This is a genomic window from Candidatus Symbiopectobacterium sp. NZEC151 (assembly GCF_025962655.1).
In the GTDB taxonomy this organism is placed as follows: Bacteria; Pseudomonadota; Gammaproteobacteria; order Enterobacterales; family Enterobacteriaceae; genus Symbiopectobacterium.
Window position 1 is genome coordinate 173015 of sequence record NZ_JAGFPE010000006.1, and the last position, 57671, is coordinate 230685.

Sequence of the window (57671 nt, forward strand, 5' to 3'; positions counted from 1 at the left end):
CTTCGGAGAAACTGCCCGGCAGTAGTACCGTGGTATCCACGCCACCGGCCGCCGGGATGGTGAGCGCATCCATGTTGGTCATGGTGCAGCCATCAAACTGGCCGGCGGTATATTGATTGATGGATTCGACATAGTCGTTAAGCTGCGTCACCTTGATCTCGATGCCGTACTTTTTGGCCCATTTATCGATGATGCCGCTGGTGCTGGTATAGCCCCACGGCATCCAGCCCGCATAGAGGGTCCAGCACACATTGAAACTTTTGCGGGATTCCGCGTGTGTGAAAAAACTCGAGAGTGCGAGCACGCACGCGACAACGAGTCCAAGCGGACGGGTCATTTTCATGGGGAAGGTCTCCAGTCTGGTTTCGGGGTGCAGGAGCAGCAGAATGCCTATTGGCTTGCTGTCTCCCGGGCTTTTATCCCGCCGTGTAACCCCGACCTGGAGGTCGCCAGCTCTCGGACCAGCATCCACCGCAGTGGACCGGAACCCTAGCCAGCCATTTAGCGCACACAGCCTGTCAGTTCTGTGCTGCCCTACGCAGTCACAAAAGCAATCGCCATGCCAAAATTAACTCATTGAAATAAAAGGATATGGAAGAAAAGGAGGAAGGTGATGGCGCGCCGTAGCGGTGCAACGTGGTTTCAGGTGCACCGACATGGGGAGTCTCTTCCCGTCGGTGCACCCGTTTTTTTACTTAAACAGAACCGGCTTCATCTCTGTCGACGGCAAAACAGGCAATCAGTTGGTCGCCGTAGGCTTTTAACGTGGGCTGGAACTGGACGCAGGTATCAAAACGATGCTGGCAGCGCGCGTTAAACGCACAGCCCGGCGGCGGATTGAGCGGGCTGGGCAGTTCCCCAATCAGCTTGATACGTTCGCGGCGCAACGCCGGGTTCAGGCGCGGCGTCGCTGACAACAGCGCCTGGGTATAAGGGTGGCGCGGGTTGTTGAAAATCGCCTCCTTGCTGCCCTTCTCGACGCAGCGGCCCAGATACATCACCATCACTTCGTCGGCAATATGCTCAACCACTGACAGATCATGGGAAATGAACACGTAAGACAAACCCAGCTCTTGTTGCAGGTCCATCATCAGGTTCAGCACCTGTGCGCGCACCGACACGTCCAGCGCCGATACCGGTTCATCGGCAATCACCACATCCGGGTCTAACATCAGGCCACGCGCAATGGCGATACGCTGACGCTGGCCGCCGGAGAACATGTGCGGATAGCGGTCGTAATGCTCGGTTTTCAGGCCGACTTTCGCCATCATCGACAGTGCTTTTTCGCGACGTTCTGCCTTTGACAGCTCAGTGTTGATCAGCAGCGGCTCTTCCAGGATCTGCCCTACCTTCTTGCGCGGGTTGAGCGATCCGTAAGGATTCTGGAACACGATCTGGATCTTCTGACGACGCAACTTTTGCGCGGCCGGATCCGGCTTCAGCAGATCTTGCCCCTGATAGTAAAGCTCGCCCTCGGACGGGGTTTCGATCATGGTCAGCAATCGGCCAAGGGTCGATTTTCCGCAACCCGATTCCCCCACTACCGCCAGCGTTTTGCCACGCTCCAACGTGAAGGAGACGCCATCCAGCGCTTTCACCGCTCGCTCGGGGGCAAAGAACCCCTTTTTAACCGGGTAGTGTTTCTTTAAATCAATCGCCTGCAACAGGTAATGCTGCCCGGCGGCATTCATGCTCTGGCTCATGCGACGGGCCTCCCCTCATCATCGAGCGGTGTATGACATTTCACCTGACGGCCCGGAATGTCACGCAATTCGGGCTCTGCTTCACGGCAACGCGCACTGGCGTAAGGGCAGCGCGGGTTAAGCAAGCAGCCCAACGGTCGGTCATATTTGCCCGGCACTACGCCCGGCAGCGAGGCAAGGCGTGCTTTATCGACCGCAAATTCAGGCAACGCACGCAGCAACGCCTGGGTATACGGGTGGCGCGGCGCATGGAAAATATCCGCCGCTTTGCCGGATTCCACCACCTGACCGGCATACATCACGATAATGTGGTGTGCCGCTTCCGCCACCAGCGCCAGATCGTGGGTAATCAGGATCAGCGCCATGTTTTCCCGCTGCTGCAATTCCAGCAGCAGTTCGATGATCTGCGCCTGAATGGTCACGTCCAGTGCCGTGGTCGGCTCATCGGCAATCAGCAGTTTGGGCCGACAGGCAATCGCCATCGCGATCATCACGCGTTGGCTCATCCCACCTGACAGTTGGTGCGGATAGACATCCAGCCGCGAAGCCGGATCGGGAATGCCCACCTGCGTCAGCAGATCGATAGCACGCTGATAGCGCGTTTTGCGATTACCGCCCTGATGCACCTTGATGGCTTCCATAATCTGGTAGCCCACGGTGTAGCAGGGGTTAAGGCTGGTCATCGGGTCCTGAAAAATCATCGCCACTTCGGAGCCGACCAACTGACGCCGCTCTTTTTCCGAAATGCTTTTCAGATCGCGCTGGTTGAATTCCAGCCTGTCGGCCATCACCTTGCCGGGGAAATCAATCAACCCCATGATAGCCAGCGAACTGACCGATTTACCGGAGCCGGATTCGCCGACAATGCCGACCACCTGCCCTTGTTCTACTTGGTAACTGATGCGGTCAACGGCGCGGAACGGGTTATTCCCTTCGCCAAAATGCACCGACAGCTTTTCTACATTGAGTAATGCCATCTCTTCCCCCGGATCACTGCTTGAGTTTGGGGTCGAGAGCGTCACGCAAGCCGTCCCCCATCAAGTTAAACGCCAACACCGCGAGCAGGATCGAAAGGCCGGGGAAGGTCACAACCCACCAGGCACTTTGCGCAAACTGCAACACGTCGGCCAGCATGGTGCCCCACTCCGGCGTTGGCGGCTGTGCGCCCATACCGAGGAAACCCAATGCGGCCATGTCGAGGATGGCGTTGGAGAAGCCCAACGACGCCTGCACAATGAGCGGTGCCAGACAGTTGGGGAAGATATTGATGAACATTTGACGCATCGCGCCAGCCCCCGCCACGCGGGAAGCAGTAACATAATCGCGGTTGACCTCGACCAGCACCGCCGCGCGCGTCAGGCGCACATAGTGCGGCAGCGCCACGAAGGTCAGCGCCAGCGAGGCATTGACGATGGACGGCCCGAATACCGCCACCAGCACCAACGCCAGCAACAGGCTGGGCAGTGCCAGCATGATATCCACCACGCGCATGATGAGGGTGTCGACCATGCCGCCAAAGTAGCCCGCCATCAGCCCGAGCACCACGCCCATAATCAGCGACAGCACCACCACCAGACAGCCGACCAGCAGCGACAGGCGTGCACCGTACATCAGGCGCGAAAGAATATCGCGGCCCACATCGTCGGTACCCAGAATAAACTGCCAGCTACCGCCTTCCTGCCACACTGGCGGACGCAGCAGCGCATCGCGGAACTGCTCGGCGGGCGCATGCGGTGCCAGCACGTTGGCACCGATGGCGATAATAAACATCAGCGTGACGTACACCAGGCCCACGACGGCACCTTTGTTACGTTTAAAGTAATGCCAGAATTCCTGTAACGGGGTCATCGGCACGGGCGCATTGTTAACAGCCGGTTCAGTGACTTGAGTCATCTTCGCCTCTCCCCTTATTTCTTGTGTCGAATGCGCGGATTCACCACGCCATACAACAGATCGACCAGCAGGTTGACCAGAATGATCATGGTCGCCACCAGCAGCACGCCCCCTTGCACCACCGGATAGTCGCGGCGTTGCAGGGCATCAATCAGCCAGCGCCCCAGCCCCGGCCAGGAGAAGATGGTTTCGGTCAGAATGGCCCCTGCCAGCATCGTTCCCACCTGAAGGCCAATCACGGTGACCACCGGCAACATGGCGTTGCGCAGCGCATGCACCACGATGACACGCAGGCGACTTAGCCCTTTGGCGCGCGCGGTACGGATATAATCCTCACCCAGCACTTCCAGCATGGCGGAGCGAGTCATCCGCACGATCACCGCCAGCGGGATGGTGCCGAGCACAATCGCAGGCAGAATCATGTGCATCACGGCATCGACAAACTCGCCTGATTCACCAAATACCAGGGTATCGATCAGCATAAAGCCGGTCAGCGGTAGGCTGTCGTCGAGAAACACCGTATCGCTGATACGGCCCGAGACGGGCGTCAGATTGAGGTTGACCGACACCAGCATGATCAACATCATGCCCCACCAGAAAATCGGCATGGAGTAACCCGCCAGGGCCACGCTGACTGAGGTGTGATCGAAAATGGAACCGCGTTTCACCGCCGCCAGCACGCCAACCGGAATACCAACAGCCACGGCAAAAATCATCGCACAGACACCCAACTCCAGGGTGGCCTTGAAGCGCGGCACAAACTCATCCCACACCGGGATGCGGCTCTTGAGGGAAATACCCAGATCGCCGTGCAGCACACCTTGGATATAGGTGACATATTGCTGCCATAGCGGCTTATCAAGCCCCAGCTCAGCCAGCAGCTGCGCATGGCGCTCGGGAGAAAGGCCGCGTTCGCCTGCCATAATCATCACCGGGTCTCCGGGGATCATGTGCACAAAGGCAAACGTCAGTAGGGTAATACCAATAAACGTTGGGATAACCAGCCCCAAACGCCGGAGTATGAACTGAAACATATCCCGAACTCTCTGTATATAAGTGCCTGACGGCTCATAGGCTGACAGGCTTATCAATGCTCACAGCTCGATTTTTACGGGCACCAAAGCCCCGCCCCAAACGCACCAACGGTACGTTCAGGGCAGGGCCAGGGTGCCCATGAAATGGCAGGCTGAATTAATCCAGGGTCACGTTATTGAAGCTGTGTACGCCACGCGGCTCGATCACATAACCCTTCACGTTCTTACGGATAGGCTCATAGACCGTGGAGTGAGCAACAATCAGCGCAGGTGCCTGATCGTGCATCACAACCTGTGACTGTTTGTACAGATCAATACGTTTCTGGTGATCGGACGTTTCGCGCGCAGGCTGAATCAAGTCTTCAAACGGCTTGTAGCACCATTTGGAGTAGTTAGAGCCTTTTTCTGCCGCGTCACAGCTGAACAGGGTTGCGAAGAAGTTATCCGGATCCCCATTATCGCCGGTCCATCCCATCAGCACTGTCTGATGTTCACCCGCTTTGGCGCGTTTCAGGTACTCGCCCCATTCGTAGGTGACAATCTTGGCTTTCACGCCGACTTTGGCCCAGTCAGACTGGATCATTTCCGCCATACGGCGTGCGTTGGGGTTGTAAGGACGTTGAACCGGCATCGCCCACAGATCCACGGTGAAACCTTCAGCCATGCCCGCTTCTTTCAGCAACGCCTTGGCTTTTTCCGGATCGTAGGAGTAATCCTTCACGTCGTCATTAAAGCCCCACATGGTCGGCGGAATCAGGTTCTTGGCCGCCTGGCCCGCGCCCTGATACACCGCATCAATGATGGCATCTTTGTTTACCGCGTAGGTCAGTGCCTGACGCACTTTGACGTTATCCAGCGGTTTTTTCTGCACGTTGAAAGAGAGGTAACCCACGTTCAAGCCGGGTTTTTCCAGCAGCGTGATATTTTTATCTTCTTTCATGCGGGACAGATCGGCTGGGTTCGGATACGGCATGATCTGGCACTCATCTTTTTGCAGCTTGGCATAACGCACGGACGCATCCGGCGTGATGGAGAACACCAGGCGATCGATGCCCGGTTTCTTGCCCCAGAAGCCATCAAACGCTTTGTAGAGAATACGGGAGTCTTTCTGGTACTGCTGCAACTGGAACGGACCGGTACCGATCGGGTTCAGGTCGATCTTCTCTGGGGTGCCTGCTTTAAGCATGTTGGCACCGTACTCTGCGGACATAATCGACGCAAAGTCCATCGCCAGGTCGGCCAGGAACGGCGCTTCCGGACGGGTCAGCACGAAACGAACGGTGTAATCGTCCACTTTTTCGATTTTGCTGATCAGCTCCGGCATGCCCATGCCTTGATAGTATTCGTAGCTGCCACCAGACACTTTATGATACGGGTGGTTAGCATCTTGCTGACGCAGGAAGGAGAACAGCACGTCATCCGCATTGAATTCACGCGTCGGCTTGAAGTCTTTACCGTCTTGCCACTTCACGCCTTTGCGCAGATGGAAGGTATAGGTTTTGCCATCTTCGCTGATGTCCCATTTTTCCGCCAGGCCCGCTTCAATTTCGGTCGTGCCGCTTTTGAATTCAACCAGACGGTTATAGATAGGAATCGAACTGGCATCAAAGGTGGTGCCAGACGTAAACAGTTGCGGGTTAAAACCTTCAGGAGAACCTTCGGAGCAATAGACCAGGGTTTTTGCCTGGAGACCGGCTGCCACAGACATGGCCAGCAAGCCGAGCCCGATTTTGAGCACCCTTGATTTTGCCAAGGATTTTTCCATTACGTGTACTCCATTGTGGATGTTGTGTGTTGATGAAAGTCAGACCAGGATATTTTTACTCGCCGCCGACAAGAGGCCGTTCTCATCAGCATCGACGCAGCGCGTCATGTGGTGGCTGTGGTCTGTACTTTTTTGGATACAAAATTCACTTAATAAGGAGGGAGACGAGGCAGTATATGAGAGTGGCCTGCGGATAGGTTTGCGAACCCGGCATTAGCCTGACAATCCGTTGTCCCCCCTTCCAACCCCGTCAATGTGGCAACAGATCACCCTAACGTCAATATAATGGGTGTGGATTTACAAAATCGCCACATCTTCAAAAATAGCATACAATCTGCAAGATTATAAAAAAACTCAAACAAAATTACAAAATACAATCACAACACCAGATAAAAATCTTTAAATTTTTGTTAAAGCAGAAATTATCACCATAAAAAAAACATGAAATATCTTATGTCGAATGATGAATCAATGAGCAACAACGCTTGTTAAAAACGTTAATGTCAGGTAAAAATTCCTAAATAACATAAGGATTAGTGATAACCATCACAGACATCATTAGCCTGGCGCTAACTAGTTACGCTACATGAAAAAACTTCTCACGATAGATCCTGGGCAATAGTGAGCAAAAGTGCGTCACAAGATGAACCAATAACCTTACAAATAGTGGTTTTTTAAATTTAAAATCACCTTGTTTAATTATATTAATAATAGATTAATTAAATAATACCTTTTGTAGTTAACGCGAAATAGCATTGAGAATAAAAAAATAAATTTAATTACATTAATTTGAGATAACTTATTTAAAAAAGAGTTGCCGTCAACCTCACAATTACTTCATTTAATCATGGATGTTTTATTATATTTAACATTTAATCATGCCAGGTTACTCAGAGATAATATATTCACTGACTCAACCAACCTACTTTAAGCATCACCTTACTCTTTGATAGTAAAACACTTAGCTTTCTAACAATAAAAACAACCCGTAAATATATAACCCGTTTACGCGGAGTAAACATAATGAAAAGAACTGAAACCGATGTCCTCTACGAGAGCACGCTCACTGCCGACTCAACGTCGCAACTGTCGTTTTTCACCCAATTTTTAAAAACCAAAATTGGTGCAGTACCCGTTGCATTATTTATTGCTATCGCGGCCGTTGTTTTTGCTGCCGCGTATGAAGGCTATCTGCCGAGAAATATGATCGGTGGCTTTGCCGTTATTATGACGCTGGGCTTTTTGCTGGCGCATATTGGCCATACTATTCCGGTATTTAAAGATGTCGGCGGCCCGGCAATCCTGTGTTTGATGGTACCTTCAATCCTGGTCTATTTTCACCTGTTTAACGACAACACCATGAAGACCGTGCACCTGCTGATGAAGGAAGCGAACTTTCTCTACTTCGTCATCGCGTGTCTGGTGGTCGGCAGTATTTTAGGCATGAACCGCAAGATCCTGATTCAGGGAATGGTGCGTATGTTTGTGCCGTTGGTCATCGGCACGGCCACCGCGGTGGTAACGGGTCTGCTGGTGGGTAAACTGTGCGGCTACAGCCTGTATCACACCTTCTTTTTTATCATTGTGCCAATTATTGGCGGCGGTATCGGTGAAGGCATTTTACCGTTGTCATTGGCTTATTCCGCACTGCTGGGTCAGGCACCGGATGTCTATGTGGCACAATTGGCCCCTGCGGCGGTGGTAGGCAATATCTTCGCCATTTTCTGCGCGGGTATCCTGTCTCGCCTCGGTATGCGCCGTAAGGATCTTAACGGCGAGGGGCGTTTGGTGCGCAGCGACGAAGAGCAAAACCTGTTTACGGTCAACGACACGCCTAAACCGGTGGATTTCCATCTGATGGGTGGCGGCCTGCTGATGATTTGCGCCTTCTTTATCGTCGGCGGCCTGTTTGAGAAGCTGGTACACATTCCAGGCCCGGTGCTGATGATCCTGATTGCCGTGTTCTGTAAATACAGCCGCGTTATTCCCGCTAGCATGGAAACCGGCGCGCACAGCGTGTATAAATTCGTCTCCAGCTCTCTGGTCTGGCCGTTGATGATTGGCTTGGGGATGCTCTATATTCCGCTGGAAAGCGTGGTCGCGGTGTTCTCCGTTGGCTACGTTATCGTCTGTGGCTCCGTCGTGCTCTCTATGGCGCTGGTCAGCTTCCTGATTGCGCCACGTCTGAATATGTATCCGATTGAAGCCTCCATCGTCACCACCTGCCACAGCGGCCTGGGCGGCACCGGAGACGTCGCGATTCTTTCAGCATCCAACCGTATGTCACTGATGCCCTTTGCACAAATCGCAACGCGTATCGGCGGTGCCTCTACCGTGATCGGCGCAACGCTGCTGATGGGCTGGCTGCTGTAAGCTCAAGCTGCTGACAAAAACTGTCACTGTGCCAGACTAACATGGCGGTCTACCACCAAGGAGACCGCCATGCTATCTGCCGATATTACAATTCTTTATGCCAGTAACGTAATGAAAAGCGCCGACTTCTACGCCGGGCTGTTTGACATCACCCCCGTGGAAAAAGGCCCCACCTTCGCACTGTTTGTGTTTGGAAATGGCTTCAAACTCGGCCTTTGGTCGTGCTACACCGTAGAGCCCGGCGTCAACCAGATTGCCAGCATACCTTCGGGTGAGATTGTGTTTACGGTGCAGGATAAGTCAGAGGTGGATGCGCTTTATCAAACCTGGGGAACGCAGCATCAGGTTACCGTGATCCAAAAACCTGCCCAGCTCGACTTTGGGTATTCCTTTGCCGTTCTCGATCCTGATGGACATCGCCTCAGAGTCTGTTTTCTGGAGGAAGAGGCGTAATCGTTGAATTCGAAGTGACATAAAACAAGGCCGCGACATGATGGGGGATGCCTCAAGCTGTAGCGGCCTCTTTATAGCGTGCTATCACCTGAAGTCAGGCACGGTGACTTTCTGCGACAGGTAAACCCACGTTAACCATCATTAAATAAAATGCGTTTCTATAAATATGCTTTTATCTAAAGCGATGATGCTGAAACCAGAGTTATTCACAATACTGACAGCTGATGTGCCATTTTCCCATTGTGAGCAGAGCGCAGGCGATACCGACACCAGAATGTTGTCTATCTTACGCTGAAACAAGGTATGAGCATGTCCCGTACCGATAAATTTTACCGGGCTATCATGACAGAGAGTAAGCAAATCATCGCTGTTCATTAGCTTACAAATGTCAACCAGCGGTGTACCAACAGGTACCAGATGATGATGTAAGAAAATCGCAATATTCTCACATGTCGTGTCTGTTAAACCCTCACGCAGGTTATACAATGTATCTTTATTTATGAACCCGTAGTCTTCTCTGGGTACCACACTGTTTAAGCCAAACAACGCCCATGACGCGTTAGATAGCTGCTCTACCGCCACTGTATGCTTTGCAATTTTTATTGCAGTATCTAGATTGCCTAGATCATCGTGGTTTCCGGGCAGAACAGCATAAGGAATACTCAGGCTATCCATATTTTCAAAAAACACGTCATAGCTTATTACACTACCATCATGAGAAATATCTCCCGTGACAATAACACTATCAACATTCAATAATTTTCTATTCTTATTAAAATGATTGATAAAATTTATAAAACGTTCGTGATGCGTTTTTGCTTGCACATCACCACTTTTATCTGAAAAAAGGTGTGTGTCCGTCAAGTGTAAAATTCGCATTGATTCTTCCTTATTGTATTTCTTAGGCTATACCTGACGTGCAGTCGCCACGATAAGTCAGAATTATGGAACCCAATCAACTTTAGCAATCATTAATTAAACGTAGCATCATCGGTGATTATTTATTGCAAATACGTCTTTATGATAAAAATATCGCGCTATCGTCTATAACGATAGCGCGAGGAGAGAAACCGCGTACTACTCGCAATACTGACGCAGCGCGTCTTGTTTCTCGGGCAGCAAGCGGTAGAGATAGACAGGGCGGCCGGTCGATCCGTAGAGGATATTGGTGGCGAGAATATTGGTATCAGCGAGATATATCAGATACTTACGGCAAGATACGCGAGAGATACCAATCGCGTTCGCCAGCATTTCCGTGGAAAATTCAGCCCCTTGGTTGCCTTCGATCCATTCGCAGACGGTGCGTAGCGTCAGGCTGGTCAGCCCTTTTGGCAGCTTTTTACGCTCGCCGGCCACGCCGCCACTGGTGCGACGAATCAGGCTATCAATATCCGACTGAGCAACAAACTCACGGTGTTTCAGTAGGTTTGCTTCTTCCCGGTAGGCGGTCAGCGCCTGTTCAAAGCGCGAGAACTGGAACGGTTTTATCAGGTAATCAACCACGCCGTAATGCAGTGCTTTCTTAATGGTATACACATCACTGGCGGAGGAGATGATAATCACATCCGTTTGTTCGCTGAACTCACGAATGGTCGGCAGCAGATCCAATCCGTTATCCTGCTGCATGTAGATATCGAGCAGCACCAGATCGATCTCGGAATCGGGCTGCATCAGTAAATTTCGCGCCTGCTGTAAGGTTGGCACCGTTGCATAACAGTTGAACCCGGGCACCTGGCTCAGATAGGAACGGTTAAGTTCTGCAACCATGGCATCGTCATCAACAATCAGTACATTTATCATGGTTAAACAGCCTTGGCTTGATAAGGGATATTCACGAAAAACTGGGTATACACCTCAGGTTCCGACTCAAAATCGATACTGCCGCCCACTTTTTCCAGGCTCTGCTTGGTCAGGTAAAGCCCGATTCCGCGCCCGGATCCCTTGGTGGAGAATCCTTGTTCATAAATACGGTGCTGATTTTCCAGCGTAATACCGGGGCCATCATCGCCCACGATGCAGTGCAAGCGCCCATCCTGATGATGGAAACTCACGCTGATTTCTCCATTCTCCATGTTACTCATTGCATCCATGGCATTCTCAATCAGGTTCCCCAAAACGGTGATCAACTCGTTGGTGGCATCCATATCGTCGGTCTCGGGCAACAGACTCTCTTCGGTTATCGATAGCTGTATGCCGAGATCGCGCGCCCGATTGATTTTACCCAGCAAGAACCCGGCAATCACTGGCGATTTCACCTTGCGAATAATCGAGCCGATTTCCGCCTGATAGTTGTTCGCCGTTTTTAAAATATAGTCTTCCAACTGCGAGTAGTATTTCAAATGCAGCATGCCCAAAATCACATGCAGCTTGTTCATAAACTCGTGAGATTGTGCCCGTAGCGCATCGGCGTAATAGGACATCCCCGTCAAACGCTGCAACAATTGGCCAATTTCAGTCTTGTCGCGGAAGGTGGCAATAGCGCCAATCACGTTACCTTTCACCGTCACTGGCACGGTGTTGGTCAGCAGCAAGTTGCCGTTGATATTGATCTCTTCATCACGCTGGGCGATACCACTTTCCAGCACTTGCCTCAGGCGAAGGTGCTCCATCCACTGCTCGCTGATGGTTTCTGCCGAAGCATTGGCCGCCATATTGCCCTGTCGGAACAGCCTGCGCGCTTCATCGTTAATCACCGTAATGCGGCCGCTGTCATCCACGGCAATCACCCCTTCCTTGATCTGTTTCAGCATCGCGTTGCGCTGCTCAAACAGATTGGAAATCTCATAGGGTTCAAACCCCAGCATGATGCGCTTGTGGATTTTTACCAGCACCAGCGTGCCGAGCCCGCCCACCAACGCCCCGGCCAGCAGCGCCCAGGGGATCATCCAGCGGTTTTCACTGATCACTTTCTGCACACTGGTCAGGGCAATCCCTAACGCCACAACGCCGACCTGCTTACCGTCATTGTTAAAGACCGGGGTAAACACCCGCAGCGCTGGGTCCAGCGTGCCACGGTTGATCGAGGTGTTTTCCAGCCCAAACAACGCAGGGTAGATGTCGCGCCCGGCAAAATGTTCGCCGATGCGCTCCCGTTCCGGGTGGGTGTGACGCACCGTGTCCATGTCAGTCACGGTGACAAACAGCAGCTGATTACGGTGCGTGATGGTCTCGGCGGCGCGCTGCACCGCTTCGGGATTACCTAATCCTTGTAGCTCATCAATCACCACCGGGGAAGCCGCAAAGGTGCGCGCAATGGCAAACGCCTTGTCGCGCAGGCTGTCTTCGGAGAGTTGGTTGATGCGGAAAAACAGCAGAGCGTAGACCACCAGCAACACTGCGCCTAGCACGACAGAGACCATCAGAAAAACGGATGTTCCCAGCTTCATCGGTGCTTTTGTCCTGCTCATGTCTTGCTCCGGAATCACCTTGGATATCCTTATCTTAACCTGTTTTGCCGTATTTATCGTCCTGCGTTATTGCCCCGCGTTACGGGGCAACCAACACCGCAGGCTGACAGGGATTACCAGAATCCCAACACCTTCCACCACATACCGCCAATACCCAACCAGATAGGAATCACCACCAGGCTAATAAAGAAGCCAATTTTCCACCAGGTTGCCAGCGGCATATAACCACATCCGAACAGGATCGGTGCCGGACCGCTTGAGTAGTGCGTGGTGGACATGAACAGGTTACTGAAGATACCAAACGCCAGAACGGTCAACATCGGCGGTGCGCCTGCCGCTAACGCAATGGAAACGAAGATGGCATACATGGCGCTGATATGGGCAATCGCACTCGCCATTAGGTAGTGGCTGTAATAGTACACCAGCAACAAGATACCGAGCATCGGCAGCCAGTGGAATCCGCTGACAGCGTTGCCCGCCAGTTGGCCTAACCAGGCAATCAGCCCCATCTTGTTCAGTTGCCCTGCCAGGGTCATCAGCACGGCGAACCATACCACGGTGTGCCAGGCTTCCTTCTCGCCCACCACGTCATCCCAGCTCAGCGCACGGCTTAACAGCAGCACACTCAGCCCCGCCAGCGCGGTCAGGGTCGCATCGATATTCAGCGTGGAACCCAGCACCCAGAAGGTGACCAGACCCAGGAATACGCCTAACACCACCCATTCGTCGCGCGTCATGCGCCCCATTTCACGCAAGCGCTCGACAGCGATGGCACGCATTTCCGTGGTCTGTTTCAATTCAGGCGGATAGAAGCGATAGATGAGATAGGGAATCAACGCCAGAGACAGGATACCCGGCACCAACGTTGCCAGCGCCCAATCGGTCCAGCTGATGTGAATACCGAGCTGTGCTGCCAGTTTCGCCACCATCGGGTTACCGGCCATGGAGGTCATGAACATGGCGGAGGTGATGGCGTTACACTGGAAAATAGACTGCACCAGAAACGCCCCGATACGCCGCTGGGTGCCTTTCTCCGGCGTAGAATCATAGGCCTCGGAGATAGAACGGAACAGTGGCGTGATGATCCCACCGCAGCGCGCCGAGGTGGAAGGCATCGCCGGGGCAAACAGCAGGTCAGTGAACACCAGACCATAGGCCAGACCGAGCGAGCTGTTACCCAGTTTACTGATGAACAGCAAACCGATACGGCGACCAAAACCGGTTTTGATAAAGCCGCGCGAGATAAAGAAGGCGCAGGCGATCATCCAGATGGTAGGGTCGCTAAACCCTGCCAACACGTCTTTAATCGAGAGCAAGCCAAGGATCGCCACGGACGTCAAACTGAACATCGCCATGGCACCGAGGGGATACGGGGAGAGGATAAGACCAATAACGGTGGCGATGAAGATGGCCATCAGGTGCCAGGCATCGGGCTTGACGCCCTCTGGCACGGGTAATAACCATAACGCAATTGCGATACCGATAATGATGAGGAGCTTAACTAACCTGCTACTGTTTGCAGACATAAAAACACCACGCTAGAAGATTAAAACGGAATTCGTTTTTTCCACCCAATGCAGTGCGGAGGAGCAGTGTTTCGTTATTCTTCCTTCATCACCCCGATTACCAATATCTTATTCGTTGATTGTCGTTCTAATTCGGTAATAAGGATATTTTGTAAAGCGGATACATCAGCAGTAGAAAAAAAGGCGAGAAAACAATTGGTCAGGGTATTTTTCTCGCCCCATCAAATCGTATGATTAACGTAGGACATAATAGAGTAAACGGCAGTTGAATGATCGTTATTTTACTTACTAAACCGATTTAATAGTTTAAATATATTGGTCATTTAGCATCATCTACGCTGAAAAAAAAGTGCGGTCAGTCACGGGGTAATAAATGGAAATTAAGTTATTAGAAAAAGTGATGTGAAAAATAAAATAATAACGCGGTAAACAATACCGCGTTATTCCCATCATTATCACTTACAGGCTCCAAAATAATACCGCCAACAGTTGAGGGGACATAATGCGCAAAAACATCGCCATCGGATAGACCGTCGCATACGAGAGCGCGGCGGCCCCGCTGGTGGCATGCAGTCCGTTGGCAAAGGCCAGTGCAGGCGGATCCGTCATTGAACCTGCCAACATCCCACACAACGTCAGGTAGTTCATTTTCCCGACCGCTCGCGCCAACACACCGACGATTAACAGTGGAATGATGGTGATACAGGCACCGTAGGCCACCCACCAAATGCCTTCGCCGTACAGCAGGGTATCAAAAAAGTCGCCGCCCGATTTTAGCCCAACCACGGAAAGAAACAGCACAATACCCAATTCGCGCAGCGCCAGGTTCGCACTGGGCGGCATAAACCAGTAGAGCTTCCCGATACCGCCGATTCGCCCGAGGATCAGCGCCACCACCAAGGGCCCTCCGGCTAATCCAAGCCGCAAAGCAACGGGGAAACCGGGAATAAACAGGGGCACCGAGCCCACCAGCACACCAAGACCAATGCCGATGAACACCGGCAGCATTTGCACCTGCTGTAGCTTCTGCTGGGCGTTGCCAACAATATCTGCCACCGCATCGATGGCCGTCTTGCGCCCCACCAGGTTAAGAATATCGCCAAACTGTAACGTGGCATTATTGCTGGCGACCAATTCAACACCAGCACGATTGAGCCGTGAGATCACCACGTCGTAGTTCTGCTTCAGATTCAACTCACGAATTTTTCGCCCAAGCACCTTGTCATGGGTAACAACCACACGCTCTACGTGCAGATCCGTACCGCGCGTGGAGAGCGAGGTATCGACCTCATCGCCTATCACCAAGCGAGCCTGATCCAAATCATGGCGGGCCCCCACCAGATGCAGATAATCGCCCAGTTGAATCAAGGTGGCGGGCGCGGGCACCATCAGCGTATCGCCGCGTTTCAGTCGGGAACAAACGATGGCATCGCTATTGAGCATCGGCACATCTTGAATCGCCAACCCCTGCAAGTTCGGGTTGTTCACCTTGATGTTCATGGTTTGCAACTGCTCATGGTGATGGCCGTTACTGTTATCAAACTGCCTGGCTTCCGCCTCAACCATGACGCGAAACCCCACGCGCAGCAGCCACATCACCAGCAAAATGCCGCAGATGCCTAGCGGGTAAGCCATCGCATAACCCGTGCCCATCAGGGTGACCTGCGCCGGGTTAGAGCCTAAATCGGTCAGGATCTGTTGCCCGGCACCGAGAGACGGCGTATTGGTCACCGCGCCGGAGAAAATCCCCAGAATAATCGGCAATGGAACGGCAAACAGCTTGTGAATGATGATGGTGACGATACAGCCCAACAGCACGGTCAGTAGCGCGAAGCCATTTAGCCGCAGGCCGGAAACGCGTAATGAAGAGAAGAAACCGGGGCCCACCTGGATACCGATGGTGTAGACAAACAGGATGAGCCCAAATTCCTGAATGAAGTGCAGCATGTCATTGTTGAGGGTGAACTGGAAGTATTGGGCAAAATGCCCCACCACAATACCACCGAACAGCACGCCGCCGATGCCCAGGCCAACGCCGTAGATACGCCAGTTGCCTATCCACAGCCCCAATACTGCTACCAACGCCAGCATACTCACGGTCAGTGCGATATCACTCATACCCGTATCCTTGTGCAGCCGTCTTTCGCTTGAAAATCAGTCTAGACCTACGCTACAAAAGCGCCACTGACAGGCAGTCTGGCAGAAGGGGAAGCGAGAATCCGTGCCTTCCAGCACAAATCCTTATGGGTGATGGGGAAATAAAAATCCCCGGCAAAAACCGGGGATGGATAACGACTCAGCGCATAATTTACGGATCAAGCATCGCTGGCCGATTCAGGCGCGTGCGTCAACTCAGGGCGGCTGCCGCCAATGGCGATACGCTGCGGTTGCAGTTCTGCTGGCACTTCACGCACCAGATCGATATGCAGCAAACCGAGTTCAAATTTCGCCTCGGAGACAGACAAGTGCTCCGCCAGCGTAAAGCTCAAGGTGAACGGTTTAAACGCCAGACCCTGATGCAGATATTCCACTTTCTTCTCCGGCAGCGTCGGCGTACCGCTTACCGTCAGACGCGGTCCTTCCACTTCGATCGCAAGTTCGCTTTGCTGAAACCCGGCCAGGGCCAGCGTGATGCGATAGTGGTTGTCGTCTTTTTTCTCAATGTTGTAGGGAGGAAACTCAACGGCCTCCTGAGTGCCCTGCATTGAGCTGGCCAATTTGTCAAAACCGATCCACTGACGCAGCAGCGGTGATAAATCATAGTTACGCATAATGTGACTCCTTCTTTGAAGCGAGAATGTGCCTTCAGAGGAGCAGACAGGCTCCACCGAATTCGCCCCCTAACGGCGGGCGGGCGTTAAAACTGGGTGTTAAACGTTAACGTCGTCTTATTTGATATCAATACGGCGCGGCTTCATCGTTTCCGGCACCACGCGCGCCAGGTCGATATACAACAAGCCATGTTCCAGGTTGGCACCGGTAATTTGAATATGCTCAGCCAACTGGAATTTGCGCTCAAAGTTGCGCTCGGCAATGCCCTGATAGAGATAGTTACGTGTTACCGGCTCACCGCCGTGTGCGCCTTTCACAATCAGCAGATTGTCATGAGCGGTAATCTCCAACTCATGCTCGGCAAAACCCGCGACAGCGATGGCAATGCGGTAATGGTTGTCATCCACCCGTTCAACATTGTAGGGAGGATAGCCACCGTTGCCCTGACCTTGCCCGGCTTCCAGCAGATTAAACAGACGATCGAAACCGATGGCGGAACGATACAGGGGAGAAAAATCGAAATTGCGCATTACAGCCTCCTAAATATTCAGCGAGGATTACTATGAGCCTTCTTTGATAGACAGGCCCTACACCCCATCGGCTACCCTGTCGGCATAGCGTCATAATCTGGGGCTACAATAAAGATGGGGACCGGGCTCAAACTTTCAAGGCTGCGATCGAAGCAATTTTTCCTTTTCCGAAAAATTTATCGGAAAATGAAGTACTACCACCACAACACAAAACATGACATCTTACGTAGAGCCCGTGGCACAAAGGCAAGGTCTGGCGTAAGCCGACCATTTCTCAATGGACAGCGATATGAAAGTACTGAGACGTACTGCACTCTCTTTGTTGATAGCAGGAAGCGGGCTGGCACTTACCGGCGGCTGTTCCAGCGTGATGACCCACACCGGTCCCCATCAGGGTTACTACTCCGGCACGCGTGCCAATATGGACGTACTGAACGGTGAAGATGCCAGTTGGGCCATGACGCCACTGGTGATTCTCGATATGCCGTTTTCTGCCGTCATGGACACCTTGCTGTTGCCTTATGACTATTCGCGCTCGGGCAAAGAAAAGCCGGACGATTCGTTACGCGCACGCATCCATCACGATGAAGCACTCCCCATCATCCCCGCAAGCGCCGCGCAATCCAGCACTGCGCATCCGTAGCCTGTTTGCCATGCAGGCTCTCAAACAGACCGGTTTTTGACAGACATATCTTTATTTATCAGCATAATAGCGCCGTTATTTCGGGGGCACATTGCCACCTGAGCGTCTATGGATGTGAAGTTAATGAAGCTAAACAGCCTTTCCCGCGTGTTCCACATCAGTAAAGGGGAATTTATGCCCCACTCGCTTAAAAAACCCAACAGCCTTAGCCGGCTCGCTCAGATAGATAACGAGGGTATTGAATTGACCCGTTGCAGGCGCATGCCGATGCCCCCCGCAGGCACGATTGCCTTTCGTCAACCGCATCGTGTGAAAAGCGTGTGGCTGCACGCCTCACAGGAAATGATTGTGCTCGGGGAGGAAGAGAAAGCCCTGTAACAGGTTGAACGGCTGGCATGAACAGGCCATGTGGCGTGCATTTCCAGTTTACGCAATTGGTTATCCCATAAAGTTTATACAATATAAAATATATATTTGTTAGGTTGAATTTCGTTCGCCCATTTTTTGCTTTTTTTTCGATCTTCAACCAGGGGGTTTTATGTCATGGTTTACCCGTTTGTCTCGCTGGGGAGGCAACGCGCTCCTGCTCTCAGGATGGCTGGCCGCCAGCGCGCACGCCGCCACCACGCCGCAGCGCGGCGGTACACTGACGTTGATACTGTCCAGTGAGCCGTCCACATTGGTTTCACTCGCGACCGTCGCTCAACCGGCGATTGCAGTCAGTGGCAAAGTCACGGAAGGGCTGCTGACCTACGATTACGATCTAAATCCGCAGCCACAGTTGGCAACGTCCTGGGACATCAGCCCCGATGGCAAGACCTATACTTTCCACCTGCGTCAGGGCGTGAAATGGCACGACGGTCAGCCTTTTACCTCCGCTGACGTGGCCTACTCCATTCAGTTACTGAAACAAATACACCCGCGTGCCAGAAGCACCTTTGCCAACGTTAGCGACATTAAAACCCCCGATGCGCTGACCGCCGTCTTTGAGTTATCACATCCGGCCCCTTATTTATTGCGTGCGTTTGCCGCCGGTGAAACACCGATTCTGCCAAAACACATCTATGACGTGCCGGGCGGCGATCCGCTGAAAAATGCCAATAACAACGGGCCGATCGGCACCGGCCCGTATATTTTCAGCGAATGGGTGCGCGGCAGTCACATTGTCTACAAACGCAATCCCAACTACTGGGATAACCCAAAACCCTATCTGGACCAGCTGATCGTCAAGTTCTCGCCGGATGCCGTGGTGCGCACGCTGGCGCTGGAAACCGGTGATGCCGACATCGCGTACCGTACGCCGGTTGCGCTGAGTGAAATCGCCCGATTGAAGAAAGAGGGCAAGCTGGGCTTTGAAACCAAAGGGAATAATTACTCTTACAGCGTTGCATCACTGCAATTCAATCTGGATGACAAGATTTTCAAAGACCTACGTGTGCGTCAGGCGTTTTCCCACGCCATTGACAGGGATGCGCTGGTGCGCATTGCCTACTTTGGCCTGGCGACGCCGACTGCATCTCCCGTTGCCCCCGGCTTGAAAACCTTCCACGACCCGTCGCCGACCCCGTATCCCTTCGATCTGGCTGCCGCCAACCGCCTGCTGGATGAAGCCGGATACCCGCGTGGTGCAGACGGCATACGCTTTAGCATCACGCTGGACTACAACACCTATGACGATGCTTTCCGTCGTATCGCCGATTTCACACGAGCAGCGCTGGCCAAAATTGGGGTCGCGGTAACGCTGCGTTCATCGGACATTTCGTCGCACACCAAACGTGTCTACACCGATCGCGACTTTGCGCTGGCGTTGAACATGTTTGCCAACTTGTACGATCCTACCGCAGGCGTACAGCGTCTCTACTGGTCGAAGAACTATCGCGTTGGGCTGCCGTTCTCCAACACTTCGCACTACGTTAACCCCGAAGTGGATCGCCTGCTGGAAGCGGCGCAAACGGAAAACGACAATACCAAACGCATTGCGCAGTTCCGCCAGTTCCAGCACATCGTGATGCATGACGCGCCGGACATTAACCTGCTGTCGCCGCAGTTCATCACCATTTACAACCCGCGCGTGCACGACCATTCGCCAACGGCAGATGGCGTTGAAGGGAATCTGGCGGGAGTATGGGTAGAGCCTAAACCGTAAGATGATCCCCGCTGTATCAGCGGGGAAGCTAACCGCATCAGTCCGCGTGCAGGGATGCACGCGCACCGTTCAGGTGGCGGGCCAGCAGTTCCGCGCACAGATCGCCGTTGCGCGTCTCGATGGCGCGCAGAATTTTACTGTGCTCTTCGGCCACGCGCTGCCAGTCGCCGCTGCGTGCGTTCCACTGATTGCCTTTGAAACGCGTGCGATACAGACGGGCATTGAGATTATTGTGCAGCTCAATCAGTGTGGCATTGTGCGAAGCGTGCACCAACGCCTGATGAAAGGCTTGATTGGCATGAAAATAACGCAACGATTCTCCGGCATGAAACGCCGTCATCAACGCCTGTTCCTGCTGCTGTAGCGCGTACAGATCGTCGGGTGTCGCTTGCAGCGCTGCCAGTCGACCCGCCAGTTTTTCCATTTCGGTATACACCACCAGCATGTCTTCAATTTCATTCGCTGCCAGAGATGCCACCACCACGCGCTTATTCGGGCGCAAATCCACCAGCCCCTGGGCCGCCAGCATTTTCAGCGCTTCACGCAGCGGAGTTTGCGAGATTTGCAGGGTGCTGCAAATGCTTTGCACATTGATGGGATCGCCGGGTTGCAGGATGTCCTGCACGATAAGATCGCGCACATAGTCCGCCACGCGGTCGGTCAGCGGCCGCCGGTCAACCACCACGGCGGGAAGGGGAGCCGGGCTGGCCCGGTTTGCTGCGTCAGTCTGATCCATAGCGCCCTCATTGCTGATTTATCGGCCAGGATAACCACACTGCCATATGCGTTAATTGGCAATGCATAGCTGATAAAGTTTATACAATATAAAATATATATTTGTTAATTTGACCGCAACTTAGCCAACCACGATTGGCTTGTCAACGGCAAATAAAACAGAAGGAATTCTCATGCATCTGCGTATCGATACGGCGGTTTCCTGGCTGAAAATGTCCTTGCTGAAACCCATCCCGCAGGTGGTATAACATGAGCACGCATTACGATGCCGGTATCGCGCAGCAGTTCGCAGAGCAATACACGCTGCCGTTGGAAACGCTGCGTCGCCGCCAAAGCATGAAATGGCAGTATCACGCGCTGGAGATTCTCCCCGCCTGGGTGGCGGAGATGGATTTCGCCCCAGCCCCTGCCGTTGCTGACGTATTACGTCACTGGTATCTGGCTCAGGATACCGGCTACCCTTATCGGCAACGCGACCGAGCGGAACATCTGCTGGCGCGCGCCTTCAGTCGCTATACCGCACGTGAATTTAACTGGGAAACCGATCCTGCCAACGTGTTGGCGCTCAACGAATTGGTGCAGGCAGTCTATTTGCTGATTTTGGCATTCAGTGAGCCGGGTGACGGCATTGTGCTGCAAACCCCCAGCTATCCGCCCTTTTATGATGCGATTAACGACACCGGCCGCCGGTTACAGGCCAGCCCGCTGGTGGACAACGGTCAGGGCTATGAAATCGATTTCGATCATCTTGCCCGCCAGATTGATGCCAGGACACGTATCCTGCTGCTGTGTAACCCACACAACCCCACCGGACGCGCATTGCGGCGCGATGAGCTGGAAAAGCTGGCAGCACTGGCCGAAGCCCATGATTTGATCGTAATTGCCAATGAGATTCATGCCGATCTGGTGTATCCCGGGCAGGAACATATTCCATTTGCTACGGTGGCACCGGGCCTTGCGGCACGTACCATCACCCTGAACTCGGCCAGTAAGAGTTTCAATATCGCCGGACTGCGCTGTGCGCTGATGTATTTCGGTGACGGCGCGTTAAAACAGCGCTTTACCCAACGTCTGCCCGCCCGGATTTTAGGCTACCCCTCCGGTATTGGTATTGATGCCACCGTGGCCGCCTGGGATCGCGGCCACAGTTGGCTGGAAGGCGCACGCCACTACCTGCTGGAGCGGCGCGAGCAAGTGATCAGCACGGTGCGCACCGCGCTGCCGGAGGTTCGCGTCCACACCCCCGAGGCAACCTACTTCGCCTGGCTGGATTTTAGCGCGCTGCAATTACCAACTGCCGCTGGCGCGTATTACCTGGAGCACGCCAAAGTGGCGCTCAGCGCAGGTGAAACCTTTAACCCCGGCGCAGAAGCCTTCGCACGCCTTAACTTCGCCACATCAAAGGCGCTGCTGCAACAGATTCTGGACGCGGTGATTGCCGCCTCACGGCGCGCTTAACGGAACCCTACCCATGTCAGACACACACTCAGGCCCAGTAACACCGCAGGCCACACTCGGTATTTTGATGGTGAAAACCCATTTTCGCCGCTATCTGGGCGATATTGGCAACCCCGGCACCTGGCCGTTTCCGGTACGCTATCGGGTGGTGGAAGAGGCCATCCCACAACGGATGGGGCACCTCGATCAACACGATTTGCTGGAGCCGTTCAAACGTGCGGCGCAGGCACTCATCGACGAGGGCGTTGATGGGCTGACCACCAGTTGTGGCTTCCTCTCCTACTATCAGCAAGAGTTGGCGGCCTGGTCACCGGTGCCGATTGTCACCAGCAGCCTGCTGCAATACCCGTTGTTGCAGCGCCTGCTTCCCGCCGGAAAAACACCGCTGATTTTGACCTTCGACGATCGCGCGCTGCGCGGTGATTATCTGGAAAAAGTCGGCATCCCCGGCGATGCCCACGTGGTGGGTATGCCACCGGACTCCGAGTTTGTGCGTTCAATTCGTGACGGTGACGACAGCGTCCCGTATGCTATTTTACAGCAAGAAGTGCTGGCTACCGCGCAGCAGGCGCTGGCGCGCTACCCGCAAACCGGGGCGTTGGTACTCGAATGCACCAATCTGGCCCCCTTCAGCGCCGCGCTGCATGCCCGCTTTGGTTTGCCGGTATTCGACACCGTAACGCTGGTTCGCTGGTTTTATGGCGCGCTGCAACCGCGTGCTTATGATGGGGGAGAAAATTGGTGCCGGTAACAGGTTTTCATCAGGTAACCCCTTCATGACACAACGCTATGACGTTATCGTGATTGGCGGCGGCATCGTCGGCCACGCCATCGCTTATGGTTTGCAGCGCCAACGGGCCAGCACGGCGATTCTCGATGGCGGCGACACCGACTTTCGCGCCTCACGCGGTAACTTCGGCCTGATTTGGGTACAGGGCAAAGGCGTCAATTGTCCGCCTTACAGCCAGCTCTCCTGTCTGGCATCCACGCGCTGGCCCGAATTTGCGCAACGCCTACGCGCTGAAACCGATATTGATTGCGGGTTGTCTCAGCCCGGCGGTATCAATTTCTGCTTAACGCCAGAGGCGCTGGACAGCGCCATACGCAACGTCAGCAAACTGCAACAGGGCAACCCGGACTTTACCTATCAGGTGTGGGATAACGCCACGCTGCGCCAACATGTGCCTGAAGCATCACGCCACATAGCCGGTGCCATCTATTCTCCCCATGACGGCCATGTCAATCCGCTGCTGACGCTGCGCGCGCTGTCCTACGCCTTTCAGCAGGCGGGCGGGCGCTATTTTCCGTCCCATCCGGTCAGTGATATTGAAAGCCATCAGGACGGTTTCACCTTGCACACGCCGCAGGGCGAATGGCACGCCAAACGTATCGTGCTGGCCGCCGGGCTGGAAAATGCGCGCCTTGGGGCACAGGTCGATCTCCCGATCCCGATTGAACCGGTGCGTGGACAAGTATTGGTGACCGAGCGGCTGGCGCCCTTTCTGCGCTATCCCTCCAACCTGCTACGGCAAACGCAGGAGGGCACGGTGATGATCGGGGATTCGCAAGAGCATGTCGGGTTTAACACCCAGACGCAACCCGAGGTTCAACAGCAGATTGCCCAACGGGCAATACGCGCATTCCCCTGTCTGGCCCACGCGCAGATTGTACGCACTTGGGGTGCGTTGCGGATCATGACGCCCGATGGTTTGCCGGTTTATGATGAATCCCGTCGCTACCCCGGAGCCTTTGCCGTCACCTGCCACAGCGGTGTTACGCTGGCAGCGCTGCATAGCGAGCTGCTTCCGGCGTGGATTTTAGGCGGTGCACTTCCTTCGCTTTTTGAGGTATTTCATGTCCAGCGTTTCCCGGTTCCAGCCGCTACCCACGGTTGATGCACCGCAAATTACCCTGTGGGTGAACGATGAGCCGATTACCGCACGCGCTGGCTGGACGCTGGCCGCCGCACTGCTGGCAAACGGCATCACCACCACGCGCCATACGGCCATTGACCAACAGCCGCGCGGCCCGTTTTGCATGATGGGCGTCTGCTTCGAGTGCCGCGTCACGGTCGATGATATTCCCAACGTGCAATCTTGCATGACGCCGGTGCGTGACGGTATGCGGGTCACCCTGCCTCAGGGCGCGAGGGTGCTATCATGACCCATTCCACCACAGCGAATACCTGTGACCTGCTGATCATTGGCGCGGGCCCGGCCGGGCTGAAAGCGGCACAGGTTGCCAGCGCAGCAGGCTTATCCGTCTGGCTGGCCGATGAAAACTCGCTGCCGGGCGGTCAACTGCTGCGACAGGTCACCCAGTCACCGTTTGCTAATCCACAAACCCTGTTCGGCGAAGAGTACAGCGCACGCCGTAGCCTGGCAGAAGCCGCCTTCTCTCCCCGCGTGCGCTATCTGGCGCGTACCGCCGTCTGGCAGGTGACGCCGGAGAAACAGGTCTATCTGTTAGAGCAGGGCGAGTCCCCACGCCAGCATGTGGTGCAGGCCCGTTTTATTCTGCTGGCAACTGGCGCACAAGAACGCAGTTTCCCGCTGCCGGGCTGGACATTACCCGGTGCGATGACCGTGGGTGCCGCACAACTGTTGATGAAATCAGCGGGATTGCTGCCCCCTGCGGACAGCATTCTGGTGGGCAACGGCCCACTGCTGTTGCTGTTCGCCGCGCAGGTGATCCGCGCGGGAGGCCGAATTCAAGCGGTGCTGGACACTACGCGCACGCAGGATTATCTGCGGGCGCTGCCACGGTTGCCGAAGGCATTACGGCATACCTCACGCGATCTGTTCAAAGGCATCAAGCTGCTGCGCGAACTGCAACGTGCCAAGGTGCCTTATTATTCCGGCGTGACCGATATTGCCGTAGAAGGAGACACGCAGGTCACCACCGTGCGCTTTTCCCATCGAGGCCATCCGATACAGTGCGTGACCTCAACGGTATTGAGCCATATCGGGGTGATTCCGGCCACGCAGTGCGCCAACGCGCTCGGTTGCAAACTGGTTTGGGATGATGAGCAACACTACTGGCAGCCGGAAGTGGACGAACGGCAGGAAAGCAGCCAACCTGGTATCTATCTGGCGGGGGACGCTAGCGGCATTGAGGGCGGAGAAGCAGCTATTCTCAGCGGTCAGCTTGCCGCATTAAGCATTGTGCATGCGGCGGGCAAGCTCGCAGAAGATGACTATCAGCAACAATGTGCTGGCCTGCGGCAACAGCGCGCCGCGCTGCGTTCGCTGCGCCCCTTTCTGGCAGCGCTTTACCCCATTCCCAAACAAGCACAAAAGCCCCGTGACGATGTGACCATCTGCCGCTGTGAACAGGTGAGTGCCGGGGAAATTCGCCAAGCGGCGCGCGCTGGCTGCACCGGCATGAACCAGTTGAAGGCGTTTACCCGTTGCGGCATGGGCCCCTGTCAGGGACGGATGTGCGGGCACAACGCGGCGGTTATTCTGGCCGACACGCAGCAGCGTCAGGTATCAGAAACCGGATATGCACGCGCCCGTTTTCCGCTGAAGCCGGTCACGCTGGCGCAATTGGCACTCAGCAGTGACGATAGCGAGGTATAAACTTAATCGCGCTGATAGCCTATTCCCGTAGGCGTTATTGGCGCAGTCCGTTTGGGCTCGGGCAGCGCGCAGAAACCGGAACCTGTACGCAGTGCGTGCGCGGCCCTAAGATAAAAAGGGAATAGGCGTTAAATCTCTTCAATACATTTATCGCCGATGACTTCGGCAATTTTCAATTGTGCGAACGCTTCTTTAATAAATTCGCACCGGTTCAATTTATCCGTATTACGCCCGTGAATAAACGACACTTCGATAAGGGTGCGGTAGTGACGATTATCTTCATCGAGCCACTCCTCCGTCCCTGCAATTTTATTATCCTTCACGGTGAGTCGGTCGGCATAAAAACCGGAATATAAATAATAGCGACCACAGTAATAATTATCGTGTGCCGCACAAACGATATCCCAATATTGACTCAACAACGCGTTAACATCTTCCTTATTTCTATTGCTGCCAAAATATAAAAAATAGGATCGCTTCACGCAACGTGCCTCTTATTTTTTTTAATCACGCATTACACTGTGTGCTCAATACTCATAAAAATGAAGATGCCGACTGACAATGCTGCCCAATCAGCTGCCATGAAAAAAAGTATACTCGTATCAGGAGTATACACATTTTACATGACGATTTTCTTGCGTTTTCGCGGAGATTACCGCGATATGGGGCTGATTTTTACCAGGAAAGGTCACCTACTGCCTGACGCCGATGAATCAACGTCATGGGAATAATCGCCCGCGCCAGTTGATTTTCTCCGTGCAAGGCACGCTGCATCAGCGTAAATGCCTGCTCCGCCCAGGCGTCTTCATCCTGTCGCATTGACCAGAGATTATTGGCGAGAAAGCCCAACATGGCGTGCTCATCGAAGGTGCCAATATTCATGTCAGCAGGAATCGCGCCATAACGTTCACGTAGCGCACTCAAAACCCCTTCCAACACCGGCAAAGATGACGCGATAAAGGCTTTAGGCGCGTGGGCATGACGCGTAAGAAAGGTTTGCATCATGGCGATACCGTCTTCACGGCGGTTGTGCTCCGCCTGCAAAATCCACTCAGCCGGTGCCTTGATGCCGTGGCGCAGCAACGCCTGTTGATACCCTTTTAGACGCTCTTTGATTGCAGGTTGTCGGGTGTCTCCTGCCATAAAATAGAGCGGCTCATCGCTGAGCGTTATCCCCTTGTCGAGGCTGCGTGCCAACATCGCCTGCGCCAGTTGAACACCGCCCTGCAAGTTGTCACTCACCACCAGAGAAACCTCTTCGGCACCGAAATCACGGTCCAGCACTACCAGCGGGCGGTTGACCATTTTCACATGGTGCTGTTGTGTCTGGCGCGAGGAGGGCACCACAAACAGGCCGTCCACGTTGCGTTGCAGCAGCGCGTCCACCAGCTTGTTTTCGTACTTTGCATCGCTATAGGTACAGCTGATCATCAGCTGATAACCTGCGGCCCGGCAGCGGATCTCCAGCTTCTCCGCCAGCGTGGAGAAAAACGGGTTGGAAAGGCGAGGAATAATCAGGCCCAATGTGTCGGTTTTATTTAATTTCAGGCTGCGCGCCGTGTAGTTAACCGTATAACCATGCTCCGTCACATAGTGGGTTATCCGCTGCTGCGTCTTGGCGCTGATACGGTATTGCTCGGCTTTACCGTTCAGCACCAGCCGAACGGTGGTGATGGAGAGATGTAAATCATTGGCGATCTGCTCGACCGTTTTTGCCATAGTTATGCCCTAAATAACGCCACCCCGAAGGGCGTTTCTCCGATGGGAAACGCCGCTCGCAGTATAACATCGCACCACTACGCGACCAATAATGCGCGAAGCTTTACACCCCAGGCTGATTACTTTGTGCGTCCTGCTTTTTTTTCAGCGCTTTTTGACGCCAGTTTTTCCACATCGGTGAAACGATGGGCAGGAACAGGGTTAATACCGCAATCACAATGAACGTGGCACACACCGGGCGCGTAAAGAATATCGACACATCCCCCTGCGACATCATTAATGAACGCCGCAGGTTGGTTTCTGCCAACGGGCCAAGGATGATACCAATCACAATGGGCGACATGGAGAAATCAAGCTTGATCAGGATGTAGGCCACCAGCCCGGCCCCCATCATGACGAAAACGTCAATCATGCTGTGGTTAACGGTGTAAGCGCCCACGGCGCACAGCAGCAAAATCACTGGCACCAGCAGCGTACGCGGCACATCCATCACCTTCACGAACAGCTTCATGCCCATGAAGCCCAGCAATCCCATAAAGATATTCGCCATCATCAGGCCAATAAAAATGGTATTCACTTCAACAGGATGCTCAGTGAACAGTTGTGGCCCCAGCGCCAGCCCTTGCACCAGAAACGCCCCCATGATGATGGCCGTCGCGCCGTCGCCCGGAATCCCTAGCGTCATCAACGGCACCATACAGCCACCCGAGACCGCATTGGCCCCGGCTTCGGGCGCGGATACCCCTTCCGGCGAACCTTTACCAAACTCTTCCGGATGTTTGGACCAGCGTTTCGCTTCGTTATAAGCAATCCAGGACGAGATATCGCCGCCCACGCCGGGAATGGTGCCGATGCCGGTACCGATCACCGACGAACGCACCCAGGTTGGCAGGCAGCGTTTGAAATCAACCCAGCTTGGTAAGATGCGGGTGATTTTCGCTACAGGTTTCTGCATGATGCCGCCTTCACGGAAGTGCTCCTCGGTGCTGAGCAACCCCTGGGAAAAGGCGAACAAGCCAACCAGTACCGGAATAAATGAGATACCGCCCATCAGGTAGATGGAATCAAAGGTAAAGCGCATGCCGCTGGTCATCGGGTCCAGCCCAATCGTGGCGATCGCCAGCCCGATACCGCCGCCGATTAACCCTTTGATCATGGACTGCGATGAGACGCTGGTAATGATACTGATACCGAAAATCGCCAGCGCAAAGTATTCCGGTGCAGAGAATCCGGTCGCAACGGTCGCCAGCATTGGCGCGATCACAATCAGCGCGATGGTGCTGAAGATGCCGCCGAACAGCGATCCCATGGTGGACAGCCCCAGCGCACGCCCGGCTTCGCCGCGTTTGGCCATCGGATAACCATCCAGCACGGTGGCGGCAGAGGCGGGTGTGCCCGGCGTACTGATCAGTATCGCGGTGATAGAGCCGCCATAAACGGCACCGCAATACACCCCTAGCAGAAGAAGAATCCCGCTCACTCCCTGGAAGGAATAGGTCAGCGGTAATAACAATGCGATACCCATATTGACCGTCAGGCCGGGGATAATTCCGATCAGGATGCCCGCAAGCGCCCCGAGAAAAATCACGGCAATCGTGTCAAAGCTGAATACCACTGAAAACGCGGCAAGGACTTCGTTCATGATACTGCCCTTCTTTATGTTCGCTATGTTCGCTACAGGTTTGCTACACGCCAGCGCCTAGGTAGAGCACCTGGCTGAAAGCACCCGATCGCTAGAAGCCCAAATCACTGAACTCTGCCGTTGGCAACGGCGAGTTGAACAGATAGGTGAAAAACAGGTAAACCGCCGTGACGATAAGCAGCGTGGAGAGCGCAACAAACCAGACACGCTTTTCTTTCATCAGCACCATGGTGCAGGGAATAAAAATCACCGCCGAAATAATGAATCCCGCCCAGGCCATCAGGATGCCATAACCCACAGCCAGCGCGCCGATCAGGTAGGCCTTGCGCACATTCACCGACGAGAAATCGATGCTTCGGTCCGCCATCAAACGGTTTTTCAGCACCACGCCCCATTGCAGCACGCCTAACAGAATAAACAGGCACGCCAGCCCAAAGGGCCAATAACGCTCGCCCGGAACGCCATATTCATCAAACATCGACATATCACGGGACAGGAACAATATCAGCAGGCCAAACCCAAAGGAGAACAGGCCGACTAACACATCATATTTGCGCATAGCAATTCTCCCGCTTGTCGGCACCGGGCCGACAAGCGTATCGACAGCGTTATTTCTTCAGCGTATCGGCAATAAGCTGTTTGTAGAGCTCATCATCTTCACGCATCATGTTGTAAGCGTCCTGTCCGACAATGGTCACTGGCATGATGCCCTGCTTTCTCACCGCATCCTGATAAGCGGGGGTATTTACCACTTCGGTAAAGGCTTTAACCAGCTGTTCGGCCACTTCCGGCGGCACTTTTGCCGTGGTCGCCAGCACCGCCCAGGCGCGCATCTTGACGTTCACATCCAGTCCTAGCGCTTCTTTGATGGTCGGTACGTCAGGCACCAGTTCAAAGCGTTTCTCATCCATCACCGCCAGCACTTTGAGAATGCCTGCGTCTACCTGCGATTTCACCGCGCCCGGCGTGGTCAGCACCGCATCAATATGCCCACCAATCAGTGCGGCAATCGACGGTCCGGTGCCTTCGTTATAAGGGATGTGATTGAATTTGGTGCCGGTAGTTTTCTCGATGTTCACGGCGGCGAGATGGTAAATCGCCCCCATGCCAGAGTTACCCACCTTGAGCTTGCCCGGCTGCTGCTTAGCAGAATCGATAAAGGCTTGCAGCGTGTCAAAGCCCGCATCGGCACGCACCACGATAGCTACCGGGTCGGCGATGGTGGTGGCCAGCGGGGTGAAATCTTTATAGGTGACCGGTGATTTGTTCTGGTGCGGGAACATCGCCAGTTCCACCGTGGTCATCACCAGTTTATAACCGTCCGGTTTTGCTCGGGCGACCTCAATCAACCCAGTGATACCGTTGCCTGCCGGTTTGTTTACCGGGACAAAAATCACCCCTTTCGGCAAATGATCCTTGGAATATTCGATCAGGGTTCGGGCAGAGGTGTCAGTACCACCGCCGGGGTTTTTGGGAATAACCACTTCGATGTTTTTCTTGGCATAGCCGATCGTCGAGGGTTCCGCGAACGCCTGGTTCGCGCAGAACGGCATCACTGACGCCAAAAGCAGGAGCAAGGTCTTCTTCATTGTATTCTCCGTTCTTATTGGTAGGGTCGGATAAAAAGGGATAACTTACTGCATAATGTTGATTTTCTGATAAATGATGTTGGTTCGATTCCAGGTATATGTGATGTGAAGCGCATTTTCTTCGCAAACCATCGCCGGATAGGAAAATTCTCCGTTCTCCGTTTCCAGTGCGCCCGCCATTTCCCACTGTTCACCGTTATCGCGGGAAACCGCCACCGACAGCGGATAACGCCGGTTCCAGTTTCCGGTGATCGGGTTAAACACCAGCACCAGACTGCCATCCGCGCTGCGCACCACATCTATCCCGCTGTTATTGTTGGGTAAGGTTGTCGCGTAGGCGGAACACCAGTGCCTGCCGTAGTCGTCTGAATCACTGCGGTAAACCTGTCCCCGGGTGCTGCGCATCAGCACATGCACGTGTCCCGGTGACGACTCCCACGCTGTCGGTTGAATCACGCCATCCCACTGGAACACGCGGTTCAGGTCATTCTCCCACAGCGCGTTCTGCTGCAATCCCTGCCACAGTTGCTGCTCTTCGCTCGCGGCCGGAGCCTGATGTTGTAAAGGAATTGCTGCTTTATGCCACGATAGACCACGATCGGCGCTGATATCGACAAAAGCATCCCAATAACGCTCATCTTCCACCGAGCCCGGTGCCAGCCACTCACCGTTCGACATCACCAGTAGCTTGTTTTTCACCGGACCGCGCGGTAACGCATCGTTTTCCACTAACGCCGCCGGCGTGGACCAACTCGCGCCGCCATCGTCGGACACCGCGAACCGCGTCACCCAATGGTGCACGTCCGGGCCCACCTTATAAAACAGCCAGAGCCGCCCGGCTTGCCAGTGCAGCACCGGATTCCAGTGGGCCAGTCCCGGTTCAGCAATCGCCCGCTGTGGTGGTAACCACATGCCCTGCTCACGGCGTGACAGCCAGATGGCGGTGTCGCCAGCGCCCTCTTTGGTGCCCGCAAAATAGGCCACCACCACCGTACCCTGCGGCAGCAAGGCCAGGGTAGACGCATGGCAATTGGCGAAATCGCGTTGATCCGCAGGCAACAGCGCTTCTCTCGTCAGTGTGGTTAGCATCAGTATCTCCTTTAAGGCTTCGTCACGCGCTGGCCCAACGATTCTCCCAGACGCATCATGCTATCAATGGCGGCCGGGAAGAAGGTGGAGGCATAACCCGCACTGTTACGCACTCGGCAAGCATGGGTAGCAAAATTCCCCACCTGCTGCTGGAAGTATTTGGCACAGGCCGGGTAATCAAGGTGTTCCGCCAGCGCCGCCGTCGCCAGATAATCTGCCAGCGCCTGCGCCTGTTCCGGGTGGGTGCGCCAGTTTTCATACAGCCAGACATAAAGTTGCGGATGGAAGTTCGCCATCACGCCGCTGTAAGCCTGACAGCCTGCCTGGAACGAAGCCAACAGCGTCTGGCTATTGGCGTTCGCCAAGTGCAAGCGGCTACCCTGAGCCAGCGCCAGACGGCGACGGATAGTGGGTAAATCACAGCAGGTATCCTTGATAAAGGTGTAACGCTGACTTTGCGCACACCAGGCAACCGTCTCGTCTGACAACAAGCGTTTATAAGGATACGGGCATTCGTAAATCCCCAGATCCACTGACGTGGGTAACTGTGCGGTCAGGGTTTGCAGCGCCTGCAATGCCTGCTCATCGGATTCCCCCTGCAACGCCAGACGGTTACTGATGAGAATCAGGCCATCCACGCCGCTTTGGGCTACGCCGTTCAGTTGATCAACCTGCTGTGCCACGCTGTTGGCCGTATGGCCAGAGGCCACCACCGGCACACGCCCATCCACCTGTTGCACAATAAAGCGCACCAGTTGCTGTGTTTCACGATCGCTCAGGAAGAACATCTCACTGGATTGGCAAGCGGCGAACAGACCGTGAACCCCCGCCGCGAGATACCATTCGATCAGACGAGCCAGTGAGTCATAATCAATTTCCCGCTTCTCATCAAACGGCGTCAGCATTACGGGCCAAATGCCGACATACTTTTGCTGTGCATCCTGTTTCTGGGCCATGGCGATTCTACCTTAACGAATTATAATTTTTAGCGTTTTCCCCGGTATTGCCCGGCGCATACGCAGAGGTAGCGCCGGGATAAACCCCACAGGCGAGAGCCACAAACGCCGAGCATACTCTCGCCTGACAACCTGTTATTTTGACAGCAACGGCCAGGCATCCCCGGCGGTGTAAACCTTGATATTCTGCGTCAGCGCCTGAGCCACGAAGGCTTGCAGCACTTCCGGCAGCAACGCCTCATCAACATAGGCGATGGTCAGGTGGTTACTCTGGTGTCCGGCCATCAGGTCATTGCGGCTCACGCCATCCAGCACGGCATTGAGCAGCGGCCACTCGTAGTTGGTGGCGCGGCGGCGTCGCTCGAACTCCCCTTCGGGCAGTTCAACACCGGTGCCGGTGCCAATATGCATCACCACCTGGGTGCCCTCATAGTGTGCACGCGCCCAGATAAAGCGCCCGGCTTTACCCTGTCCGGCGATGGTCGAACCGCCGTAGGGGAAGAACATCGCAGGCTGGCGATACCCGGTGGCTCCCGCGATACCGCCCTTGAGGTGAGCAAACGGCACGGCACCGGAGATTTCCAAATCCCAGTAGAAGGTGCCCTGATAATCGCTTCCCCAGCGAATATCATGCAGCGTGGTTTCTGCCGGTAGCCCCAAACCTTCGAGCAGTTGCCCCAACATCACCTGCGGAATGGCACTGCCCATATCCACTTCGTTCACGCAAGGAATAGCGCGATCGGGCCATATAGTGTCACCGTTCTCATCCGGGATGGGGAAACGCTCCTGATTGCCGATGGCGCCTTCCGCGAAATCAGAGGCCGCACAGCTGTCTTTCAGGCCCTGCTGATACTGCACGCCAACGGCTGAAAGCCCAAAGCGTTTCACAAAACGCGCCATCGCGATCATCATGGCGCATTGCTCAAGCACCTGTTCGCGCGTCAGCTCGCGGCGGCCGTCTTCGCCAAACTGGAACTGCATGCCGCGCGCTTCATACCATGCCAGACATTCTTCACGCAGCGCGGGCGGGACTTTTGCCATCTCCACCAGCAGCGCCGACTGCGACAGCGATTCCACCGGAATGCCGATATCCACCATCGCTTTAAGCGGGAATACCCCATTGATCATCCCCATGCAGAAGGTATCAAACAGCCCGACAATCGCCTTGTGACGTAAAATATGCTCACCTACCTGACGACCGATTTGTCCCGCTTCGCTGGCAACCACCGGATGGGTCGGCGCAACCGGGCGCAGATAACCGGTTTTGTGGCTGACCGCGCCATCGCGCAGCCAGGTTTCCAGACCTTGATGGAAAAACGCATCATCAAAGGTTTCTGACCACAGGCGTGAGAACGGGCGCTCCAGGCTGGTGAGGCATCCCGCCATACACAGCATCCCCACCAGCCCCGGCCAGGTGCCATCAAAGTTTGCCAACAGCAGAATCGGGCCACGGTGGTGCACCAAGGACGGCGCGATGTGGTGGGAGTACTGCCATGCAGTCAGTAACACAATCACCGGTGCGTCTGGATCGATGGCGGCGAACAGATCGCTCCCCTCTTTCTGGCTGCTGATAAAGCCGTGGCCGCGCTCATTATTTACCGCGTGCGCACGCTTCATCTGATAGCCCCGTTTTTCCAGCGCCACGCCCAGACGCGCTTCATAGTCACGCTGTGTCGGCCAGCAGGTCACATTAGCGGGCTCGCGCAGGTCGGCGTTGGTCACCAACAGCACCTCATTTGCCTGTGCGCTAAGGGTGGCCGGGGAAGGGGGGAGATGTAATTTCAACATGTTCTGCTCCTGATTCAAATAAACGCTCTCGAGGCTGCCGCCGCGCGGCAACGCCCGGTTAATCCTGCATCAGCCGTTGTGCACGCTGCACATCGTCATACATCTGGAGATAGACGCCATATTTAGCCGCATGGAACGCAGCGTACTGCGGGTCTGTGGTAATGGTCGCGCCAGCGCGTACCAGCGCCGCCGCCGCCGCTGGCAACGTGGGGTAACATTCCGCCGCTACCGCCCCCAGCAACGCCGCACCGAGCGTGACCGCATCTTCTTCGCTCGCCAGATGAATATCGCAACCGGTGATATTGGCGTATTCCCGCAGCCAGAGCGGATTTTTGGTCGCCCCGCCGCACATCACCACCCGGATAATTTGATGTCCGGCCTGATTCATGCTGTCGATGATATGGCGCGTGCCGTAGGCAATGCCTTGTAAGGTGGCGAGATAGAGCCGCGCCAGCGCATCCGGCCCCTGTTCCAGCGTCAGGCCATAAACGGCACCGCGTGCGTGCGGGTTGGCGCGCGGTGAACGATTACCATGATGGTCGGCCAGCACATGCAGATGGCGGGTCGGGAAGGGCTCACGCCGCTCCAGATCGTCAACCCAATGATTCAACAGGGTATAAACGCTTATACCCTGCTGTTCCGCCTGCTGCTGCGCGTCGGCCCAACTCGCATGTTGACGCAGCGTCCACTCCACCAGCGCTCCGGCGGCACTTTGCCCTCCTTCGCTCAGCCAGCCGTTGGGCAACATCGCGCCCCAGTAAGGGCCCCAGACGCCGGGCACCATCACCGGTTCACGATTTACCAGCATGTGGCAGTTGGACGTGCCGCTGATCAGCGCCAGGCTACCCTCGGGCTGACTGCCCACCAGCGCCAGTCCGCCCGCATGGGCGTCAATCATGCCGCTGGCAACAGCGACATCGGTGCTCAAGCCGCACGCCACAGCCACATCAGGCTGCAACTGCCCGGCTTTGACGCCCAGATCCAAAATGGTGGTGGGAATTTTCTCCGGCAAATCATCAAGACCCACGGCCTGTAACAGCGGCTGACTGAAACGCTGTTCGTGCGCCAGGTAGTTCCATTTGCAGGTCAGGGTACACACGCTGGCAACATCAGCTCCGGTGGCGCGCCATACCAGATAGTCAGCCAGATCGAACAGCCGCCAGGCCTGGCGATAACGATCGGGGAAGTGGCGCTTCAGCCACAGCACTTTAGGCAATTCCATCTCGATACTGACTTCACCGCCGACATAGCGCAGCGCGTCATCGCCGGTCGCATTGATGTCCGCGGTTTCCTGCGCAGCGCGGTGATCCATCCACATGATGATGTCGCGCGCGGCCTCACCGTCTTCGGCAACGGAAATACTCTCTCCCTGCGCGCCCACCACCACCAGCGAGCAGGTGGCATCAAAGCCAATGGAACGCACGCTTTGCGGCGCAACACCGGACAGCGCTACCGCTTCTTTGATGGACGCGCAGACGTTCTGCCAGATCTCAGCAGAAGATTGTTCAACCACATTGGCGCGAGGATGGAACTGGCTGATAGGGCGCACGGCAAACGCCAACCGCTGGCCGTGGCTGTCGAAGACACCGGCTCTGACGCTGGCAGATCCGACATCCACACCAATAAAGCACGCTGAGCGCACTGAAGAGGGGTTAACTCCTTTTTCGATAACGGTTTTTCCGCTGAAATCTGCGTTAGTCATTGCGTTAACCTCATTGCTAACTCGAGTTAGCAATCTATTTCAAGGTAAACGTAGACTCAACGGGTTTCGCCCTGATTTGTGAGATTGATCGGGGTACAAAAAATAACCGATTGAAAGTAATGGGGTTAATTTTGACTGCTGCTAACAATTGGATAACAAAACCCTGTCTGTTGATAAGGTGCGGCACGCGCATCAGCGTGGTAGCACGCATGAGCCAAAAATCCCGTAGCTAATACTGTCAGCGAGATGGAACAAGATAGAAAAGAAAAACCATGACAAGTCACTCAGGCATCTGCGCGCTCACAGTGATAAATATCACTTGACCACCTGTAAACAGCATCAAATGTTAATAAAATAAACAGGGATAATGATTACCACGAATACTGAAAAGAAAAGCAAGATAATGTAATGAAGATACATTAAAATCATGTAATTACATGATTATTAATATAAAAATAAAATTCACCCACTAAAAACAATTTCAAATTTATTGAAAGAGTTTCTCAATAACATCCGTTTTTTAATTTTTTAGCATAGGCGTAACATTCCCTTCATCGAAAGACATCCTCTTTCTCTAACACATTCAAAAACAGGATAAGACATCATGAAAAACGTAAAAACCATCGCTGCCGCTGCCGTACTCGCTACCCTTTCTTTTGGTGCTTTTGCTGCTGAAAGCGTTAGCGCTCAACAAGCGACTAAATACCAGGAGTTCGGCGTCATTTCCGTAAGCGGTGCGCACGATCTGAGCTCGCTTCAAGAACAACTGGCTGAGAAAGCCGATAAAGCAGGCGCGAAAGCCTTCTCTATCACCAACACCACCGGTAGCGACCTGCTGCGCGGCACAGCGATTATCTACAAATAATCACCCGCTGTAGCCCAAAAAAACGGCGCTTTCCCTCACGGAGAAGCGCCGTTTTTTTATGGTCAGCACAACTCAATGCGCTGTTTTCAGGACAAATTTTTCAATCGCGTAGGCCACACCGTCTTCCGTATTAGGACGGGTGACAAATTGGCTGATCGCCTTGACCTCATCAATGGCGTTCCCCATGGCAACCCCAGTGCCTGCATAGCTAATCATGGCCAGATCGTTTTCATGATCGCCAATCGCCATCACGTTTTCCGCTGTCAGTCCAAGATACTCCGCCAGCAAACGCACGCCTTCGCCTTTGTTAACCCGCTTATCCATAATCTCTAAATAGTAGGGCGCGCTCTTGATAATGGTGTAGCGCGCTCGGGCTTCGTCAGGAATGTGGCGAATCGCGTTATCCAGAAGCGCTGGCTCATCAATCATCATCACCTTCGGGAAGGTCAGGGTGCGGTCCATCTCCTCAACGGCCCGGTATTTCAACGGCATGCCCGTCAGGTGCGATTCATAAACGGTATAGCGACTGATGTCTTTATTGGCGGTATAGACGGTGTTGAAGTCCAACGCATGCAGGTGCACGTTCAATGCGCGAGAAAGCGCTTCACAGTAAAGGTAGTCGTCAAAGCTCAGCGGCGTTTGCGCCACACATTCTCCGGAATCGGTGCGCTGAACCAACGCGCCGTTGTTGGTAATGCAGTAGCCACCGGTTTTATCCAGACCGAGTATCTCCAGATAGCCTTTTACCCCAATAAAAGGCCGCCCGGTCGCCAGCACCACGTGCACTCCCTGATTCCGTGCCGCCGCAATCGCCGCACTCACTGCCGGCGAAATCTGATGTTGCGGGTTAAGCAACGTGCCGTCCATATCAATTGCAATCAGCTTTATCGTCATGCTTCATCCTGCCGTAATGGTTTTTTTGCATGCTAACGCGAGTTATCGCCGTGAGCCAGTGAAGGATAAAGATTTACGGAATTCTGCCGATGATCATGCTGTGATCCTTATCACATAAAACAGGTTCTTTCATGAAGGGATACAGCGCAAAAATGAAAATTAACTTATTGATTTTTGAACACTAAATTAGATTTCTGACAAAATGTCTATCCCAGGGAGGATAACCACCATGTCTAAATCCCTACAGCCTTATGCCCCACCCGCGCCCGCCACATCGCCATCACGCACCGCGTTTCATACTGAAGCATCACCGCACACCCCTTTTGATAATAAAAAAAAGGCGCTCTCGACGCGCATGCTCATGCTGTTGGCCGGCATGGTGACTATCGGCCTTGGTTTTGCCATCACCATCGGTTTATTGATTTGGCAGTCCACACAGCAGCAGAAAAGCGATGCCCAGCAGTATCTGACGCAAACCGCCTACACCAATAGCTATCTGGTGCAGCGCAAGCTGGATCTGGCATTAACGGTGGCGCGCAATCTGGGGCAAAGCGTACTCAGCCTGCGCAACAGCGGCCACGCCGATCGCGACATGGCGGATACTCTGCTAAAAAATGCACTGCAACATCACCCGGATTTCCTGTCGATGTCGCTGGCATGGGAGCCGAACGCCTTTGATGGCAACGATGCGCAGTTTACCGGACAACCCGAGCACGATCCGAACGGCCGCTATGTCCGCTATGTCGATCGCGATACGGCGGGTAACGTGGTGCTGCACAATCTGACCGACTATGAAACCCCCGGCAGCGGCGACTATTATCTGCTGCCGCGCAAGATGAAACAGGATGTGATTCTTGAGCCTTATCGCTACCCCTATAACGGCGTAGAGGTGCTGCTCACCTCCATTGCAGTGCCCATCGTGGTTGACGGCACCTTTCTTGGATCGGTAACGGCAGATTTTTCACTGGATACGCTGCAACAGCTCATCAATGCCATCAAGCCCTATAAAGGCGCGGGCTACGCCGAGCTGTTATCGCAATCCGGTGCCTATATCGCCTACCCCGACCAGACGCAGGTGACCAAACCCGCCGCCCATGCTGATAGCCTGCTAAAAGCGCTATCTCAAGGGGTATTGATACGTACCAGCGCTGAAAACCCGGTACTGAAAACGGCATCCTACGACCTCACCATTCCGGTGACCATTGGTAATACCGGCACGCCGTGGATATTGGGACTGTCGGCGCCCATTGATGTTGTGCTTGCCGAAACGGAGCGCCAGCGCAATATCGCGTTACTGCTGATGGTCATCAGCATCATCGTGGTCTCTACCGCGCTGGGCCTCATCTTTACACGGAAAGTGTTGCGCCCCATCGGCGGCGAACCGGCAGAAGCGGCACGCATCGCCTTATCCGTAGCCAATGGGCAGCTCACCAACACCATCCAGGTGCAGCCCAGGGACACCAGCAGCCTGTTCTATGCGATTCACACCATGCAAAACCAGTTGCGCGATATCGCTCAGCAACTGCTGACCACCAGCGAATCGGTGAGCCTCGCCGCTACAGAAATCGCCGCAGGCAATATCGATCTGGCCTCACGCACCGAACAACAGGCGGCCGCATTGCAGCAGACGGCCGCCAGCATGGAGCAGATTACCGCGACGGTAAAACTGAATGCCGATAATGCGCACAGCGCCACCGAGCTGACGCAAAACGCGACTAACATCGCCCAGCAGGGGAATACCATTGTCGGGCAAGTGGTCAATATTATGGGCGATATTGACGACAGTTCACGTAAAATCGCCGACATTACCAGCATTATTAATGGCATTGCCTTCCAGACCAACATTCTGGCACTGAACGCGGCGGTAGAAGCCGCGCGCGCGGGCGAACAGGGGCGCGGCTTTGCTGTGGTTGCCAGTGAAGTGCGCAATCTGGCACAGCGCAGCGCCGCAGCGGTGAAAGACATTACGGCACTGATCGGAGAATCTTCCTCGCGCGTTAAAAATGGCGTCGAACTGGTGCAAAGCGCCGGTCACACCATGGAAAAGATGCTGCATGCGATCGCGTCGGTCAAAACCATCATGGATGACATCGTTGCCGCATCCGATGAACAATCACGCGGTATCAGCCAGGTAACGCAAGCCGTGCATGAAATGGATGGCGTTACGCAACAGAACGCCGCGCTGGTGCAGGAAGCCACCGCCGCCGCCGCCTCGCTGGATGAGCAAGCGCGCCAATTGGCGCTCACGGTAAAAGTGTTTCGTTTGTCCTGATCTGACACAGGCAGGCCGAGCGCACTCGGCCTGCCTGAGGTCAAAAACCAGACAAGAGAAAGTGCGACAAACGCAAACAATATGTTACGCTTGTCGCATCTTCGCCTTCTGGACGTGATCTCGCCGCTTTCCACTCAGCAGCGCCACTCAACGCCCTCATTGATGTCGTAACGCAAACATGAAAACGATGAAACTTCCTCTGCTCGCTCAGATCTCCTGTGCGCATTTGGTCAGCCATTTTCACATCATGGTGCTGCCGGTGCTGATTCCGTTGCTGTCTGCCCAACGCGGTATCAGCTTCGTTGAACTTGGGCTGGCGATCAGCGTCTTTAACATCGTCTCCGCCTGCGTACAAACGCCCATCGGCTTTGCCGTTGACCGTATCGGCGCGCGACGCACGTTGGTTGCCGGGCTGACGCTCGGCAGTCTGAGCTTTATGTCGCTTGGGCTGACGCCGCATTACCTCTGGTTGCTGATCGCGATGGGGTTCGCCGGTGTGGCTAACGCGGTCTATCACCCTTCTGATTACGCCTTGCTCTCGCGCGGCATTGATGACAAACGCATGGGGCGCGCGTTCTCGATTCACACCTTCTCCGGCTTTTTGGGCAACGCGATCACGCCGGGTATTTTGCTCGCGGTGGCGGCATGGCTCGGCATCAATGCCGCCTTTATTGTGTCTGGCGTGGTGGGATTACTGGTTGTCGTGATGCTGCTGATGCATAAAGACGAGCCGGCACGGCTTAAATCGGCGGCCCCGAAAAGCGGCGCTGCCCCGGTACAAGCCAGTGCCCGGGCGCTGTTTTCGCTGCCCATCATGGCGCTGCTGGGGCTCTTTTTGATGCTGAGCCTGAGCACCAACTCGATCCAGAACTTCTCGGTCACCGCACTGGTCACCGGCTACGATCTGCCTTTATCCGATGCCAATGCGGTGCTGACCGCGTTTCTGTTTGCCAGCGCCTTTGGCGTGCTGGCGGGCGGCGCACTGGCGGACAAAACCGAACGTCACGGCCTGGTTGCCACTGGCGCACTCGCCGCCACCGCCGTGCTGGTGGCGATCGTTGCTATCTATCCGTTGCCAGCGATGGTGCTGGTGCCACTGCTGGCGGCAGCAGGATTTCTCTCCGGCATGATCGCCCCTTCGCGGGATATGCTGGTGCGCGCGGCATCGCCGAAAGGCGCGGAAGGACGGGTGTTTGGTATTGTGTCCACCGGGTTCAATATCGGCGGAGCGGCCGGTCCGGTGCTGTTCGGCTGGTTGCTGGATAATGGTCATCCCCATGCCATTTTCTGGTCTGCGGTCATTTTCATGCTGATCACCGCCGCTATCACGCTGGCGCAGGAAATGCGTGCCAGCAAGCGTCGCGCCGCCGCCGCTGTCTGACCACTAAAAAAAACCGCCGCGTAGCTCAGCTGCGCGGCGGTTTTTTTGTGTCACAACACCCGATCAGATATCAATCCATCAGATATCGATGTTGGCGGCTTTCAAGGCGTTCTCTTCGATAAAGGCACGGCGCGGCTCAACCGCATCGCCCATCAGCGTGGTGAACAGCTCATCCGCCGCCATGGCATCTTTAACCGTCACGCGCAGCATGCGACGACTTTCCGGATCCATGGTGGTTTCCCACAGCTGATCCGGGTTCATTTCTCCCAACCCTTTGTAACGCTGGATGTTCAAGCCACGGCGAGACTCTTTCACCAGCCACTCCAGCGCTTGTTCAAAACTGGTAATCGGCTGTTTGCGCTCACCGCGCTCGATGTACGCACCCTCTTCAAACAGGCCACGCAGTTTTTCACCCAGCAGCACGATTTTGCGATATTCGCTGCCACGCACAAAGTTGGCGTCCAGCACGTAATCGGTATCGACCCCGTGTGTACGCACACGCAATACTGGCTCGGCAAGCTCTGGGTTCTCGCTCAACGTTCCGCTGTAGCTGCTACCGTGTACATCGCCTTCATTGAGGGTTTTCACCAACGTCGCCAACCAGCTTTCCACCGCAGCGCGATCGTCTAATGTCGCCTCCGTCAGCGTTGGCTGATAAATCAAGGCATTCAGCAACGCACGCGGATAACGGCGTTCCATACGATCGATCAACCGTTGTACGCTGTGGTGATCTTTCACCAGCAGTTCCACCTGCTCGCTCTGCAACGCAGGTGCCTGAGCATTGATGTGCAGCGCCGATCCATCCAGAGCCAGTGCAATCTGGTACTGGTCCATCGCTTCATCATCTTTAATGTACTGTTCCTGCTTGCCTTTCTTCACTTTGTACAGCGGTGGCTGGGCAATAAAGACGTGACCACGTTCGATGATTTCCGGCATCTGACGGTAGAAGAAGGTCAACAGCAGCGTACGAATGTGCGCACCATCGACGTCGGCATCGGTCATGATGATGATGTTGTGGTAACGCAGCTTGTCCGGGTTGTATTCGTCGCGGCCAATGCCACAGCCCAGCGCGGTGATCAGCGTGCCCACTTCCTGAGAAGAGAGCATCTTGTCGAAGCGGGCTTTCTCCACGTTAAGGATTTTACCTTTAAGCGGCAGAATGGCCTGATTCTTACGGTTACGCCCCTGCTTGGCAGAGCCGCCCGCCGAGTCCCCTTCCACCAGGTAGAGTTCAGACAGCGCCGGATCGCGCTCCTGACAATCCGCCAGCTTGCCCGGCAGGCCAGCCAGATCGAGCGCACCTTTACGACGCGTCATTTCACGCGCTTTACGAGCCGCTTCGCGCGCGCGCGCCGCATCGATAATTTTACCGACCACGATTTTAGCGTCAGATGGGTTTTCCATCAGGTAATCGACCAGACGTTCGTTCATCAGCGATTCAACCGCGGTTTTCACCTCGGAAGAGACCAGCTTGTCTTTGGTCTGCGAGGAGAATTTCGGGTCAGGCACTTTCACGGAGACCACGGCAATCAGGCCCTCACGCGCATCATCACCGGTGGCGCTGACTTTGGCCTTTTTGCTGTAGCCTTCTTTTTCCATGTAGCTGTTCAGCGTACGCGTCATCGCGCCACGGAAACCGGCCAGGTGCGTACCGCCATCGCGCTGCGGAATGTTGTTGGTAAAGCAGTAGATATTTTCCTGGAACCCGTCGTTCCACTGCATGGCAATTTCGACGCCGATATTGTCTTTTTCTGCGCTGAAATAGAACACCTGCGGATGAATCGGCGTTTTGTTGCGGTTCAGGTAGTCAACAAACGCTTTGATGCCGCCTTCATAGTGGAAGTGATCGGCCTTACCCTGCTCACGCTCGTCGCTGAGACGGATAGAAACGCCAGAGTTCAGGAACGACAGTTCACGCAGACGCTTAGCCAGAATGTCGTATTCGAAATCGGTCACGTTGCTGAAGGTTTCCATGCTCGGCCAGAAACGCACGGTGGTGCCGGTGCGATCGGTGTCACCGACCGCAGCCAGCGGAGCCTGAGGTACGCCGTGCCGGTAGATTTGGTGGTGAACCTTGCCATCACGATAAATGTTCAGCTCCAGCTTTTCAGACAGGGCGTTGACCACAGAAACCCCTACGCCGTGCAGACCGCCGGATACTTTATAGGAGTTATCGTCAAACTTACCGCCCGCGTGCAGCACAGTCATGATCACTTCGGCGGCGGAGACACCCTCTTCCTCATGAATACCGGTCGGAATGCCACGGCCATCATCCTGCACCGAAACCGAGTTATCCTTGTGAATTTTAATAACAATGTCTTTGCAATAGCCTGCGAGTGCCTCGTCGATAGCGTTGTCCACAACCTCGAATACCATGTGATGCAGGCCTGTGCCGTCATCTGTATCACCGATGTACATACCCGGGCGTTTACGTACCGCATCCAGCCCTTTCAATACTTTGATACTTGAGGAGTCATAAGAATTCGACATCAACGTTTCTCGCTCATTTTAGTCCTGTAATTGAACTGTTATTTTACCCTGTTCCACGCGGAACATCTTGCCCTTTTCACCGATCATGTCATCTATCTGTTCAGCGCTGATAGCGCTGACAAATACCTGAGCCTCGGTCGCTTTTAACCGTTCAGCTAACAAACGGCGGCGGGTACTGTCCAGTTCGGAAGCAAAATCATCTATCAGATAAATACACTTGGCACCGCTATGGCGAGTGAGGAACTCCCCCTGCGCCAATCGCAACGCACACATCAATAACTTCAACTGTCCACGCGACAGCATGTCTTCCACCGCAACGCCGCCCGCACGGATACGAAAATCCGCCTTGTGCGGCCCCAGCGCGGTGTAGCCCAACTGCCGGTCGCGCTCAAACTGCCGTTCCAGCAGTTCGGCATAATCGCTCTCTTTGTCCCAGCCGCGCTGGAAAGAGAAGCTCAGTGAAAACTCCGGCAAAAACTGCTCGCAGGTCGAGGTAATGTCTGCCGTAATCTCGGCGGTGTAATTGGCGCGCCAGGCGCTGATGCGCTCTGCCAGCGGAATAAGTTCCTGATCCCAAGCGCGCAGTTGACGATACTGCCCCACCTGACGCAGCGCGGCATTACGCTGGCGCAATAACCGTTTCAGGTTGCTCCAGGCAGCGAAAAAGCCGGGCTCATGGTGAAAACAGCCCCAATCGAGAAAGGCACGACGGTATTTTGGCCCACCGTTGAGTAGCGTGAAGCCCTCCGGTGTAATCAGCTGAATCGGCAGCAACTGCGCCAGATCCGCCACCTTGTGACCATCGCTGCCATCAATACGCACGGTGCTGTCACCCAGCCGGTTTTTACTCAGACCTATCGCGCGTTCTCGCTCGATACCCTCCAACCGACCGTGCAGAATAAACTCCGGCTGTTCATGCCGAATCACGCGCGCCGCCTGGATGGAGCGAAACGCACGACCGTGCCCCAACGTGTAGATAGCCTCCAACACGCTGGTCTTCCCGCTGCCGTTCTCCCCCACCAGAAAATTGAATCCGGGGATAAGCGCCAAATCGGCAGAGACGATATTACGGAAATCTTTAATCAGAAGGCGGGTCAGAGCCATGGACAACCAGATCCTGTACGCGACAACCAGCACAAATGCCGACGGCAAGCGTCGGCATTCACGCAAAAAAGAGGGCAGACCACGCGCGTCCGACTACAGACGCATTGGCATGACAACGTATGCCGCTGCCCTGCTGGCACCGTCTTCGATCTGCACGCTAGAGACAGAATCGGTCAGCAGCAAACGAACATCTTCACACTTCAGCGCATTCAACACATCCAGCACGTAGCTGACGTTAAAGCCGATTTCCATTTCCGTGCCGTTGTACTGCACGTCCAGAATCTCTTCCGCTTCTTCCTGTTCTGGGTTATTCGCGGTAATTTTCAACTGATTCTGAATCAGGTGCAGACGCACACCGCGAAACTTCTCGTTAGACAGGATCGCCGCACGCGCAAATGCCTGTTTCAGCAAATCACAGCTCGCTTCCAGCGCCTTGTCCGGATTTTTCGGCAAGACGCGGCGGTAGTCAGGAAAACGCCCGTCGACCAGCTTGGATGTAAAGATGAAATCCCCGACGTGGGCGCGGATGTTGTTGGTGCCAATCTGTAGCTGCAATGGCGTATCGCCACCATCCAGCAGCCGTAGCAGCTCAATCACCCCTTTTCGCGGCACAATCACCGAGTGGGACGGCAGCGACTGACCGATCGGCATGGCGCATACCGCCAGACGGTGACCGTCGGTTGCCACGGTGCGCAGCTCTTCCCCTTCGGTTTCAAACAACATGCCGTTGAGGTAATAGCGCACATCCTGATGCGCCATGGAAAACTGCGTGGCTTCAATCAGACGTTTCAGCGTCGCCTGCGGCAACGAGAATGCCACTTCGCTCTGCCAGTCATCCAGATTCGGAAAATCAGACGCCGGGAGCGTGGAAAGAGAGAAACGGCTACGGCCAGAACGCACCAGCATCCGATCGCCTTCCAGCGTAATGGTAATTTCCGCGCCGTCGGGCAAGCCACGGCAAATATCAAACAGTTTACGCGCCGGTACCGTGGTCGCACCGGGTTCATGGGCCTGAGACAGGGGAATCTTCGCCACCATCTCCATTTCCAGATCGGTGCCGGTCAGCGACAGCGCGCCGTCCGTCACTTGTAACAGCAGGTTGCCCAGAATAGGCAACGTTGGACGGCCACCTAACGGGCCGCTCACCTGTTGTAACGGTTTTAGCAGATGCTCGCGTTCAATAATGAATTTCATAATATTATGAAGATAATGTTCTGATTAAATTAGAGAAATCTTCCTTGATGTCGTGGCTTTCCTCACGCAGCTGCTCAATCTTGCGGCACGCATGCAGCACGGTAGTATGGTCACGACCGCCAAACGCATCACCAATTTCCGGTAAGCTGTGGTTTGTCAGCTCTTTCGCCAGCGCCATCGCCATCTGGCGTGGACGGGCCACCGATCGGGATCGCCGTTTGGACAGCAAATCGGCGACTTTGATCTTGTAGTACTCCGCGACCGTCTTTTGAATATTGTCGATGGTCACCAACTTTTCCTGCAACGCCAACAGATCGCGCAACGCTTCGCGCACGAAATCAATGGTAATGGCGCGGCCGGTAAAATTGGCGTTAGCGATCACGCGGTTCAGTGCGCCTTCCAGCTCACGCACGTTAGAGCGCAGCCGCTTGGCAATAAAAAAGGCCACTTCACCCGGCAAACGGATATCGTTTTCATCCGCTTTTTTCATCAGGATCGCCACGCGCGTTTCCAGCTCCGGCGGTTCGATCGCGACCGTCAATCCCCAGCCAAAGCGCGATTTGAGACGATCCTCTACCCCATTGATCTCTTTCGGATAACGATCGGAAGTCAGGATGATTTGCTGATTGCCTTCCAGCAGCGCATTGAAGGTGTGGAAAAACTCCTCCTGAGAACGCTCTTTGTTGGCAAAAAACTGAATATCATCGATCAACAAGGCATCGACTGAACGGTAATAGCGCTTAAATTCTTCAATCGCATTGTTCTGTAAGGCTTTGACCATATCCTGTACAAAGCGTTCAGAATGCATATAGACCACTTTGGCATTTGGCTTGCGCGCAATAATGCCATTGCCCACCGCGTGCAACAGGTGAGTTTTACCCAACCCGGTGCCGCCATAGAGAAACAAGGGGTTATAGGCTCCGCCGGGGTTGTCAGCGACCTGACGCGCCGCCGCGCGCGCCAGTTGGTTGGACTTACCTTCAACGAAGTTGTCGAACGAATGCTTTGGATTGACGTTGGAACGGTAGGTGTGCTCCGTTTGCGTCGTCGGCGTGTCCCAACTGGGACGCACGGGTGCCTGCCTGACTGGCTGCACCGCCGCCTGCGGGCTGGCAGGCTGGCTCACGGCCACCGCGGCCAGCGGTTTGCTGCCCACTTCAAAACGCAGCAAAGGCGCATCCATACCGCAGAAATCGTTCAGCAGCCCATTGATGTTATTGAGGTACTTGTCTCTTACCCAATCCAGCACAAAACGGTTCGGCGCATAGAGCGCCAACGTGTTGTCGTTCAGTTCCGCCTGTAACGGACGTATCCACATGCTGAATTCTGTGGCAGGTAACTCATCCTGCAAACGGGCAAGACACTGCTGCCAAAGCGAAAGTGACACGGCGGACTCCACTCGAACAAGATTAAAATAGAAAAGAATCAGATACGTTATTTAGTGTAATTCATGATTATGACCCGGAAGCTGCAATGGCAGCCTCCTGGGTGCACCGCGCATCTGATGATGTCCATGCGGTTGCCGAGACGATCCCGAAGAAGGATCGTTCACGGGACGGCGGATCATAACCTAATCCTCGGCAGAGATCTTCCCTTTCTGCACAGTTTCGATCCTTTTTATCCACAGGCTATTCTTATCACTCTTGGCCGCCACGCACCGCACAGCAATGACGCAGGCTTGCACCTACAGACGCCTAGCATAACTGAATCGACGTTCACGCTGGAGTGACAGCGATCATGATCCCGCATCAAGGATCGTGTCAGGATCCTTGCGATTTAATGCAGAGTACGTATAATCCTCAGCCCGACGCGTTGATGCTCTTCTGTGCTATTTCAGACAGAAAATTCCCCAAATTTATTGCGGAAAGGGCTCCATAGGTGTGTGATGCCAATTGACTCGGGACTGTACAATTATTACAATCCCGCCTCTTTATCTTTGATGTATGCGATTGAGGCGTCGGTCAGTGTTCACGCCGGAGCGCCAAACGCGTTTACTGTGAAGTCAATTATCCAAGTTTAGGTAGAAATCGCCATGAAACGCACTTTCCAACCGTCCGTATTGAAGCGTAACCGTAGCCACGGTTTCCGTGCTCGTATGGCCACTAAAAATGGTCGTCAGGTTCTGGCCCGCCGTCGTGCAAAAGGCCGTACTCGTCTGACTGTTTCTAAGTAATAAAAGCTAACCCTCCTAGTGGTTAAGCTCGCTTTTCCCAGGGAGTTACGTTTGTTAACTCCCAGCCATTTCACTTTTGTCTTCCAGCAGCCGCATCGGGCTGGCACGCCGCAAATCACCATCCTCGGCCGCCTGAATTCGCTGGGGCATCCTCGCATCGGTCTAACAGTCGCCAAAAAGCATGTCAAACGTGCGCATGAACGCAATCGGATTAAACGTCTGACGCGGGAAAGCTTTCGTTTACATCAACATACCCTGCCTGCGATGGATTTTGTGGTGATCGCGAAAAAAGGGGTAGCCGACCTGGATAATCGCGCGTTGACGGAAGCATTGGAAAAATTATGGCAACGGCACTGTCGCTTGGCTCGCGCCTCCTGATCGGGCTGATACGCGGTTATCAGCTCGTTATAAGTCCGTTGTTAGGGCCTCATTGCCGTTTTCGCCCAACCTGTTCACAATACGGCATTGAAGCCATACGCAGGTTCGGCATGATAAAAGGCAGTTGGTTGACGCTGAAACGCGTATTAAAATGCCACCCTTTGAACCCTGGTGGTGATGATCCCGTACCGCCAAAACCCGACAATAACAGAGAACATTAACGATGGATTCGCAACGCAATCTTCTTCTCATCGCTCTGCTATTCGTAAGCTTTCTGATCTGGCAGACGTGGGAGACGGATAAAAATCCGCCTGCCGCTTCAACGCAGGCCATCCAGCAAGCGACGAACGCAGTCAACGGTGATACCGCCAGCCAGGGCGTGCCTAACAGCGGTCAGGGTAAACTGATCACGGTGAAAACCGACGTGCTGTCGCTGACTATCAATACGCGCGGCGGCGATATCGAACAAGCCAATCTGCTGGCGTTCCCTGACAAACTGCATTCTGCTACGCCATTCCTGCTGCTGGAAACCACGCCGGAATTCGTGTATCAGGCGCAGAGTGGATTGACGGGTAAACACGGTCCGGATAATCCGGCGAACGGCGCACGTCCGCTGTTTACTGCCGCACAGGATCATTTTGAACTGGCTGACGGGCAGGACGCGCTGACCATTCCGTTGACCTACACCAACGCTGACGGCGTGACCTTCACCAAAACGTTCGTGCTTAAACGCGGCGACTACGCGCTGAACGTGAGCTACAACGTGAATAACACCAGCGCACAGCCGTTGGAGTTGACGCTGTTTGGTCAGTTGAAACAGTCTATTGATCTGCCGAAACACCGCGACACCGGCAGCAATAACTTTGCACTTCATACCTATCGTGGCGCAGCGTTCTCCTCCAGCGACGATAAGTACAAGAAATACAGCTTCAGCGACATGAAAGAAAACCTGAACGTCACCACCGAGGGTGGCTGGGTTGCCATGTTGCAGCAGTATTTTGCTACCGCGTGGATCCCGACCACCGCAGGTGCCAACACCTTCTATACCTCGCAGTTGGGTAACGGTTTGGCCGCCATTGGCTTTAAAGCCACGCCGGTAACCGTTGACGCGGGCGCGCAGAAAGACATCAGCGCGGTGCTGTGGGTTGGCCCGGAAATTCAGGACAAGATGGCGGCCGTTGCACCGCATCTGGACCTGTCAGTGGATTACGGTTGGCTGTGGTTTATCTCCCAGCCGCTGTTCAAACTGCTGAAATTCCTGCACGGCTTCATCGGTAACTGGGGCTTCTCCATTATCGCTATCACCTTTATCGTGCGCGGCATCATGTACCCGCTGACCAAAGCGCAGTACACCTCGATGGCAAAAATGCGTATGCTGCAACCGAAAATGCAAGCCATGCGCGAGCGTATCGGTGATGACAAGCAGCGCATGAGCCAAGAGATGATGGCGCTGTACAAGGCGGAGAAAGTGAACCCGCTGGGTGGCTGCTTCCCGCTGCTGATCCAGATGCCTATCTTCCTGGCGTTGTACTACATGCTGATGAGCTCGGTTGAGCTGCGCCATGCGCCGTTCATCCTGTGGATCACTGACCTGTCTGCGCAAGACCCGTTCTACATCCTGCCGATCCTGATGGGTATCACGATGTTCTTCATTCAGAAGATGTCGCCGACCACAGTGACCGACCCGATGCAGCAGAAGATCATGACCTACATGCCGGTTATCTTTACCGTGTTCTTCCTGTGGTTCCCGTCAGGTCTGGTGCTGTACTATATCGTCAGCAACCTGGTCACCATTATCCAGCAGCAGTTGATTTACCGCGGGCTGGAGAAGAAAGGCCTGCACAGCCGCGACAAGAAAGAGAAGAAATAAGCGGACTGCACAAGTCTGAGAATAAGGCGGCTATGGGCCGCCTTATTTTTTTTGTTTAATCGCCACAGAGAAACCATCATGAGCCATACCGATACCATCGTAGCCCAAGCCACGCCCCCCGGACGCGGCGGCGTAGGTATTTTGCGCGTGTCCGGCCAGCAGGCGGCCGACGTGGCGCGTGCCGTGCTGGGTAAATTACCCAAACCGCGCCATGCGGATTACCTGCCGTTTCGCGATGCCGACGGCAGCGCGCTGGATCAGGGTATAGCCATCTGGTTTCCTGGCCCCAACTCCTTTACCGGTGAGGACGTGCTGGAACTGCAAGGGCACGGCGGCCCGGTTATTCTTGATTTACTGATGCAGCGCATTCTGGCACTGCCCAGCCTGCGTATTGCGCGCCCCGGCGAGTTCTCCGAACGCGCGTTTCTCAATGACAAGCTCGATCTGGCGCAGGCCGAAGCTATCGCTGACCTGATCGATGCCAGCTCCGAGCAAGCAGCGCGCTCTGCGCTGAACTCCTTACAGGGCGCCTTCTCGACCCGCATTCACCGTCTGGTGGAAGCGCTGATTCATCTGCGCATCTATGTCGAGGCTGCCATTGATTTTCCTGATGAGGAGATCGATTTCCTCTCTGACGGCAAGATTGAGGCAGAACTCAACGGCGTGATGGCCGATCTGGCCGATGTTCAGGCCGAAGCGCATCAGGGCAGCCTGCTGCGTGAAGGTATGAAGGTAGTGATTGCTGGACGCCCGAATGCGGGCAAGTCCAGCCTGCTTAACGCACTGGCTGGACGCGAGGCGGCGATCGTAACCGCTATTGCGGGCACCACGCGCGACGTACTGCGCGAGCATATCCATATCGACGGCATGCCGCTGCATATCATCGACACCGCCGGACTGCGCGATGCCAGCGACGAAGTGGAACGTATCGGCATTGAGCGCGCCTGGCAAGAGATTGAGCAGGCCGATCGCGTGCTGTTTATGGTTGATAGCACCACCACCGATGCCACATCGCCTGCCGAGATTTGGCCGGAGTTTATGGCGCGCCTGCCTGCCACACTGCCGATTACCGTGGTGCGCAATAAAGCCGACATTACCGGCGAGCCACAAGGCATTGAAGAGATAAACACTTACTCGCTGATTCGCCTGTCCGCTAAAACCGGTGATGGCATCGATATCCTGCGTAATCATCTAAAACAGAGCATGGGCTTTACCAGCAACACCGAAGGGGGCTTCCTGGCACGCCGCCGCCACCTGCAAGCACTGGAAACCGCCGCACAGCATCTGGAACAAGGCAAAGAACAGTTAGTGAGCGCTTACGCAGGCGAACTGCTGGCAGAAGAGCTACGACTGGCACAGCAGGCGCTGAATGAGATTACCGGGGAATTTACTTCCGATGATTTGTTGGGACGGATTTTCTCGAGTTTTTGTATTGGGAAGTGATGTAAAAAACCTCGGGTGCCTTCATCGTGGTATCTAAGGCCATTTTGACCAATCCAAGCCCCTGTTCGGGGGAATACTGCTTACGGGAACATCGTTCTTTAGTGCTCACAGATCTGTCCACTTGCGAAAAGAAGTGGCACCGCCCTCATGGGATATATACGGTTTAACCTTTACAGGGGTTATATTGATAATATCCCCTACAGGGGTTATATTTATTTTAACCCCTATAGAGGTTATATGGGTCTTACCCTCTATAGGGGTTAATACTGTGCGCTTGCTAAAGGAAAAAGTATGAGAGTGACATCTCCGTCGGCGTTAGCAAATGTGGTCCGTGACCAACGCAAAAGCCATAAGAAGACTCAGCGAGAAACCGGCGATAGGGTCGGAATAAAGCAAACAACCGTATCTGATTTCGAGAACAAACCGGAATCCACCAAACTTGATACGTTGTTTAAGATCCTCGCTGCGCTGGATCTGGAACTCCATGTCGTAAAAAGAGATGCTATTTTGAACGAGGGAAAGAGTCAGAAAAGGGAGTGGTGAGGAATGAGAACACAAACGCTGACGGTTGCAATGAACGGTGATGTCGTTGGTACGTTGTTCCGGGATGGCAGCGGAGCGATGTCATTTCAGTATCTACCGGAGTGGCTTGCCGAAGATGATGCACGGCCCATATCACTGTCACTCCCATTGAGAAGTGACAGACTCCGGGGACCTGAGGTGTTTAATTTCTTTCACAACCTTTTGCCGGATTCAGAAGCAATTATCGCCAGAATGCAGGCCAGATTTCAGGTAGAAACAGCTCATCCCTTTGATTTACTGGCAAGCGTAGGGCGTGACTGTGTTGGAGCTATTCAGCTTTACCCACCTGCCAGCCAGATACCTCCCGTGACTGAAATAATTGCAACGCCTTTGGATGAAGGGCAAATAGAGGCACTGTTGGAAGGCTATCAGATGGCCCCCTTGGGGATGGTTGATGATGTCGACTTCCGTATCTCCTTGGCTGGAGCACAAGAAAAGACTGCATTGCTTTGGCATCAAGGACTGTGGCAACGACCACAGGGTAGTACACCAACAAGCCACATCTTCAAACTCCCCATCGGCAGGATAGTGCAGAACAACATCGATCTGAGTGAGAGCTGCGAAAATGAGTGGTTGTGCCTGCGTATCGCAAACGCGTTTGGGTTTAAGACCCCCGCAGCAGAACTTGCCGTCTTCGGTCAAAAGAAAGTGCTCATCGTTGAACGTTTTGACCGGCGGTGGGCGAGTAACGGCGGCTGGTTGATGCGGCTGCCTCAGGAGGATTTCTGTCAAGCTCTTGGTATTCCACCTGCATTGAAATATGAATCAGATGGCGGTCCCGGTATTGCTGATGCAATGAGATTACTGTTGGGCTCACGTTTGGCAACCCATGACCGAGAGATGTTCTTCAAGTCGCAAATCCTGTTCTGGATGTTGGCAGCAATAGACGGCCACGGCAAGAATTTCAGCCTCTTTATCGAGGCCGGCTCATCCTATCGAATGACCCCATTTTACGATGTGATGTCGGCTTACCCACTCTTTGAGCGTGGCAGCATCCAAGAAAAGAAAGCGAAGATGGCGATGGCATTGCAAGGAAAGAATCGTCAGTATCATTTCGCGATGATTCAGCCCCGCCATTTCATCAGTACCGCAGGGCATGTCGGGTTCTCTAAGGAAGTTGCCGCCAATCTGATGCAGGATATGGCGAATCAGGCAGGGGATGTTATCGCCCAGGTGTCAGCACAGTTGCCACCCGATTTTCCTGAGCATATCAGTTCCGCCATTTTCAGCGGACTCGCTCGTAAGGCTGATAAGATCCGAAGAATGGAATCATGATTTTGCTCCATGACCATGAAAAAAACTCATAACAAATTTTTTTATAATGATTTTAAGTGTAGACAAGTAAAGCCACCCGACAAAAACCGAGGACCCAACATGCTAAAAGTGATTGCCGAAGATTTTATCAAGCCAGAGGCGATTGAAACCGTACTCCCGCTGTATCGAGAGTTGGTTGAGGCCACCAAGAAAGAGCCGCTGTGCATTGCCTACGATCTGTATGTCGACGAGAAAGACGTCGGGCACTTCATCTTCATCGAAGAGTGGCCAGACCATGCGGCGCTGGATGAACATTGCGCCAGCGAACACTTCAAACGTCTGGTGCCAATGATCGATCAGCACAAACGAAAGGATGCGACCTATATATTGATGGGCGCTTTTGATGAATAATAATTTTAACCAATAGCAATCAAGAATGATCGTTAGGCCAGAGTCAACAAGACCTTTATCGGTGCAAAAACAAGGTCAAACGCGACACTGGCATCACAGACAAGGGTGTTCCAGCCTACTGCGATATACCCTCCTCCCCCGAAAGAATAATCTCCACCTGACTCTCCTTAAGCCGCACTTTCAACGCCGCAGGCGGCATTTCATCAGTAAACAGCGCGGCGGGTAAGGCGAGATATCATCGGCAGTGGGGTTGTACCAACGCACTCAACACCCCACTGCCGGTGAATATATCATGCCATGCAATCTCTGCTCTCAAGATATTTGAGTGATATTTGCAAGGTGATCAATCGGTAATTGATCCTTCCGATTCTATCATCATCACCTTTGAGTTGAGCTTCCATCTCCTTTACAAAGGCGTTGGTGATATCCAGATCGAAGAGACCATGCTCAAGCAAGGTGAGTTTAATGTCTGGATTTTTCTCTAAAAAAAAGCAGCTATAATCCATGACTTCATCACCACCGTAGTCATCTTTTATCTTGGTATCCGGGAATTGTCTGGCAAACTCAACCTCATTATCGGAGGCGTATTTTTTAACGATAGGGCTGTAGTTTTCGATCAAAGGCAATTGATTAAACGAAAGCTCAGACAGTGAATCCCAATTATTGGGTGTATCGAAACTGTAAATATCGACTTTATCGATTGAAAAAGTGTATCTCATCCCCAGCATTCCCAACGGTTGTACATTTATTTTAAACAGGTTTTTATATGCCGGTAAGGCCAACGCTTTGAGTTTCTCGAAATTATAAAAACGATAATAGACTGCACCACCGAGCTTGGCGGCGGGATACTCATTAATGTTTTCATAAAGAGAGTCAATAACGTCCTTTTTTGGCGATATTCTGAATAGATCGAGAAATCGTTGCCATAAATTCAACGCCGTTGCTTTTTTTTTATCGTCATACTGTACTAAATTCGTCATATTGCAATGGTGTAATTTCCTTCCCCCTGCAAGTTCTATTTCCATCTTGCGATTCCTCCCTCTGTGTTTATTAATGACATCGCCTAGCGTAGGCCACGTATTCGAAACAACAGCACAATGCCGTTTCAACCCGTCATACACGCATCATTCCCTGAGCGGGGATTTTTTTTACCCGTAATACCGTGAAGCGCTTGATCGCAGAGGCACTTGATTATCTAATCAATACCCTAAGCGCTACGGGGTTGGCACTACAACACAGGAATCAACGCATGAAAAAGCTACGCGTGGGCATCATTTTTGGCGGTAAATCCGCTGAGCACGAGGTCTCGTTACAATCGGCCAAGAATATTATTGATGCCATTGATAAAGCCAAGTTTGATGTGACACTGCTTGGTATCGACAAGCAGGGGGCGTGGCATATCAACGATGCGTCTAACTACCTGCTGAATGCCGAGAACCCCGCTCTGATCGCGTTGAACCGCTCCAACAAAAGCGTAGCGCTGATCCCCGGCCAAACACAGCAGCAAGTGATCGAAAGCCAGAGTGCCCACGCCCTTACCCAGTTGGATGTTATTTTTCCTATCGTGCACGGCACGCTGGGGGAAGACGGTTCACTGCAAGGCTTGCTGAGAATGGCCAATATTCCGTTTGTTGGCAGCAGCGTACTGGGCTCCGCGGTCAGCATGGATAAAGACGTCACCAAACGTCTACTGCGTGATGCAGGCTTGCTGGTAGCACCGTTTGTTACCCTGAATCGCGCCAATCGCCAACATCACAGCTTCACCAGCGTCAGTCGCGCGCTCGGGCTACCACTGTTTATCAAGCCAGCCAATCAGGGCTCGTCTGTCGGCGTGAGCAAAGTTCGTAACGAAGCAGAATTTCAGCAGGCCGTGGAGCTGGCTTTCCAGTTCGATCACAAGGTGCTAGTGGAAGCGGCAATTGTTGGCAGAGAAATTGAGTGTGCGGTGCTGGGTAACGATCACCCGAAGGCCAGCGTCTGTGGCGAAATTGTGCTGAGCGACGAGTTTTACTCTTACGATACCAAATACATCAACGAACAAGGTGCGCTGGTGCGAGCGCCTGCGGATCTTACGCCTGACATTAACGAAAAAATCCAACATATTGCCTTGCAAGCTTTCCAGGCGCTGGAATGTCAGGGCATGGCGCGTGTCGATGTTTTCCTCACGCCGGACGATGACGTGATTATCAATGAAGTGAATACGCTGCCCGGCTTCACCAACATCAGCATGTATCCAAAACTGTGGCAGGCCAGCGGCCTAAGCTATACCGACCTCATTACGGCATTAATCGAGTTAGCGTTAGAGCGACAGGAAAGCGATCGCGCGCTGGCAAGTTCTGTTCGATAATTCAACACGGCGATTCGTGTTATCGTCAGGCTGTGAAGGTATTTCATTCACAGCCTGGTTGCAGTGTGATGCTATTTTCCTCAGCATCGGGAAAAGGGCATTGTGCATGCCTCGGTTACATCGCATCTCCATCCAAATGATATTCCGTTCTCAATGATCCAGCGATGGTTGTAAGGGCATATCCCCGTCGATTATCTTCAACAGGAATCGTTTTATCCATATCATAGTTAATTTCATCCATGACATAGATATTGATAATGCCTCGTTCTAACAGCGTTTTTTTCACTTCACTGTGGTTATTCAAAAAAAAGCAACTGTAATCCATTAACTCGTCAGAGCCGTAATTATCAGCAATTTTAGTCTGTTTATATTCATCTAAAAATCTGCTTTTATTTTCTTTAACATAATCATAGACAATTTTTTCATAATTATCGATCAAAGGCTGTGAATTATGCTCCAGCCTATAAAGCGCATCCCAACTCTTAACCGACACAGTGGCTATTTCCACA

51 protein-coding genes, 2 pseudogenes and 1 riboswitch (2 of these 54 running past the window's edge) are annotated in these 57671 nt (G+C 53.9%); of the genes and pseudogenes, 22 read left to right on the top strand and 31 right to left on the bottom strand.

Translation table 11 applies throughout. From position 1 onward, the window contains the following. The 6 genes from J5067_RS17915 to dppA form a co-directional block, all read right to left on the bottom strand. Nucleotides 1–343 carry the beginning of a putative urea ABC transporter substrate-binding protein gene (locus J5067_RS17915; protein WP_264651684.1) on the bottom strand. Its footprint begins 710 nt before the window's first position, so only the first 343 of its 1053 coding nucleotides appear in the window; it begins with the start codon at nucleotides 341–343; the stop codon falls past the left edge of the window. 60 nt (nucleotides 344–403) lie between these two features. Beyond that, nucleotides 404–504, bottom strand: a riboswitch (guanidine-I (ykkC/yxkD leader). Between the two features lie 191 nt (nucleotides 505–695). After that, nucleotides 696–1703: a dipeptide ABC transporter ATP-binding subunit DppF gene (gene dppF / locus J5067_RS17920; protein WP_264651685.1), complete on the bottom strand. Its 1008-nt coding sequence runs from the start codon at nucleotides 1701–1703 to the stop codon at nucleotides 696–698. Further along, a complete protein-coding gene (gene dppD / locus J5067_RS17925; protein ID WP_264645225.1) occupies nucleotides 1700–2680 on the bottom strand; it encodes a dipeptide ABC transporter ATP-binding protein in 981 nt (326 codons plus the stop codon). Before dppD ends, dppF begins: the two co-directional genes overlap by 4 nt. 13 nt (nucleotides 2681–2693) lie before the next feature. Further along, nucleotides 2694–3596 carry a dipeptide ABC transporter permease DppC gene (dppC, locus tag J5067_RS17930; protein WP_264645226.1) on the bottom strand — a complete coding sequence of 301 codons (903 nt, stop codon included), beginning with the start codon at nucleotides 3594–3596 and terminating at the stop codon, nucleotides 2694–2696. Nucleotides 3597–3610: 14 nt separating this feature from the next. Next, the gene (gene dppB / locus J5067_RS17935; protein ID WP_264645227.1) at nucleotides 3611–4630 is read right to left on the bottom strand and encodes a dipeptide ABC transporter permease DppB; all 1020 of its coding nucleotides are present in this window, start codon (nucleotides 4628–4630) and stop codon (nucleotides 3611–3613) included. Between the two features lie 157 nt (nucleotides 4631–4787). Continuing rightward, the gene (gene dppA, locus J5067_RS17940) at nucleotides 4788–6395 is read right to left on the bottom strand and encodes a dipeptide ABC transporter periplasmic-binding protein DppA (RefSeq protein WP_264645228.1); all 1608 of its coding nucleotides are present in this window, start codon (nucleotides 6393–6395) and stop codon (nucleotides 4788–4790) included. A 1023-nt stretch (nucleotides 6396–7418) separates the two neighbouring features. Here dppA and J5067_RS17945 point away from each other — a divergent pair. Further along, nucleotides 7419–8768, top strand: coding sequence for a 2-hydroxycarboxylate transporter family protein (locus J5067_RS17945; protein ID WP_264645229.1), 1350 nt, complete (start codon nucleotides 7419–7421; stop codon nucleotides 8766–8768). Between the two features lie 69 nt (nucleotides 8769–8837). Beyond that, nucleotides 8838–9221: a VOC family protein gene (locus J5067_RS17950; protein ID WP_264651686.1), complete on the top strand. Its 384-nt coding sequence runs from the start codon at nucleotides 8838–8840 to the stop codon at nucleotides 9219–9221. Between the two features lie 141 nt (nucleotides 9222–9362). Here the strand turns inward: J5067_RS17950 and J5067_RS17955 are convergent, their stop codons facing one another. The 7 genes and pseudogenes from J5067_RS17955 to ibpA form a co-directional block, all read right to left on the bottom strand. Continuing rightward, nucleotides 9363–10100, bottom strand: a complete 738-nt coding sequence (locus J5067_RS17955) for a metallophosphoesterase (RefSeq protein ID WP_264628086.1) — start codon at nucleotides 10098–10100, stop codon at nucleotides 9363–9365. Between the two features lie 198 nt (nucleotides 10101–10298). Next, nucleotides 10299–11021: a two-component system response regulator DcuR gene (dcuR, locus tag J5067_RS17960; RefSeq protein ID WP_264624405.1), complete on the bottom strand. Its 723-nt coding sequence runs from the start codon at nucleotides 11019–11021 to the stop codon at nucleotides 10299–10301. Beyond that, nucleotides 10999–12628, bottom strand: a pseudogene (locus J5067_RS17965) (sensor histidine kinase). The gene dcuR and the pseudogene J5067_RS17965 overlap by 23 nt, the downstream one beginning before the upstream one ends. 113 nt (nucleotides 12629–12741) lie before the next feature. Then, a complete protein-coding gene (locus J5067_RS17970; protein WP_264645232.1) occupies nucleotides 12742–14154 on the bottom strand; it encodes an anion permease in 1413 nt (470 codons plus the stop codon). A 459-nt stretch (nucleotides 14155–14613) separates the two neighbouring features. After that, nucleotides 14614–16272 (bottom strand): putative transporter, encoded by a 1659-nt coding sequence (locus tag J5067_RS17975; RefSeq protein ID WP_264651687.1) that lies wholly within the window; start codon nucleotides 16270–16272, stop codon nucleotides 14614–14616. A gap of 197 nt (nucleotides 16273–16469) precedes the next feature. Further along, the gene (ibpB, locus tag J5067_RS17980; RefSeq protein WP_264645234.1) at nucleotides 16470–16925 is read right to left on the bottom strand and encodes a small heat shock chaperone IbpB; all 456 of its coding nucleotides are present in this window, start codon (nucleotides 16923–16925) and stop codon (nucleotides 16470–16472) included. 117 nt (nucleotides 16926–17042) lie between these two features. Then, nucleotides 17043–17456, bottom strand: a complete 414-nt coding sequence (gene ibpA, locus J5067_RS17985; RefSeq protein ID WP_264651688.1) for a small heat shock chaperone IbpA — start codon at nucleotides 17454–17456, stop codon at nucleotides 17043–17045. Between the two features lie 289 nt (nucleotides 17457–17745). Between ibpA and J5067_RS17990 the strand changes: the two genes are divergently transcribed. From J5067_RS17990 to J5067_RS18000, 3 genes are all read left to right on the top strand, one after another. Continuing rightward, nucleotides 17746–18099, top strand: coding sequence for a YceK/YidQ family lipoprotein (locus J5067_RS17990; protein WP_264645236.1), 354 nt, complete (start codon nucleotides 17746–17748; stop codon nucleotides 18097–18099). A gap of 123 nt (nucleotides 18100–18222) precedes the next feature. Continuing rightward, nucleotides 18223–18477, top strand: coding sequence for a hypothetical protein (locus J5067_RS17995; RefSeq protein ID WP_264645237.1), 255 nt, complete (start codon nucleotides 18223–18225; stop codon nucleotides 18475–18477). Between the two features lie 160 nt (nucleotides 18478–18637). Further along, on the top strand, nucleotides 18638–20245 hold the full coding sequence (locus tag J5067_RS18000; protein ID WP_264651689.1) for an ABC transporter substrate-binding protein: 1608 nt from the start codon (nucleotides 18638–18640) through the stop codon (nucleotides 20243–20245). A gap of 37 nt (nucleotides 20246–20282) precedes the next feature. Here the strand turns inward: J5067_RS18000 and J5067_RS18005 are convergent, their stop codons facing one another. Further along, on the bottom strand, nucleotides 20283–20981 hold the full coding sequence (locus J5067_RS18005; protein ID WP_264651690.1) for a GntR family transcriptional regulator: 699 nt from the start codon (nucleotides 20979–20981) through the stop codon (nucleotides 20283–20285). A gap of 248 nt (nucleotides 20982–21229) precedes the next feature. On the opposite strand from J5067_RS18005, the gene J5067_RS18010 reads away from it, so the two are divergent. The 5 genes from J5067_RS18010 to J5067_RS18030 are packed head-to-tail and all read left to right on the top strand — an operon-like array spanning nucleotide 21230 to nucleotide 26019. Next, nucleotides 21230–22438, top strand: a complete 1209-nt coding sequence (locus J5067_RS18010; protein ID WP_264651691.1) for a MalY/PatB family protein — start codon at nucleotides 21230–21232, stop codon at nucleotides 22436–22438. Nucleotides 22439–22451: 13 nt separating this feature from the next. Further along, a complete protein-coding gene (locus tag J5067_RS18015) occupies nucleotides 22452–23189 on the top strand; it encodes an aspartate/glutamate racemase family protein (protein ID WP_264651692.1) in 738 nt (245 codons plus the stop codon). Nucleotides 23190–23214: 25 nt separating this feature from the next. After that, complete coding sequence (locus J5067_RS18020; RefSeq protein WP_264651693.1) at nucleotides 23215–24333, top strand: FAD-binding oxidoreductase; 1119 nt, start codon at nucleotides 23215–23217, stop codon at nucleotides 24331–24333. Beyond that, nucleotides 24293–24601 (top strand): (2Fe-2S)-binding protein, encoded by a 309-nt coding sequence (locus J5067_RS18025; protein ID WP_264645243.1) that lies wholly within the window; start codon nucleotides 24293–24295, stop codon nucleotides 24599–24601. Before J5067_RS18020 ends, J5067_RS18025 begins: the two co-directional genes overlap by 41 nt. Further along, nucleotides 24598–26019 carry an NAD(P)/FAD-dependent oxidoreductase gene (locus J5067_RS18030; protein ID WP_264651694.1) on the top strand — a complete coding sequence of 474 codons (1422 nt, stop codon included), beginning with the start codon at nucleotides 24598–24600 and terminating at the stop codon, nucleotides 26017–26019. The genes J5067_RS18025 and J5067_RS18030 overlap by 4 nt, the downstream gene beginning before the upstream one ends. Before the next feature lie 128 nt (nucleotides 26020–26147). On the opposite strand, the gene J5067_RS18035 is transcribed toward J5067_RS18030, so the two are convergent. The 9 genes from J5067_RS18035 to J5067_RS18075 all read right to left on the bottom strand — a co-directional run bounded on the left by J5067_RS18035 (nucleotide 26148) and on the right by J5067_RS18075 (nucleotide 36444). Beyond that, the gene (locus tag J5067_RS18035) at nucleotides 26148–26501 is read right to left on the bottom strand and encodes a hypothetical protein (RefSeq protein WP_264645245.1); all 354 of its coding nucleotides are present in this window, start codon (nucleotides 26499–26501) and stop codon (nucleotides 26148–26150) included. A gap of 193 nt (nucleotides 26502–26694) precedes the next feature. Further along, complete coding sequence (locus tag J5067_RS18040) at nucleotides 26695–27738, bottom strand: LacI family DNA-binding transcriptional regulator (protein WP_264651695.1); 1044 nt, start codon at nucleotides 27736–27738, stop codon at nucleotides 26695–26697. Nucleotides 27739–27841: 103 nt separating this feature from the next. Then, entirely contained in the window at nucleotides 27842–29380 is a 1539-nt protein-coding gene (locus tag J5067_RS18045; RefSeq protein ID WP_264645247.1) for a tripartite tricarboxylate transporter permease, read from the bottom strand. Nucleotides 29381–29471: 91 nt separating this feature from the next. Next, the gene (locus J5067_RS18050; protein WP_264645248.1) at nucleotides 29472–29939 is read right to left on the bottom strand and encodes a tripartite tricarboxylate transporter TctB family protein; all 468 of its coding nucleotides are present in this window, start codon (nucleotides 29937–29939) and stop codon (nucleotides 29472–29474) included. Nucleotides 29940–29988: 49 nt separating this feature from the next. After that, complete coding sequence (locus J5067_RS18055) at nucleotides 29989–30969, bottom strand: tripartite tricarboxylate transporter substrate binding protein (protein ID WP_264645249.1); 981 nt, start codon at nucleotides 30967–30969, stop codon at nucleotides 29989–29991. 45 nt (nucleotides 30970–31014) lie between these two features. Further along, entirely contained in the window at nucleotides 31015–32061 is a 1047-nt protein-coding gene (locus J5067_RS18060; protein ID WP_264651729.1) for an exo-alpha-sialidase, read from the bottom strand. Nucleotides 32062–32069: 8 nt separating this feature from the next. After that, complete coding sequence (locus tag J5067_RS18065; protein WP_264651696.1) at nucleotides 32070–33014, bottom strand: dihydrodipicolinate synthase family protein; 945 nt, start codon at nucleotides 33012–33014, stop codon at nucleotides 32070–32072. 135 nt (nucleotides 33015–33149) lie between these two features. After that, on the bottom strand, nucleotides 33150–34802 hold the full coding sequence (locus tag J5067_RS18070; RefSeq protein ID WP_264645251.1) for a signal transduction protein: 1653 nt from the start codon (nucleotides 34800–34802) through the stop codon (nucleotides 33150–33152). Nucleotides 34803–34860: 58 nt separating this feature from the next. After that, nucleotides 34861–36444: an FGGY-family carbohydrate kinase gene (locus J5067_RS18075; protein ID WP_264651730.1), complete on the bottom strand. Its 1584-nt coding sequence runs from the start codon at nucleotides 36442–36444 to the stop codon at nucleotides 34861–34863. A 664-nt stretch (nucleotides 36445–37108) separates the two neighbouring features. Between J5067_RS18075 and J5067_RS18080 the strand changes: the two genes are divergently transcribed. Beyond that, nucleotides 37109–37369: a YdgH/BhsA/McbA-like domain containing protein gene (locus J5067_RS18080; RefSeq protein WP_264645252.1), complete on the top strand. Its 261-nt coding sequence runs from the start codon at nucleotides 37109–37111 to the stop codon at nucleotides 37367–37369. 72 nt (nucleotides 37370–37441) lie between these two features. Here J5067_RS18080 and yidA read toward each other — a convergent pair whose 3' ends face one another. Continuing rightward, nucleotides 37442–38263, bottom strand: a complete 822-nt coding sequence (gene yidA, locus J5067_RS18085; RefSeq protein WP_264651697.1) for a sugar-phosphatase — start codon at nucleotides 38261–38263, stop codon at nucleotides 37442–37444. A 355-nt stretch (nucleotides 38264–38618) separates the two neighbouring features. On the opposite strand from yidA, the gene J5067_RS18090 reads away from it, so the two are divergent. Together J5067_RS18090 and J5067_RS18095 are read left to right on the top strand one after the other, a co-directional pair. Further along, nucleotides 38619–40535, top strand: coding sequence for a methyl-accepting chemotaxis protein (locus J5067_RS18090; protein ID WP_264651731.1), 1917 nt, complete (start codon nucleotides 38619–38621; stop codon nucleotides 40533–40535). Between the two features lie 178 nt (nucleotides 40536–40713). Continuing rightward, nucleotides 40714–41916 (top strand): MFS transporter, encoded by a 1203-nt coding sequence (locus J5067_RS18095; RefSeq protein ID WP_264651698.1) that lies wholly within the window; start codon nucleotides 40714–40716, stop codon nucleotides 41914–41916. Nucleotides 41917–41994: 78 nt separating this feature from the next. Here the strand turns inward: J5067_RS18095 and gyrB are convergent, their stop codons facing one another. The 4 genes from gyrB to dnaA form a co-directional block, all read right to left on the bottom strand. Further along, nucleotides 41995–44406, bottom strand: coding sequence for a DNA topoisomerase (ATP-hydrolyzing) subunit B (gyrB, locus tag J5067_RS18100; RefSeq protein ID WP_264645255.1), 2412 nt, complete (start codon nucleotides 44404–44406; stop codon nucleotides 41995–41997). An 18-nt stretch (nucleotides 44407–44424) separates the two neighbouring features. Then, nucleotides 44425–45510 (bottom strand): DNA replication/repair protein RecF, encoded by a 1086-nt coding sequence (recF, locus tag J5067_RS18105; RefSeq protein ID WP_264645256.1) that lies wholly within the window; start codon nucleotides 45508–45510, stop codon nucleotides 44425–44427. Between the two features lie 93 nt (nucleotides 45511–45603). Beyond that, entirely contained in the window at nucleotides 45604–46704 is a 1101-nt protein-coding gene (dnaN, locus tag J5067_RS18110; RefSeq protein WP_264645257.1) for a DNA polymerase III subunit beta, read from the bottom strand. 4 nt (nucleotides 46705–46708) lie between these two features. Next, nucleotides 46709–48091 carry a chromosomal replication initiator protein DnaA gene (gene dnaA, locus J5067_RS18115; protein ID WP_264645258.1) on the bottom strand — a complete coding sequence of 461 codons (1383 nt, stop codon included), beginning with the start codon at nucleotides 48089–48091 and terminating at the stop codon, nucleotides 46709–46711. Between the two features lie 645 nt (nucleotides 48092–48736). Between dnaA and rpmH the strand changes: the two genes are divergently transcribed. From rpmH to J5067_RS18155, 8 genes are all read left to right on the top strand, one after another. Further along, nucleotides 48737–48877 (top strand): 50S ribosomal protein L34, encoded by a 141-nt coding sequence (rpmH, locus tag J5067_RS18120; RefSeq protein WP_004093983.1) that lies wholly within the window; start codon nucleotides 48737–48739, stop codon nucleotides 48875–48877. A gap of 18 nt (nucleotides 48878–48895) precedes the next feature. Further along, complete coding sequence (gene rnpA, locus J5067_RS18125; protein ID WP_264624433.1) at nucleotides 48896–49255, top strand: ribonuclease P protein component; 360 nt, start codon at nucleotides 48896–48898, stop codon at nucleotides 49253–49255. Beyond that, entirely contained in the window at nucleotides 49219–49476 is a 258-nt protein-coding gene (yidD, locus tag J5067_RS18130; RefSeq protein ID WP_222159001.1) for a membrane protein insertion efficiency factor YidD, read from the top strand. Before rnpA ends, yidD begins: the two co-directional genes overlap by 37 nt. 2 nt (nucleotides 49477–49478) lie before the next feature. Then, nucleotides 49479–51125: a membrane protein insertase YidC gene (gene yidC, locus J5067_RS18135; RefSeq protein ID WP_264624434.1), complete on the top strand. Its 1647-nt coding sequence runs from the start codon at nucleotides 49479–49481 to the stop codon at nucleotides 51123–51125. Nucleotides 51126–51203: 78 nt separating this feature from the next. Next, nucleotides 51204–52568, top strand: coding sequence for a tRNA uridine-5-carboxymethylaminomethyl(34) synthesis GTPase MnmE (mnmE, locus tag J5067_RS18140; protein ID WP_264651699.1), 1365 nt, complete (start codon nucleotides 51204–51206; stop codon nucleotides 52566–52568). 291 nt (nucleotides 52569–52859) lie between these two features. Then, complete coding sequence (locus J5067_RS18145) at nucleotides 52860–53111, top strand: helix-turn-helix domain-containing protein (RefSeq protein ID WP_264651700.1); 252 nt, start codon at nucleotides 52860–52862, stop codon at nucleotides 53109–53111. Between the two features lie 3 nt (nucleotides 53112–53114). Then, nucleotides 53115–54425 carry a type II toxin-antitoxin system HipA family toxin gene (locus J5067_RS18150; protein WP_264651701.1) on the top strand — a complete coding sequence of 437 codons (1311 nt, stop codon included), beginning with the start codon at nucleotides 53115–53117 and terminating at the stop codon, nucleotides 54423–54425. Nucleotides 54426–54524: 99 nt separating this feature from the next. After that, entirely contained in the window at nucleotides 54525–54815 is a 291-nt protein-coding gene (locus J5067_RS18155; RefSeq protein WP_264645262.1) for a putative quinol monooxygenase, read from the top strand. Between the two features lie 115 nt (nucleotides 54816–54930). On the opposite strand, the pseudogene J5067_RS23245 reads toward J5067_RS18155, so the two are convergent. Together J5067_RS23245 and J5067_RS18160 are read right to left on the bottom strand one after the other, a co-directional pair. Then, a pseudogene (locus tag J5067_RS23245) lies at nucleotides 54931–55032 on the bottom strand (hypothetical protein); the annotation flags it as partial. Nucleotides 55033–55105: 73 nt separating this feature from the next. Further along, a complete protein-coding gene (locus J5067_RS18160) occupies nucleotides 55106–55840 on the bottom strand; it encodes a hypothetical protein (protein ID WP_264651702.1) in 735 nt (244 codons plus the stop codon). Nucleotides 55841–56064: 224 nt separating this feature from the next. Here J5067_RS18160 and ddlA point away from each other — a divergent pair, with 224 nt between their 5' ends. Then, entirely contained in the window at nucleotides 56065–57162 is a 1098-nt protein-coding gene (ddlA, locus tag J5067_RS18165) for a D-alanine--D-alanine ligase (protein ID WP_264651703.1), read from the top strand. 115 nt (nucleotides 57163–57277) lie between these two features. On the opposite strand, the gene J5067_RS18170 is transcribed toward ddlA, so the two are convergent. Next, nucleotides 57278–57671: the 3' portion of a hypothetical protein gene (locus J5067_RS18170; protein ID WP_264651704.1), read on the bottom strand. It continues 329 nt past the right edge of the window; only the last 394 of its 723 coding nucleotides appear in the window; its start codon lies beyond the right edge, outside the window; the stop codon is at nucleotides 57278–57280.

What these genes read in the sequence shown, in the direction of transcription:
- J5067_RS18040 (WP_264651695.1), bottom strand. Translation starts at nt 27,738, where the DNA reads ATGGCAAAAACGGTCGAGCAGATCGCCAATGATTTACATCTCTCCATC.
- yidC (WP_264624434.1), top strand. Translation starts at nt 49,479, where the DNA reads ATGGATTCGCAACGCAATCTTCTTCTCATCGCTCTGCTATTCGTAAGC.
- J5067_RS18005 (WP_264651690.1), bottom strand. Translation starts at nt 20,981, where the DNA reads ATGGATCAGACTGACGCAGCAAACCGGGCCAGCCCGGCTCCCCTTCCC.
- J5067_RS17955 (WP_264628086.1), bottom strand. Translation starts at nt 10,100, where the DNA reads ATGCGAATTTTACACTTGACGGACACACACCTTTTTTCAGATAAAAGT.
- J5067_RS18090 (WP_264651731.1), top strand. Translation starts at nt 38,619, where the DNA reads ATGCTCATGCTGTTGGCCGGCATGGTGACTATCGGCCTTGGTTTTGCC.
- ddlA (WP_264651703.1), top strand. Translation starts at nt 56,065, where the DNA reads ATGAAAAAGCTACGCGTGGGCATCATTTTTGGCGGTAAATCCGCTGAG.
- J5067_RS18095 (WP_264651698.1), top strand. Translation starts at nt 40,714, where the DNA reads ATGAAAACGATGAAACTTCCTCTGCTCGCTCAGATCTCCTGTGCGCAT.
- J5067_RS17995 (WP_264645237.1), top strand. Translation starts at nt 18,223, where the DNA reads ATGAAGCTAAACAGCCTTTCCCGCGTGTTCCACATCAGTAAAGGGGAA.
- J5067_RS17990 (WP_264645236.1), top strand. Translation starts at nt 17,746, where the DNA reads ATGAAAGTACTGAGACGTACTGCACTCTCTTTGTTGATAGCAGGAAGC.
- dcuR (WP_264624405.1), bottom strand. Translation starts at nt 11,021, where the DNA reads ATGATAAATGTACTGATTGTTGATGACGATGCCATGGTTGCAGAACTT.
- J5067_RS18050 (WP_264645248.1), bottom strand. Translation starts at nt 29,939, where the DNA reads ATGCGCAAATATGATGTGTTAGTCGGCCTGTTCTCCTTTGGGTTTGGC.
- gyrB (WP_264645255.1), bottom strand. Translation starts at nt 44,406, where the DNA reads ATGTCGAATTCTTATGACTCCTCAAGTATCAAAGTATTGAAAGGGCTG.
- J5067_RS18025 (WP_264645243.1), top strand. Translation starts at nt 24,293, where the DNA reads ATGTCCAGCGTTTCCCGGTTCCAGCCGCTACCCACGGTTGATGCACCG.
- J5067_RS18065 (WP_264651696.1), bottom strand. Translation starts at nt 33,014, where the DNA reads ATGGCCCAGAAACAGGATGCACAGCAAAAGTATGTCGGCATTTGGCCC.
- J5067_RS18080 (WP_264645252.1), top strand. Translation starts at nt 37,109, where the DNA reads ATGAAAAACGTAAAAACCATCGCTGCCGCTGCCGTACTCGCTACCCTT.
- yidD (WP_222159001.1), top strand. Translation starts at nt 49,219, where the DNA reads ATGGCAACGGCACTGTCGCTTGGCTCGCGCCTCCTGATCGGGCTGATA.
- J5067_RS18015 (WP_264651692.1), top strand. Translation starts at nt 22,452, where the DNA reads ATGTCAGACACACACTCAGGCCCAGTAACACCGCAGGCCACACTCGGT.
- ibpB (WP_264645234.1), bottom strand. Translation starts at nt 16,925, where the DNA reads ATGCGTAACTATGATTTATCACCGCTGCTGCGTCAGTGGATCGGTTTT.
- J5067_RS17945 (WP_264645229.1), top strand. Translation starts at nt 7,419, where the DNA reads ATGAAAAGAACTGAAACCGATGTCCTCTACGAGAGCACGCTCACTGCC.
- yidA (WP_264651697.1), bottom strand. Translation starts at nt 38,263, where the DNA reads ATGACGATAAAGCTGATTGCAATTGATATGGACGGCACGTTGCTTAAC.
- J5067_RS18155 (WP_264645262.1), top strand. Translation starts at nt 54,525, where the DNA reads ATGCTAAAAGTGATTGCCGAAGATTTTATCAAGCCAGAGGCGATTGAA.
- J5067_RS18000 (WP_264651689.1), top strand. Translation starts at nt 18,638, where the DNA reads ATGTCATGGTTTACCCGTTTGTCTCGCTGGGGAGGCAACGCGCTCCTG.
- rpmH (WP_004093983.1), top strand. Translation starts at nt 48,737, where the DNA reads ATGAAACGCACTTTCCAACCGTCCGTATTGAAGCGTAACCGTAGCCAC.
- J5067_RS17950 (WP_264651686.1), top strand. Translation starts at nt 8,838, where the DNA reads ATGCTATCTGCCGATATTACAATTCTTTATGCCAGTAACGTAATGAAA.
- J5067_RS17970 (WP_264645232.1), bottom strand. Translation starts at nt 14,154, where the DNA reads ATGTCTGCAAACAGTAGCAGGTTAGTTAAGCTCCTCATCATTATCGGT.
- J5067_RS18030 (WP_264651694.1), top strand. Translation starts at nt 24,598, where the DNA reads ATGACCCATTCCACCACAGCGAATACCTGTGACCTGCTGATCATTGGC.
- recF (WP_264645256.1), bottom strand. Translation starts at nt 45,510, where the DNA reads ATGGCTCTGACCCGCCTTCTGATTAAAGATTTCCGTAATATCGTCTCT.
- dppF (WP_264651685.1), bottom strand. Translation starts at nt 1,703, where the DNA reads ATGAGCCAGAGCATGAATGCCGCCGGGCAGCATTACCTGTTGCAGGCG.
- J5067_RS18150 (WP_264651701.1), top strand. Translation starts at nt 53,115, where the DNA reads ATGAGAACACAAACGCTGACGGTTGCAATGAACGGTGATGTCGTTGGT.
- ibpA (WP_264651688.1), bottom strand. Translation starts at nt 17,456, where the DNA reads ATGCGCAATTTCGATTTTTCTCCCCTGTATCGTTCCGCCATCGGTTTC.
- mnmE (WP_264651699.1), top strand. Translation starts at nt 51,204, where the DNA reads ATGAGCCATACCGATACCATCGTAGCCCAAGCCACGCCCCCCGGACGC.
- dppA (WP_264645228.1), bottom strand. Translation starts at nt 6,395, where the DNA reads ATGGAAAAATCCTTGGCAAAATCAAGGGTGCTCAAAATCGGGCTCGGC.
- J5067_RS18145 (WP_264651700.1), top strand. Translation starts at nt 52,860, where the DNA reads ATGAGAGTGACATCTCCGTCGGCGTTAGCAAATGTGGTCCGTGACCAA.
- dnaN (WP_264645257.1), bottom strand. Translation starts at nt 46,704, where the DNA reads ATGAAATTCATTATTGAACGCGAGCATCTGCTAAAACCGTTACAACAG.
- J5067_RS17975 (WP_264651687.1), bottom strand. Translation starts at nt 16,272, where the DNA reads ATGAGTGATATCGCACTGACCGTGAGTATGCTGGCGTTGGTAGCAGTA.
- dppC (WP_264645226.1), bottom strand. Translation starts at nt 3,596, where the DNA reads ATGACTCAAGTCACTGAACCGGCTGTTAACAATGCGCCCGTGCCGATG.
- dppD (WP_264645225.1), bottom strand. Translation starts at nt 2,680, where the DNA reads ATGGCATTACTCAATGTAGAAAAGCTGTCGGTGCATTTTGGCGAAGGG.
- J5067_RS18055 (WP_264645249.1), bottom strand. Translation starts at nt 30,969, where the DNA reads ATGAAGAAGACCTTGCTCCTGCTTTTGGCGTCAGTGATGCCGTTCTGC.
- dppB (WP_264645227.1), bottom strand. Translation starts at nt 4,630, where the DNA reads ATGTTTCAGTTCATACTCCGGCGTTTGGGGCTGGTTATCCCAACGTTT.
- J5067_RS18020 (WP_264651693.1), top strand. Translation starts at nt 23,215, where the DNA reads ATGACACAACGCTATGACGTTATCGTGATTGGCGGCGGCATCGTCGGC.
- J5067_RS18160 (WP_264651702.1), bottom strand. Translation starts at nt 55,840, where the DNA reads ATGGAAATAGAACTTGCAGGGGGAAGGAAATTACACCATTGCAATATG.
- J5067_RS18010 (WP_264651691.1), top strand. Translation starts at nt 21,230, where the DNA reads ATGAGCACGCATTACGATGCCGGTATCGCGCAGCAGTTCGCAGAGCAA.
- J5067_RS18070 (WP_264645251.1), bottom strand. Translation starts at nt 34,802, where the DNA reads ATGTTGAAATTACATCTCCCCCCTTCCCCGGCCACCCTTAGCGCACAG.
- J5067_RS18045 (WP_264645247.1), bottom strand. Translation starts at nt 29,380, where the DNA reads ATGAACGAAGTCCTTGCCGCGTTTTCAGTGGTATTCAGCTTTGACACG.